The organism is Streptomyces sp. NPDC040545, from assembly GCF_055595065.1.
Genome location: NZ_JBVIWA010000005.1, coordinates 235,702 through 293,372, shown reverse-complemented (window position 1 = coordinate 293,372; position 57,671 = coordinate 235,702). Strand labels below are relative to the sequence as shown.

The window sequence follows — 57,671 nt, the reverse complement described above, 5'->3', positions numbered from 1 at the left end:
CCGCCCGACAGGTCGCCGAGTGCCTGATCAGGGGCAGCGAACGGCGCGGCGCGAGGCCCGACGGCATCGTCGTCTACCTCTGCCAGGAGCCGGGCGGGGAGGAGAGCGGCCGGCGGGTGATGGCCCGGCTGCGGCCGCTCGCCCAGGGGATCCGGCTGGCCTGCGGCGCGCTGGACGTGCCCGTACTGGAGGTCCTGTGCCTGTCGGCGGGACGGTTCTGGTCCTACGTATGCCCCGACGAGCGGTGCTGCCCGGCCGAGGGGAGCCCGCTGGCCGCCGTCGGCACATCGGTGCTGGCGGCGACGGCCACCTTTGCCGGACTCCAGGTCAGGGGCTCCCTCAAGGAGATCGAGGGCCGGATGGCACCGCTGCGCGGGGTCGTCGCCGAGGAGGCGGAACGGGCTCTCGACCGGGCCGCCGCCGCCCTGATGCCCAGGATCCTCGACGGGGCCACCCGCGAGGAGGTCGGCGCCGAGACCATCGCGCTGGCACGGAGCCTGATGCGGCGCCTGACGCTGGCCCCGCCCGTCGAGGGCGGCGCCCACGCCGACGACTGGGACGACGCGCTGCTCGGCCATGACGAGGCCGCCTCACTGATCCTGGGTCTCCAGGACCGCGAGATCCGGGACATCGCGGCGGAATGGATGGAGGACGAGGACGCGGCCCCCGCACTGCGGCTGTGGCGGGCCCTGGCCCGGCGCTGCGTCGGGGCCTACGGCGAGCACGCCGCCGCTCCGCTCACCCTCGCCGGCTGGGTCTCATGGTCCACGGGGGACGAGCCGACCGCCCGGATCGCCTTCGGCCTGGCCCTGCGGGCGGACGCCGAGTACCGCTTCGCCCAGCTGCTCCACCACGCATGCAACGAAGGGATCGACCCCGAGGGGCTGCGGCAGTGCCTGCGGGAGGAGCGGCGCCGCCGGGAACCCAGGCGGGGGCGATCCTCGGCCGGTACCCGCCCTCCCGGCCGGCGGGGCCGGACGGCCTCCCGCCGCGGGTCCCGCCGAACCGCGGGGAGCGAACAGTGAGCGCGCACCGGTTCACGTCGTCCGGCGGTCCGGTGCGACCGCTCCGGTACGCGCTGGGCCTGACCCGGCGGCCCGGGCTTCACCCCGGGCACGCCCGGACGGCGCCCGGGCCCGTGACCCGGGCGGGGGTGGGGGCGTTCAGCTGGGGGGTGGTGGGGGCCCGGCCGCGCCGCCGCCCAGCTGAACCGACCGGAGCGCAGACAAGGCGACACATGTCTCACCCCGCACCTCCCCGCCCACCCGGCGTGCCCGCCGCCCGCAGGTCCGAACTGCCGCCCGTGCACGGTGCCGTCATCTGCGTCGCCGCGCCCTGTCTGGTCATCTCCCCGGAGCACGGCCAGCTGACCGGGCGGGGTATCGACGGGATCTACCGGTCCGGGCGCCGCCTCCTCTCCCGTTGCGTGCTGCGTGTCGGAGGCCGGGACCCGGTCGCCGTGCAGGGGCGCAGCCTCGCTGCCGACCGGGCCGTCTTCACCGCGACCGTGCGCTCCGGTGCCGAGCCCGGCCCCGACCCGGACATCGGTGTGGAAAGGGTCCGGCACGCGGACGGCACCGAGCGGATCACCCTGCGCAGCTTCACGGCCCGGCCGGTACGCCTGCCCGTGGAGGTGCTGCTCGGCACCGACCTGGCGGAGCTGGCCGCCGTGGCCGCGGGCCGGGCCGGGCCGGAGCTGCCCGCCGGGGTGCACGCCGCCGGGCTGCGCTGGAGCACCGGCGACGCGCAGGCCGTGACCGCCGCCGACCCGCCGCCGGACGACGCGCTGGCTTCTGCGGGGCTGCTGCGCTGGCAGCTCGAACTGGCTCCCGGCGAATCCCGCACCATCGAGCTGCGGACCACGCAGCAGCGGGTGGGGCGGGCCCCCGCCGGGCAGGTGGCGAACCCGCTGGCCGACGCCCGGGCCGAGGGGGACGATCCGAGGGCCGGGGCATGGTTCCGGACCAGTGTCGAGGACCTGGGCGCGCTGCTCCTGCGGGACCCTGAGCAGCCGGGCGACGCCTTCGCCGCGGCGGGAGCGCCCTGGCGGCTCGGCCTGGCCCCGGCGGAATCGCTCTGGGCCGCCCGGATGGCGCTGCCGCTCGGGACCGGTCTCGCCGCAGCCACCTTGCGCATCCTCGCCCGCACCCAGACCGAGGAGCGGGGGCCCGACCTCGGGAAGATCCCGGGCCCGCTGCGCGGAGCGGGCGCGCAGCTTCCGCCGGGGTGCACCGGCACCGAGGCGACCCTGGCCTTCCCCGCGGTGCTGGCCGAGGCCCGGCTCTGGGGCATGCCCGAAGAGGAGGTGGCCCGGCTGCTCCCGGCCGCCGAACGGTGCCTGCACTGGTTGCGCGGCGCGTGGGGGGAGGACGGCTTCCTGGCCGATCCGGACCCGGGTCCGCGGCGCTGCGAGACCCAGGCCCACGCCCATCGGGCCGCCGTGCTCGGTGCCGATCTGCTCGCCGCGTGCGGACGGCCGGGAGCCGAGGAGTGGCGGGAGCGGGCGGCCGGGCTGCGGGAGCGGTTCCGGGCCGGGTTCTGGATCGACGGCCCGGACGGCGGGCGGCCCGCTTCGGCCCTCCACCCCGACGGGAGACCGCTGCCCCGTCTGACGGGGGCCGCCGCCCACCTGCTCGACACCGGACTGCTCAGCGGCGGCCGGCTCGCCCCGGGACTCCTGGACCGCACCCGCTCCGAGCAGCTGGCCCGGCTGCTCGGGGCCCCCGCCATGGATTCCGGATGGGGGCTGCGGAGCATGGCCGTCAAGGAGCCGGGGCACAACCCGTTCGGCCACCGCTCGGGCGCCGTACGGGCGTACGAGAGCGCGGTGGCCGTGGCCGGCCTGGCCCAGGCCGGTTTCGAGAAGGAGGCCGCGGGCCTGCTCGGAGGCCTGCTGGACGCGGCGGAGGCCTTCGGGTACCGGCTACCGGAGATGTTCGCGGCCGAGCAGCGCACCGCGGGCAGCGCCCCCGTGCCGCACCCGGCGGCCTGCCGGCCGGCCGCCGTTGCCGCGGCGGCCGGGATCCACGCGCTGACCGCCCTCGCCGGAATCCGCCCCGACGCCCCCGCCGGCACGGTCGCCCTCGCGCCCCTCCCCGGAGCCCCCCTGGGCGGGCTCAGACTGTCGGGTCTGCGGGTGGCGGGGAAGCCCTTCGCCGTCCGGATCAGCCGGCTCGGCCTCGGCATGGTGGAGGAGGCGGCCGATGCGCTCCAGTTGGGTGGCTGAGCACGCTCACCCCGCTCAGGCCGGAACTGTCCGCCCGATCGAAGGCCCCCGCCTTCGGAGCGCTGTCTTCAAGGTCACCAAAGCGCTGTTTATCGTCAGGCAGACGACTATGATCGCGGCATGTCGCCCTACGACCCGTCGGCCTATCCGCCCTTCGCCGTCACCGTCGACCTGGTCGTGCTCACCGTGCGGCGCCACGCGCTCTGTGCGCTGGTCGTCCGGAGAGGTGAGCAGCCGTTCCAGGGGCGCTGGGCGCTGCCCGGAGGCTTCGTCCGCGGGGACGAGGACCTGGCGGGGGCCGCCGCCAGGGAGCTCTCCGAGGAGACCGGCCTGTGCGCGCACGACCCCGCCCTGCCCGGCGCGGGCAGCGGGGCGCACCTCGAACAGCTGGCCACCTACGGTGATCCGAAGCGGGATCCGCGGATGCGTGTCGTCAGCGTGGCGCACCTGGTGCTGGCTCCGGACCTGCCTGCGCCCCGGGCCGGGGGCGATGCCAACAGCGCGCGCTGGGCCCCGGTCGACGAGGTGCTGGCCGAGACCGAGGCTTCCACGGGGCTGGCCTTCGACCACGCCAGGATCCTCGCCGACGGTGTCGAGCGGGCCCGCTCGAAGATCGAGTACTCCTCGCTGGCCACCGCCTTCTGCCCGCCGGAGTTCACCGTCGGCGAGCTGCGCCGGGTCTACGAGGCGGTCTGGGGTGTGTCCCTCGACCCGCGCAACTTCCACCGCAAGGTCACCGGTACTCCCGGATTCCTGGTGCCGGCCGGAGGCACGACGACCCGTCAGGGCGGACGTCCGGCGCAGTTGTTCCGGGCGGGCGGGGCCACCCTCCTCAACCCGCCGATGCTGCGTCCGGAGGTCTGACACCGCGGGCCACGAAGAGCCGTCGGCGGCGGCGGGACCACCGTGCCCGATCCCAGGGCCGGGTCCGGCGCCCGGTCCGGCACCCGGTCCGGACCCGCCGTCCGTGCGGGGCCCGGCGGCAGTATCGGCATTCCATCGGACCAGTTGCGCTGAATATCGGACATATCGCGTTATCTTGCTTGCGGTACCCACCCTGCCGCTGAGCGGTCTCACCCCCCGCGAGAGAAGCGATGCTCCAGGCCATCGGACTCACCAGCAAGCCCCGCCCCGACGCCCCGCCCCTCGTGGACGACCTCACCTTCGAGGCCCGCCCGGGGCATGTGACCGCCCTGCTCGGCGAGCCGGGATCGGGCAAGACCACCGCACTGCGGCTCATGCTCGAACTCGAACCGGGCCGCGGCGTCACCTACTTCCGCGGCCGCGCGCTGCACCGGATCCCGCACCCCGGCCGTGAGGTCGGAGTGCTCCTCGGCGACGTTCCCGGCAACCCCGCGCGGACCGTCCGCAACCAGCTGCGGATGCTCTGCGCCGCGGCCGGGGTGCCGGCCTCCCGGGCCGACACGATGCTGGAGGTCGTCGGCATCGCGGGACTGCGGGACCAGCGCCTCGGCTCGCTGTCGCTCGGCATGGAGCGCCGGGTCGCCCTGGCCTCGGCACTGCTCGCCGATCCGTGCACCCTGCTGCTCGACGAGCCCGGCGCCGGGCTCTCTCCCCGCGAACGCGGCTGGCTGCACGGGCTGCTGCGCGGCCACGCCTCCCTCGGCGGCGCGGTGCTCTTCACCACCGACGACGCCAAGGAGGCCGCCCGCAGCGCCGACCGTGTCGTCAGCATCGAGGCGGGCCGGCTCGTCGCCGACCAGGACGCCGCCGAGTTCGCCCGGACCAGACTGCGGCCGCGGGTCGCCGTGCGCACCCCGCACGCGGCCCGGCTGGCCGACGTACTGGGCCGCGAGGCCCGGGCCGCCCGTCGAGCGGTGGAGATCGTTGCAGAGAGCGGCAGCCGCCTGTCGGTGTACGGCAGCAACTGCGCCGAGGTCGGCGAGGCGGCGTTCCGGCACGGCGTGCTGGTCCACCAGCTCGCCGACGAGACGGGCGACGCCGGTGCGCCGACGGCGCCGGTCCCGGCCGCGCGCACCGCGGCCGGAGCGCCGCCGGAGCCCGGCGCGGCCCGCACCGAAGCCGTCGCCGAGTCCGTCGCCGGGGCCCCCGGCGAGGACCCCCGGCGGATCCGCTCCGGGCGCCCGGCCTCGGCCGTGCGCCGCGTGGGTGGCCCGCTGCGTCCCCTGCGCTACGAGTTGCTCAGGGTCTTCGGGACCGCCACCCCGGTCCTCACCGCCGCCCTCGTCGTCGCTGTCTCCGTCCTCACCGCCCTCGTACTGGCCCGGACCGGGCAGACCCCGCAGAACCGGCTGCTCGCCGCCTGGCCCGAACTGCTGCCGCTGCCGCCCGCGGCCCTGGGCGCGGGCCTGCTCGGCGCGCTGGCCTTCGGCGAGGAGTACCGCTACCCCGTACTCGCCGCCGACCGGGGCACCGTGCCCCGCCGGATGGGGCTGCTCACCGCCAAGCTGGGCATCTGCGCCGCCCTCGCGCTGCTGCTGGGTGCCCTGACGGTGGCCGCCGACGCCGCCGCCCTCGCGCTGGTCTTCGACAGCGGCCCGCTGCGCACCCCGGTGGAGTGGCTCTCCCCGGCCGTGAGTTGGGCCGGGCTGCTCATCGGCTGCGCCTGGGCCGGCGTACTGGCCTCCGGTGTCTTCCGGTCCGCCACCGCGGGACTGGCCGCGGTGCTCGCCGTACCGGTGATGGTGGTTCCGCTGGTGCGCAAGGCCCTGGAGGGCTCGTCCGCGTACCCGTCGACTGGGCTCGGGGCCCGCCTGCGCGGCCTGACCTGGGGCCAGTGGCCGCCGGAGGCCGACCGCCTGCTGATGGGGGCTCTCCGGGTGATGGCCCAGCCCGTCGGGACCGCGCTGGTGTTGTCGCTGATGGTCCTGTTGTGCGCCTATGGGTTCACCGGACTGCGCAGCCGGGTCCGTTGGTGATCGTTCCGGTTCGGGAGGAGTCACGTACGGGACCGTTGCCGTCCGTGTCACGTCAAGCGGACCGCAACTCCCCGCAAAAGGTCTGGTTCTTTACGATAAGTCGTCAATTGCGTAGGTGGCACCGATCACCCTTTCGTGTGCTTTTCACCAAAGACCTCAAGGGTCATGGAGGCACGGCCGACAAAGGATTCGTGAGTACCCTTGCGCACACCATGATGACCGCCGCCCGCCACGCCGACTCCGGCCTCGCCGGCGGCGAACTCGACCGCTACCCCTACGCGGAGACCCCCGGGTCCGACCGCGTCGGAGCACCCCACTGGGACGGTGCCGACGTCGAGTTGAGCCGCGTGGGCCGCCGAGCGGCAGGCAGCCGCGGACGCGGACTGCACGGCCAACTCGTCCAGCAGCTCGGCCAGATGATCGTGTCCGGCGACCTCGGTGCGGACCGCCCGCTGGTCCCCGAGGAGATCGGCCAGCGCTTCGAGGTCTCCCGCACGGTCGTCCGCGAATCCCTGCGGGTCCTGGAGGCCAAGGGCCTCGTCAGCGCCCGCCCCAACGTCGGCACCCGGGTCCGTCCCGTCGCCGACTGGAACCTGCTCGACCCCGACATCATCGAATGGCGTGCCTTCGGTCCGCAGCGCGACGACCAGCGCCGCGAGCTCGGTGAGCTCCGCTGGACCATCGAGCCGCTCGCCGCCCGCCTCGCCGCCGGCCATGGCCGGCCGGACATCCAGCAGCGCCTCGCGGACATGGTCGAGATCATGGGCCACGCCCTCGGCCAGGGCGACGCGATCACCTTCGCGCGCGCCGACAACGAATTCCACGCGCTCCTCATCCAGGTCGCCGGGAACCGCATGCTGGAGCACCTTTCCGGCATCGTCTCCGCCGCCCTCCAGGTCTCCGGCAGCCCGATCACCGCCTGCGACCGCCCGAGCGAGACCTGCGTCGCGCACCACGCGCGGATGGTCGAGGCCCTCGCAGCGGGTGATGCGACGGGCGCCGAGAACGCCATGCGCCAGCTCCTGACGGTTCATCCGGAGGTCGAGCGCGTGGTCCCCGCCCCACGCGAGCACTGACGGGCGGACGTGCGGGGGTGCAGAACGTGTCGCCGGGCCCGGCCGGGTCCGGCGACACCGGCGTGAGGCCCCCTTTCGTGGCGGTTCGGCATGCGCGGAAGACCGGGTTCGAGCACAGGAGCGGCACTCGTGCGTACGGGGTGTGACTCGGGCCACGAAGATTGGGCGTAACGCTCTGCGAGGTCACGCGATGACGTAAGAGGTGATGGCCGACGGAGGGAAGACAGCAGCCCTTGGGGGTGCTGTGCAGCTCCCCGGCCCCTGCCCGCGCCGCCGGCCCATCCCCGGTCGGTGGTCGTCGGCTCCGGTCCAGCACCACCAGGCCCGGGGTCGGAAGCCGTTCCCATCGTTCCGAGAGGTTGTTCGTGTCGGCCAGCACATCCCGTACGCTCCCGCCGGAGATCGCCGATTCCGAGTCCGTGATGGCGCTCATCGAGCGGGGCAAGGCCGAGGGGCAGATCGCCGGCGATGACGTGCGTCGGGCCTTCGAGGCTGACCAGATTCCTGCGACCCAGTGGAAGAATGTTCTGCGCAGCCTCAACCAGATCCTCGAGGAAGAGGGTGTGACGCTGATGGTCAGTGCCGCGGAGTCGCCCAAGCGCACCACCCGCAAGAGCGTCGCAGCCAAGAGCCCGGCCAAGCGGACGGCCACCGAGACCGTCAAGAAGACGGCCGCCCGGACGACGGCGGCGCAGCCCACGGCCACCCCCGTCCCGGCGGACTCGGACATCGCGGAAGCCCTCGCGGAAGAGCCCGGAACGGAGCCCGCCGCCAAGAAGACGGTGGCGAAGAAGACGGCGGCCAAGAAGACCGCGCCCGCCAAGAAGACCGCTGCCAAGAAGACGGCGGCGAAGAAGACCGCCTCCAAGAAGGACGCGGACGAGGGCGAGGACGAGACCGCGGACGAGGGTCCCGACGCCGCCAAGGCCGAGGCCGAGGAAGAGGAGGAGGGCGGGGAGAACAAGGGCTTCGTCATCTCCGACGACGAGGACGACGCCCCCGCCCAGCAGGTCGTGGTCGCGGGCGCCACCGCCGACCCGGTCAAGGACTACCTCAAGCAGATCGGCAAGGTCCCCCTCCTCAACGCCGAGCAGGAGGTGGAGCTCGCCAAGCGCATCGAGGCGGGTCTGTTCGCCGAGGACAAGCTGGCGAACTCCGACAAGCTGGCGCCCAAGCTCAAGCGCGAGCTGGAGATCATCGCCGAGGACGGCCGCCGCGCGAAGAACCACCTGCTGGAGGCCAACCTCCGCCTCGTGGTCTCCCTCGCCAAGCGCTACACGGGCCGCGGCATGCTCTTCCTGGACCTGATCCAGGAGGGCAACCTGGGTCTGATCCGCGCCGTCGAGAAGTTCGACTACACCAAGGGCTACAAGTTCTCGACCTATGCCACGTGGTGGATCCGGCAGGCGATCACGCGCGCCATGGCCGACCAGGCACGCACCATCCGTATCCCGGTGCACATGGTCGAGGTCATCAACAAGCTCGCCCGCGTCCAGCGCCAGATGCTCCAGGACCTGGGCCGCGAGCCCACCCCGGAGGAGCTGGCCAAGGAACTCGACATGACCCCCGAGAAGGTCATCGAGGTCCAGAAGTACGGCCGTGAGCCGATCTCCCTGCACACGCCGCTCGGCGAGGACGGCGACAGCGAGTTCGGTGACCTCATCGAGGACTCCGAGGCGGTCGTCCCGGCCGATGCCGTGAGCTTCACGCTGCTGCAGGAGCAGCTGCACTCGGTGCTCGACACCCTCAGCGAGCGCGAGGCCGGCGTGGTCTCGATGCGCTTCGGCCTCACGGACGGCCAGCCCAAGACGCTCGACGAGATCGGCAAGGTCTACGGGGTCACGCGTGAGCGGATCCGCCAGATCGAGTCGAAGACGATGTCGAAGCTCCGGCACCCGTCCCGCTCCCAGGTGCTGCGCGACTACCTGGACTGACCGGGCGGCTTCGGGCGGCCCGGGCCGCCGCCCGGTAGCCGATGGGGACCACAGGGCCACGGTGGCCGCGCGGGTGCGCTCGGCCACCGGGCGACCCACTCTGGGTGGAGTCATGCACACTCGGAGTCAGGAGGCCTCATGCGTCGTCCCTTTGCCCGTGCTCTGGCGGGAGCGCTGACCCTGGCGGCGGGAGCGGCCGCTGCGCCGTTCGCCCAGGTGCCGCAGGCGGCCGCGGACAGTGTGGTGATCGGCGGGAAGCCGGTGAAGGTGGCCGACAGCCCCTGGGTCGTCGCCCTCGCCAGCCGTGACCGGTTCGGGGGTACGCGGGGCGGGCAGTTCTGCGGAGGCGTGCTCGTGTCCCCGACCAGGGTGCTGACGGCGGCGCACTGCCTGGGCAGCCAGGTGCTGGGCGGCCCGGTCGAGTCCGTGGCCGACTTCCGGGTGATCGCCGGGCGTACGGAGCTCCGGGCGGCCGAGGGCCGGGAGATCGCGGTGCGCGGGGCGAGGGTGAACCCGGCCTACGACCCGGCGAGCAATGCCGGGGACCTCGCCGTTCTGGAGCTGGCCGAGTCGGTACCGGCCCACTGGGTGCTGCCCATGGCGGGGGCGGGGCATTCCGCCTACGCCGCGGGGACCGAGGCGGCGGTGTACGGCTGGGGCGACACGAGCGGCTTTGGTGACTACGCGTACGGGCTGCGTGCCGCTGGGGTGACGGTGCTGGCGGACGAGGTCTGCGCGCGCGCCTACCCCGGGGACGCGGACGGGCAGTACCGCGCGGAGTCCATGGTGTGCGCGGGGGACAGCGGTGGCGGCAAGGACGCCTGCCAGGGCGACAGCGGCGGGCCGCTGGTGGCCCGGGGGCGGCTCATCGGGCTCGTCTCCTGGGGCCGGGGCTGCGGGCGCGCCGACAGCCCCGGGGTCTACACGCGTATCGCCCCGTTGGTCGACTTCGTGCTGGCCCCGGAGACGGACGCGCAGCCCGGGGAGGTCCAGGACGTCGGGTGGGACGCCCCCGGGGCCTCTGGGCCGTACACAGGGCCCGTACAGGGGCATCGCACGCCCTAGCCGCAGGGTCGCGGACGTGAGGACGGGCGGCACCCCTGGGTCTCAGGAGTGCCGCCCGTCGACCGGCCTGGCCGGTCCTGGCTCGTCGGATGCGAGGTGCAGGCCTGTGTCAGCGGTCCTCGGGTTCGGCATTGGCAGCCGGAGCGGACGTGAGCCGCTCGGTCTCATCCTGTATTTCCGCGGCGATCTTCTTGAGTTCCGGCTCGAACTTGCGCCCGTGGTGGGCGCAGAAGAGCAGTTCACCGCCGCTCAGCAGGACGACGCGCAGATATGCCTGGGCGCCGCAACGGTCGCATCGGTCAGCGGCCGTCAGCGGGGTCGCGGGTGTCAGAACAGTAGTCACGTCGCCTCTTCTCTAGCTCGACGAGCTGTCGTACCAGGGTCAACATCCAACCAGGCCGAAAACGTTCCCGCTCGCGGCTTTTCCTCGAAACTTCCTTCCGAAGCTGGCCGGCTGTTGCCGGTTGGCGGCGAAGGAGCCGTATTGCGTTGCTTTACGGTTTCGCGTTGTCAGTCGTGCGCTTGTTGCAGTTCCATCCTCCCCCGGCGTGAGTGCCAGGTTGTTCATGAGGACGTGCCCGAACCCTAAATGGTTCATGCGCGGAAGGGAACGTGATGTTTCCTTCACCCGCGCGGGGGATCGAACACCCGTGCGGATCTGGACTAGGCTGAGGAATGCGCGAGGGTGGCGTTGCATCGGCTCTACCTGGCCTCGGTACCCTTCGAGCGGCACCCGAGCCACCCCTGCGCCCGACCGGGCCAGAAAAGAAATTCAGCGAGGAGCGAACTGCGTGACCGCCGACACGTCCGTGCCTTCCAGCGCGCTGCTGTCCGGAGCAGACCGGGACGGTTCCAACTACACCGCGCGGCACCTGCTCGTCCTCGAAGGGCTGGAGGCCGTCCGCAAGCGCCCCGGCATGTACATCGGCTCCACCGACAGCCGGGGCCTCATGCACTGCCTGTGGGAGATCATCGACAATTCCGTCGACGAGGCCCTGGGCGGCTACTGCGACCACATCGAGGTGATCCTCCACGAGGACGCCTCCGTCGAGGTCCGGGACAACGGCCGCGGCATCCCCGTGGACGTCGAGCCCAAGACCGGCCTGTCCGGCATCGAGGTCGTCATGACCAAGCTGCACGCCGGCGGCAAGTTCGGCGGTGGCTCGTACGCGGCCTCCGGCGGCCTGCACGGCGTCGGCGCCTCCGTGGTCAACGCCCTCTCCGCCCGCCTCGACGTCGAGGTCGACCGCAACAGCGCGACCCACGCCATCAGCTTCCGGCGCGGCGTCCCGGGAATGTTCACCGAGCAGGGCCCCGAGAGCCCCTTCGACCCCGCCAACGGCCTCCGCAAGGTCAAGCGGGTCGCCAAGGGCAAGACCGGCACCCGGGTCCGCTACTGGGCCGACCGCCAGATCTTCCTCAAGGACGCCCGGCTCAACCTGGAGACGCTCTACCAGCGCGCCCGCCAGACCGCCTTCCTCGTCCCCGGCCTGACCCTGGTCGTCCGCGACGAGCGGGGCATCGACGGCGCCGGCAAGACCGAGGAGACCTTCCGCTTCGACGGCGGCATCAGCGAATTCTGCGAGTACCTCGCCCAGGACAAGGCCGTCTGTGACGTCCTGCGCCTGACCGGCACGGGCACCTTCAAGGAGACCGTCCCGGTCCTCGACGACCGCGGCCACATGACCCCCACCGAGGTCACCCGCGAGCTCGGCGTGGACATCGCCCTGCGCTGGGGCACGGGGTACGAGACCAATGTCAAGTCCTTCGTGAACATCATCGCCACCCCCAAGGGCGGCACCCACGTCTCCGGCTTCGAGCGCTCGGTCGCCAAGACCGTGAACGAGGTGCTGCGCTCGGCCAAGCTGCTGCGCGTCGCCGAGGACGACGTGGTCAAGGACGACGCGATGGAGGGCATGACGGCCGTCGTCACCGTCCGGCTCGCCGAGCCGCAGTTCGAGGGCCAGACCAAGGAGGTGCTCGGCACCTCCGCGGCCACCCGGATCGTCGCCGCCGTGGTCGCCAAGGAGCTCAAGGCCTTCCTGACCTCCACCAAGCGCGACGACAAGCAGCAGGCCCGCGCCGTGATGGAGAAGATCGTCGCGGCGGCCCGGACCAGGATCGCGGCCCGTCAGCACAAGGAGGCGCAGCGTCGCAAGACCGCGCTGGAGACCTCCTCGCTCCCCGCCAAGCTGGCCGACTGCCGCAGCGACGACGTGGACCGCAGCGAGCTCTTCATCGTCGAGGGCGACTCCGCCCTCGGCACCGCGAAGCTCGCCCGCAACTCGGAGTTCCAGGCGCTCCTGCCCATCCGCGGCAAGATCCTCAACGTCCAGAAGTCCTCGATCTCGGACATGCTCAAGAACGCCGAGTGCGGGGCGATCATCCAGGTCATAGGAGCCGGCTCGGGCCGGACCTTCGACATCGACGCCGCCCGGTACGGCAAGATCGTGCTGCTCGTGGACGCCGACGTCGACGGCGCACACATCCGCTGCCTGCTGCTCACGCTCTTCCAGCGGTACATGCGGCCGATGGTCGAAGCGGGCCGGGTCTTCGCGGCCGTGCCGCCGCTGCACCGGATCGAGCTGGTCCAGCCGAAGAAGGGCCAGGACAAGTACGTCTACACGTACTCGGACAACGAGCTGCGCCAGACCCTGCTGGAGTACCAGCGCAAGAACATCCGGTACAAGGACTCGATCCAGCGCTACAAGGGCCTCGGCGAGATGGACGCGGACCAGCTGGCGGAGACCACCATGGACCCCCGCTTCCGCACCCTGCGCCGGATCAACATCGGCGACCTGGACTCGGCCGAGCAGGTCTTCGACCTGCTCATGGGCAATGAGGTGGCCCCGCGCAAGGAGTTCATCACGAGCTCCGCGGCGACCCTGGACCGCTCGCGCATCGACGCCTGATCCAGGCGCCGCCGGAGCGCGGAGGCACCGAACACCGAAGGCGCCACGGCATACCGGTGCTCTTCGCTCCATCACCTGTTGGAGTGAAGAGCACCGGTACACCAGTCCGGAAAGCGCCCATTCCGCACATCCTTGTGGGTACGCGGCCAATGCGGCAGCGGACAAGGAGAGTTCGGTGGACAAGCACGAAGGTCGTGATACCGGAACGATCCGGCTCGACGACCCCTGGTACGACGCGCTGGCCGTCGGGTGGGGCGAGGGTGGGGAAACGTCCCAGCCGGTTCCGGTCCCTGGTGGCGGGCGCCCCGCGCCCGGCGCATCCGACATCTACCTCGAAGTGCAGCGCAGCGCCGCCTTCCAGGAGGTTCGCACCCGCTACCGCAGGTTCGTCGTCCCCGCCACCGCCGGGTTCCTCCTCTGGTACGTCGCCTACGTGGTCGCCGCCACCGCCGCGCCCGGCCTGATGGCCCGGCCGGTGGTGGGCGCGGTCAACGTGGCCATGCTGGCGGGGCTCGGCCAGTTCCTCAGCACCTTCCTGCTGACCTGGGCGTACGCCCGGCACGCGCGGCTGCGCCGGGACCGGGCCGCGCTCGATCTGCGCTGGACCGTCTTCGAGCAGGAACGCGGCCAGGAGCGGACCCGGGCGAGGAGGGCCGGCCGGTGACCACCGAGCACCAGACCCTCGCGCTGATCCTGTTCAGCGTCTTCATCGCGGTGACCCTCGGCATCACCACCTGGGTCAGCCGGAACCGGCACGGGTCGGCCGAGGAGTTCTACGCGGGCGGGCGATTGTTCTCCCCGATGGAGAACGGTTTCGCCATCGCGGGCGACTACATGTCCGCGGCCTCGTTCCTCGGCATCTCCGGCCTGATCGCCCTCTTCGGCTACGACGGGCTGCTGTACTCGGTGGGCTTCCTCGTGGCCTGGCTCGTGGTGCTGTTCCTCGTCGCCGAACTGGTCCGCAACTGCGGGCGCTTCACCCTCGCCGACGTGGTCGCCGCCCGGATGAGCGAACGTCCGGTGCGGATCGCGGCCGGCACCTCCTCGGTCGTCGTCTCCGTGCTCTACCTCATCGCGCAGATGGTCGGCGCGGGCAGTCTCGTCGGCCTGCTGCTCGGGAGTTCGGGCACCGCCGCCCGGACCCTCGCCGTGGTGGGGGTCGGGGCGCTGATGGTGGTCTACGTCTCCTTCGGCGGGATGCGGGCCACCACCTGGATCCAGATCGTCAAGGCCGTGCTGCTGATGGGCGGCGCGATCACCCTGACCGTGCTCGTGCTGCTGCGCTTTCACGGGAACTTCGACCAGCTGCTCACCAGTGCCGCCGACCGCAGCGGGCACGGCCGGGCGTTCCTGAGCCCCGGCCTCAAGTACGGCGGGGACTGGACCGCCCGCGTCGACTTCATGAGCCTCGGTCTGGCGCTGGTCCTCGGGACCGCCGGGCTGCCGCACATCCTGTCGCGGTTCTACACCGTGCCCACCGCGCGGTCGGCCCGCCGCTCGGTGGTATGGGCGATCGCGCTGATCGGCGGGTTCTACCTGATGACCATCGTGCTCGGCTTCGGGGCGGCCGCACTGGTGGGACCGGACGAGGTACGGGCCTCCAACGCCTCCGGGAACACGGCCGTTCCGCTGCTGGCCGCCTTCCTCGGCGGGGGCGCGGAAACCACCGGGGGCGCGGTCCTGTTCGCCTTCGTCGCCGCCATCGCCTTCGCCACCATCCTGGCCGTGGTCGCCGGCATCACCCTGGCCTCCTCGGCCTCCGTGGCACACGACCTGTACGCCTCTCTCAAGCGCCGGCACGCCCGGCAGCGGAGCGAGGTCACGGTGGCCCGGGTCGCGGCCGTCGGCATCGGGGCGGTCGCGATCGCCCTCGGGCTGCTCGCCCAGGACCTCAACGTGGCGTTCCTGGTGGGGCTGGCCTTCGCGGTGGCGGCTTCGGCCAATCTGCCGGTGCTGCTGTACTCGCTCTTCTGGCGCGGTTTCACCACGCGCGGAGCCGTCTGGTCGGTGTACGGCGGCCTGGTTCCGGCGGTGCTGCTGGTGCTGGTCTCGCCGGTGGTGTCGGGCAGTGCCGAATCGCTCTTCCCCGGCGTGGACTTCCAGTACTTCCCGCTCCAGAACCCGGGGATCGTCTCGATCCCGCTGGGCTTCCTGGCGGGCTGGCTGGGCACAGTCACCTCGGGCGAGGAGGCGGACGAGGCGAAGCACGCGGAGACGGAGGTCCGCTCCCTGACCGGAGCCGGAGCGGTCTGAGTGGTGGTGCGGTCGGCCGGTCGGCCGGGCGCCGTCAGGCCGGCCCCTCCGACGGGAGCCAGGTGTAGCGGTGCTCCGGGCGGCCGGTCTCGCCGTAGCGCAGGGCGAGGCTGACCCGGGCGGTGCGTTCGAGGAGCTTGACGTAGCGCTGGGCGGTCTGCCGGCTGATGCCCGCGCGGTCGGCGATCTGCTGGGTGGACAAGGGGCCTTCGGCGGACCGCAGCACCTGGCGGACGAGCTCCGCGGTGCTGGCGGAGTGGCCCTTGGGGAGCTCGTTCGGGGACCCTGCGGCGGCGAGGGCGCCGAAGATCCGGTCCACCTCGGCCTGTTCGGCCTCACCGCCCGTGTCCAGGGTGCGGCGCAGGGCCCCGTACGCCTCCAGCCGGCTGCGCAGTCCGCCGAAGGTGAAGGGCTTGACCAGGTACTGCAGGGCGCCGAGGCGCATGGCGGCCTGCACGGTGGCGAGGTCGCGGGCGGCTGTGACCATGATCACGTCGGTGCGGTGGCCGAGCTGGCGCAGGCGCCGGACGAGGTCCAGGCCGTTCTCGTCGGGCAGGTAGTGGTCCAGGAGGACGAGGTCCACCGGATGTGACGTGAGGAACTCCAGGGCCCCGGCGGCCGAATGGGCCTGCGCCGTCACCAGGAATCCGGGAACTTTCGCCACGTACGCCGCGTTGATCCGGGCAACACGCATGTCGTCGTCGACGACCAATACGTGGATCGGGGTCTCGTTCACCGCAGGGCCTCCGGGAGTACGACGGAGAATTCCGCCCCTCCGTCCGCTGCTTCACCGGCCCGGGCGCTGCCGCCCTGCCGCTCCGCGAGGCGGCGTACGAGGGCGAGGCCCAGCCCGCGCTCGCGGTGGGCCTTGGGCTGCTTGGTCGACCAGCCCTCCGTGAAGATCTCCTCACGGCGCGCGGCGGGCACCCCGGGGCCGCTGTCGCGCACCCGCAGCACGGCGGTACGGCCCTCCGCGCGCAGCTCCACCTCGACCAGGGGCGCCGCCGAACCCGCTGCGGCGTCCAGGGCGTTGTCGACGAGGTTGCCGAGGATCGTGACGAGGCCGCCCGGGTCCACCAGGCGGTCGGGGAGGAGGGTGGAGCCGGCCAGACGCAGGGGGACACCGCGCTCGGCGGCGACGGTCGCCTTGCCCACCAGCAGGGCCGCCAGAAGCGGGTCGTGGACCTTCTCGGTGACCTGTTCGGCCGTCGTACGGTGCACGCCGGCGACCTCGGTTACGAACTCCACCGCCTCCTCGTGCAGGCCCAGCTCCAGCAGGCCGAGGAGGGTGTGGAGACGGTTGGCGTGCTCGTGGTCCTGGGCGCGCAGGGCATCGATCAGGCCCCGGGTGGAGTCGAGCTCGCGGCCCAGGTGCTCCAGCTCGGTGCGGTCGCGCAGGGTGGCGACGGCGCCGCCGTCCTCGGTGGGCATGCGGTTGGCCACCAGGACCCGGGGGCCCTGCACGGTGAGCAGGTCCCGGCCGGTGACCCGGCCCGACAGGACGTCCGCGGTGCGGCCCGCACCCAGTACGTCCTCCAGCGGGCGCCCCGCGCAGCCGCCGGCGGCGTCCGGGGCGAGGCCCAGCAGGCGGGCGGCCTCGTCGTTGACCAGCCGGACGCTGCTGTCGGGGGCCAGGGCGATCACGCCCTCGCGGATGGAGTGGAGCATGGCCTCGCGCTCGGCGAGCAGGCCGGCGATGTCGGAGAAGGCCAGATCGCGGGTCTGCCGCTGGATCCTGCGGGAGAGCAAGTAGGCGGCGAGGGCACCCGCCGCCAGGGCGCCGCCCGCGTAGGCGAGCAGGCCGGGGATCGCGCCGAGCAGCCGGTCGCGGACGCTGTCGTAGGCGATGCCGACCGAGACGGCGCCGACGATCTCGCCGTCTGCCGCGAGGAGCGGGACCTTGCCGCGGGCGGAGCGGCCCAGGGTGCCCTCGTCGATCTCCATGACCTCGCGGCCCGCCAGGGCATCGCTCGGGTCGGTGGAGACGGGCCGCCCGATGCGGTCGGCACTCGGGTGCGAGCGGCGGATGCCGTCCAGGTCGAGCACGACCACGTACTCGGCTCCGGTGGCCCGGCGGATCCGCTCGGCCGAGGACTGCACGGGGCTGTCGGCCGAGGGCGGGGAGTCCAGGACCCCGGCGGCCAGCGCGGGATCGGCGGCGGCGCTCTGCGCGATGGCCAGGGCGCGCCGCATGGCCTGGTCGTCGAGCTGGGCGCTCAGCGGCGCCAGGAACAGTCCGGTCGCCAGTACGGCGACCCCGGCGGCGATGGCCAGCTGGGTCAGCAGGATCTGGGAGACGGCCCGTCTGGGCAGCCCGAGGCGCCGAGCGCTCATGAGGGGGAACCGCATGGGCAGCAACGGTAGGTCGGCACCGGCACAAGCGGAATGCTTACGCCCGGCTTGTCGGGTACCCCACTCTCGTCATGCCCGGACCGTGTTCCACACCTCACTGCGGGTGAAGTAGGTGTCGTAAAGCTCCTGGACGTCCAGGAGGGACTCCGGCGGCACCTTCCCGTAGGCGATCCGTTCCAGGTGGCGGAAGTACTCGAACCGTTCGATGCCCGGCGTGATGACGATGAGGATGTCGGCGTTCTCACCGGGCGCGGCGGCGAACGCGTGATCGAGGCCGGGCGGCACGATGACGAGGTCGCCGCGCTCCGCGGTGACCACCTGGTCGCCCGACAGAAGCTGCGCGGTGCCGTCGAGCAGGTAGAAGAGCTCGGCGGACCGGGAGTGGTGGTGGGGCGCTGCCCCGTCGGCGCCGTGCAGCAGGCTCACCCGCTGTGTCGACAGGGCGCCGCCGGTGGAACCGCTGTCGGCGAGGAGCCGGATGGTGGTCGGGGCCGCGCCGATCGTCTCGGCCTCGGTCGAGCGCACGATCACCGATTCGTCGAAGGTAGGCACGATCAGGGACATGTCGTCTTCTCCTGGGAGAGGCGGATGGGGGTGGGGGACGGGAGCCGGTGAGGTCTGGCGGGCGGGTGGCTGGGTGGCCGGTCAGGTCCGCCGGGCCGGTTCGGTGGCGGCGCGGACGGCAGGGGCCGGACGCTCGCGCAGCAGGAGGCCCGCGGTCAGCGCGACGGCGAGGGCCGTGGCCCCGTGGACCCCGTAGGCCGGACCCGCGGATCCGTCGTCGGCGAGGACGATCACCATGTCGCCGGCGGGGATGAAGGTGATCGCCGCCATCGCCCAGCCGAGCGCCCGGCGCTGCCCCGTGAGCAGGAGCGCGAGGACGACCAGACCGGTCGCGACATCGCGTACGCCCTTGACGGCGAGGAAGGCGGCGCCGTCGTGCTGCGGCCAGGTCGGCAGCCCGAAGTCGGCGGCGGTGGCCTGCGGTGCGAACAGGTAGTTGAGTCCGACGTACAGGATGAACGCGCCGCCGGTGGCGGCCAGGACGGTGGCGAGGCGCTTGAGGGACATGGGGGTTCTCCTGAAGGTGGGTGAGAGGGCCGGCGGAGGGGAAGGGGATCAGTGCGACGCGGCGGCGCGGCGGACGGTGCGCATCCGGCGGACGTAGGCGGGACGCCCGACGGTGTGCCACAGCAGGCGCCCGGCGAGGGGCAGCGAGGCGAGCATCGCCGCGCGCTCGGCCCGGTCGGCGTCCTCGAGGACCATCCCGAGGAAGAACAGCAGCTTGGGCTTGGGCGTGGCGGCCAGGAAGTGCTCGCCCAGCCGGTCCCACTCGTGCGCGGACAGGTGGCGGGCGGCGAGCGGCAGGAGCGATTCCTCCTCGTCGTCCAGGTGCTCCAGCAGCACGGTCCGGTGCTCGGCGAGGACCGACACGAGGGTGTCGCGTTCCGCCTCTCCGGCCCGGCTCTCCCAGCCGGGCAGGGCTTCCCCGGCGGCTGCGAGACTCGCGGCCACCCGCTCGTGCTGGGCCTCCATGCGCAGGACGAGATCCGCTTCGAGGTCGACCCGGGCCATCAGCGGCGGCCACAGGTACTCGTCCTCGCCGTGGTGGTGGCCCGTCAGGCCGAGCCGGTAGTCGCGGAAGTGGTCCCCGAGGACCCGTGCCCGCGCCGTGTCGCCGGGGGCCACCGCGGCGATCAGCTCGACCAGCAGGCGGGCCTCGCGGCGCAGGCCGCGGTGGATGACCGCCATCTCGTGGGTGTTCGGCCGTGCCGTGCTCCGGTCCGATCGCGGAGCTCGCGCCGTCCGTGGCTGCGTCGTCTTCATGGAAAGAGACTCGACGTCGGTACATGGAGGGTCCTTGGAGGGGCCTTGGAAAGCACTTGGAAGGTTCCGTGACGTCATTCGGCCCTGTGCGGGCCGGAGTTGACCGATGCGGCGTACGTTGGTGGAGTCATGGTCCACATACGCGTACTCGGCTCCTTCACGGCCGAGCGGGACGGCGAGGCGATCCCGCTCGGCGGCCACCGCCAGCGCTCCGTACTGGCCCTGCTCGTATCGGCGCGCGGCCGGGTCGTGTCCGTCGACCGGATGATCGAGGAGCTCTGGCAGGGGGCGCCCCCTGCCCGGGCCGTCGCCTCGCTCCAGGCCTACGTCTCCAACCTGCGCCGCCTCCTCGAACCGGGCCGGGCCCCGCGCACCCCCGCCCGGCTGCTGGTGAGCGCGCCGCCTGGGTACGCGCTGCGGCTTCCCGAGGACGCCGTCGACGCCTGGCGCTTCGAGCGGCTGCTGGGCCGGGCCCGCGCGGTCCTGCCCGCCGAGCCGGACACCGCCGGAGCCCTGATCCGCGAGGCGCTGGCGCTGTGGCAGGGGCCGGCGTACGCGGAGACGGCCGACGAGCCGTGGACCCACGCCGAGACCATGCGGCTCGGCGAGCTGCGGCTGGCCGCCCGCGAACTCGGCATCGCCGCCGGGCTGCGGGGCGGCGCCGACATCGCCGGGGCGGTCGCCGAGGCCGCGTCGCTGACCCGTGACGCGCCGTTGCGGGAGGAGGCCTGGCGGCTGCACGCCCTCGCGCTGTGGGCTGCGGGCCGGCAGGCCGACGCGCTCTCGGCGCTGCGCCGGGCCAGGACGGTACTCGCCGACGAGGTGGGACTGGATCCCGGTGCCGCCCTGGTCGAGCTGGAGAAGGCGGTCCTGGCCCAGGACGACCGGGTGCTGCGCGAGGCCACGCGGCCACCGGAGCCCGTGGCGCCCGCGCCGCCCGAGCGGTCCGTGGGCCCGGGCCCAGTGGCACGGCCGGTGCGGCCCGCGACGCCGGCCGCCACGGGGGCCGAGCTGTTCGTCGGGCGCGAGGAGGAACTGGAGCGGCTGACAGCGGCGGCGCACCGGGCCCGCGCGGCCGGCCCCGGCGTCGCGCTGGTCACCGGCGAGGCCGGGCTGGGCAAGACGGCGCTGCTGCACGCCCTCGGCGACCGGCTCCGCGCCGAGGGCTGGCTCGTCGCCTTCGGACGCACCACGGACGCCGACGGCGCGCCCCCCGCCTGGGCCTGGGTCGAAGCACTGCGCGCCGTAGCGGTGGCCGCCCCGCCCGGGCCCGCGGCGGCGGCCGCGCTGGCGCCCCTCCTGGCCGAGGGCGTGCCCGCCACCGGCCGTGCGGCCGGCGGCGAGGACGTCGCCGCCGGGCGGTTCCGACTGCACCGCGCCGTCGGCCGGTGGCTTGCGGAGGCCGCGCGCGGGCGGCCCGTCGCCGTCGTCCTGGACGACCTGCACTGGGCCGACGCCGAAACGCTGGCCCTGCTGTCGGGGGCGGCCGAACTCCCCCCGGGCACCGCGCTGCTCGTCGTGGGCGCGTACCGGCCGGAGGACACGGAGGGCCGGCTCGGCGACACCCTGGCCGCACTGGCACGGCGTTCACCGGCCCGCATCGCCCTGCGCGGCCTCACCGAGGAGGCCGTGGCCGAGGTGGTCCGCGCCGTGGGCGGCCCGCAGGTCGACGCGGAGGTCGTGACCACGCTGGCCGAACGTACGGGAGGGAACCCCTTCTACGTCCGGGAGAGCGCCAGGCTGCTGGGCAGCGAGGGCTCGTTGGTGGCGCTGGCCGAGGTGCCCGAGGGCGTGCGGGACGTGCTGCGCCGGCGGCTCGGACGCCTCCCCGAGGCGGTGGTGGCCGTACTGCGCCTGGCGGCGGTGGCCGGACGGGAGTCCGGCGTAGAGGTCCTGGTTGAGGCGGCGGACACCGGCGAGGACGGTGTACTGGGCGCGCTGGAGGCCGGTCTGCTCGCCGGGCTGCTGGTCGAACCCGAGCCCGGGCGGGTCCGGTTCGCCCACGCGCTGGTACGCGACACCCTGCTGGCGGACCTCAGCCGGCTGCGTTCCTCGCGGATGCACGGCCGGATCGCGGCCTGCCTGGAGCGGCTCGCCCCGGACGACGTGTCCGCACTGGCCCACCACCACGTACGCGCGGCCTCCTCGGCGACGGCGGCGAAGGCGGTCGGGTACTGCCTGCGGGCCGCCGGATTCGCCGAGAGCCGTTTCGCCCATGACGTGGCCGCCGCGCTGCTCGCCGAGGCGGTGGAGTGCTTCGAGCGGATTCCCGCGGCCTCCGGCGGCGACCGGGACGCCGAGCGCGCGGAGCTGCTGGGCCGGCTCGTACGGGCCCAGGTGCGGGCGGGGGCGGTCATGGCGGCCCGCACGACCCGGCGCACCGCGATCGACCGCGCGGTCGGCGCCGGCCGGGACGACCTGCTGGTCGCGGCGTTCACGGCATGGACCGAGCCGACGCCGTGGCAGACGCGGCCCTACGGTGTGGTCGACGCACCGGTGGTGGAGCTGCTGGAGCGCCTGCTGGCGCGGCCCGGTCACGCACCCGCCGTACGGTGCGGGCTGCTGGGCGCGTACGCCGCCGAGCTGTCCGACGCCAAGGTGGCGGGCGTACGGGCGGCGGCGCGCGAGGCGCTCGCCCTCGCGGAGGGCACCGGCGACCCCCTGCTGCGGGCGGGGGCGCTCGCGGCGCTGGTCAAGGAACTCGACGCCGACCTGGAATGGCCCGAACGCGCCGCGCTGGGCGGGGAACTCGAACGGATCGGCGCCGCGCACGAGCTGCCGGGCCACCAGTGGTACGGGATGTTCATCCGCTCCACGGCGCTGGCCGCCGAGGGCGACGTGGCCGGTGCCCGTCGGCTCGTGGAACGCTGGACACGGTTCGCGCGGACCTACCGGATGGCCGGGCCGGTCGCCGTGGGCGAGACCGTCGAGGCGACCTGGGCCCACGTCGAGGGGCGATTCGAGGAGGCGGAGCGCCTCTACCGGCAGGCGGCCACCCGGATGGCCCGGCAGGGATCCCCGCACGCGGAGGGGATCCTGGCGATCGCGATCGTGACGCTGAGGGTGAGCCAGGGACGGCTCGCCGAGTCGCTGCCGCGGCTGCGGCAGGTGTCCGCGGCCTTCGGGCCGCCGGCCGGGGACCTGCTCGCGGTCGCGCTGGCCGCCGCGGGCGAGGAGCGGGAGGCCCGCGAGGTCCTCGACCGGGCGGGGCCGCTGCGGACGGACTACTTCTTCAAGATCTTCGCGACCTTCCGGGCGATGACCCTGGTCATGCTGGGGGAGCGGACGGGTGCCGAGGAGCTGTACGCGGCCCTGCTGCCCTACCGGGACGCGCCTCCGCCGTCCTCGGGGTTCACCGTGGCGGTGCGCCCGGTCGCCCGCACCCTGGGCGAACTGGCCGTGCTGCTGGGCCGCGAGGACGAGGCCGCAGGCCACTTCGCGCGCGCGACGGCCATCGCCGATCGGTGGCACAGCCCGTGGGGGGCCGCCTGAGGTCCCGGGCCGCCCGACGTCCGGGGCCGCCTGACGTCCGGGGCGCCTGACGTCCGGGGCGCCTGACGTCCGGGGCCGGAGCCCGGGCCGGCCGGAGCGTGGGTGGGCCGGAGCGTGGGCGGGCCGGAGCCGTCACGGCAACGGCTGGGGCGGGCGGGGGCCGTGGTACTGCCCGCTCGGCCGCATCCGCAGCGGCCGCTCCTGGTACTCCTCCAAGGCGTGCGCCATCCAGCCCGCCGTACGGGCGACCGCGAAAACCGTCTCCCCGGCCTCCGGCGGCATCCCGCACGACACCGTCAGCACGGCCAGCGCCAGGTCCACGTTGGCGTGCAGCCCGCCCTGCCGGGCCATCACCGCGGCCACCTCGCGGGCCGCACCCAGTGCCGGACCGGCCTGCTCCAGCCCTTCCAGCCGGGCGAAGAGCGCCCGCGCGCGCGGGTCCTCGCCCTGGTACAGCCGGTGGCCGAGCCCGGGGACCCGGCGTCCCGCCCGCAGGTACTCCGCCACCACCGGCGCGGCCCCGCCCTGTTCCAGCACCTCCACCACCATCCGGTGCGCGAGCCGTCCGGCCGCGCCGTGCAGCGGGCCCTCCAGGACGCCGAGCCCGGCGGACACCGCCGCGTACGGGTGGGCGCGCGCGGAGGAGGCCACCCGTACGGCCAGGGTCGAGGCGGCCAGGTCGTGATCGACCAGCAGGGCCAGCGCGAGGTCCAGCACGGCCAGCGCGTCCGGGTCCGGCTCCCGCGCCGTCAGCCGCGACCACAACTGCCGGGCGATCCGGCCGTCCCCGGCCCACCGGGCCGGGCCCGCCGCGGGCAGCGCGCCGACCAGCGTGGGGATCAGGGTGCGCGCGGAGCCGAGGACCGCCTCCTCGGACAGGTCGAAGCGCAGCGGATCCGCCACCGCGGCGGCGGCGACCGCCACCCGCAACCGGTCGATGGGCCCGCCGTGTTCCGGCAGCGCGGCCACCGCCCGCCGGGCCGCCTCCAGGGCCTGCGGGGGCGCGGTGAACCGGGCCCCCGGGGTCAGGGTGCCCGTCCATAGCCACTCGGCGACCTCCTCGTAGCGGTACCGGGAGGCCAGCTCCACGGCGTCCACGCCGCGGAAGAAGTACCGGTCGGGCTCGATGAGGGTGAGCGCCGTACGGACGGAGAGTTCCCCGGTGGGGGCAGCCGCCTCGCGCCGGCTCCGCCGGGCCAGGGCCTCCACCTCGGCGGCGTCGAAGCTGCTGCCGCGCCCGGCGGGATCGCGGCGGCTGGTGAGCTGGCCCCGGCTGACGTACGCGTACACGGTCGCCGGTTTCACCCCGAGTGCGCGGGCCGCCTCCTGCGTGCTGAGCCTGCGCCCGCTGTCCGTCTGGTCGCTCATGACGCACACCCTACAGATGGACAGGAATGTTGATTCAATCAATATTGACAGTGATTGAATCCATCATGGATGGTCGATCCATGAACACCACCTTGGAAGTACCCCGCGGCCTCGCGGGAGTCGTGGTCACCGAAACCGGACTGGGCGACGTCCGGGGCCGGGAGGGCTTCTACCACTACCGCCAGTACTCGGCCGTCGAGCTCGCCGCCACCCGCAGCTTCGAGGACGTGTGGCACCTGATGTTCCGGGGCACGCTCCCGGCCGACGCCGCCGAGCGCGCCGCCTTCGCGGCCGAGATCGCCCCCCTGCGCCGACTGCCCGAGGAGGTGCGGGACGCCCTGCCGGCCCTGGCCCGGGCCACCCGGCTCTCCGGCCCCCTGGCCGGGCTGCGCACCGCGCTCTCGCTGCTCGGCGCCTGTGCCGGCTTCCGCCCCGTCTACGACCTCGACCCCGGCCGCCGGGCCGCCGACGCGCTGGCCGCCTGCGCCGCCGTACCGACCCTGCTGACCGCCCTGCACCGGCTCGGGCAGGGCCTGGAGCCGGTGGAGCCGCGCGAGGGCCTCCCGTACGCCGCCAACTACCTCTACATGCTGACCGGCCGGGAACCCGACCCGGTCCGGGCCCGCGCGGTCGAGCGGTACCTGATGTCCACCGTCGACCACGGCTTCAACGCCTCGACGTTCACCGCCCGGGTGATCGCCTCCACCGGCGCCGATGTCGCCGCCTGCCTGACCGGGGCGATCGGCGCGCTCTCCGGCCCCCTGCACGGCGGCGCCCCCAGCCGGGCCCTGGACACCCTCGACGCCATCGGGACCGTGGACCGGATCGGGCCGTGGATCCGCGAGCGGGTCCTGGCGGGCGACCGGATCATGGGCTTCGGCCACCCCGTCTACCGCACCGAGGACCCCCGTTCCCGCATGCTGCGCGAGATCGCCCTCCAGTTCGGCGGTCCCCTCGTGGACTTCGCCGTCGAGGTCGAGCGCCAGGTCGAGGAGATCCTCGCCGAACTGAAGCCCGGCCGGGAACTGCACACCAACGTGGAGTTCTACGCGGGCGTGGTCATGGAGCTCTGCGGGCTCCCGCGCGAGATGTTCACACCGACCTTCTGCGCGGCCCGCGTGGTCGGCTGGAGCGCGAACATCCTCGAACAGGCCACCGACTCGAAGATCATCCGTCCGGCCGCCCGGTACACCGGCCCCACCCCGCCCCACCCGGTGCCGCCCCTGCGCTGACGGAGCCTCGCTACGATCGACCGGGTGAACAGCAGGCAGCCCATCCCCGTCGTCGTCCTCGCCGGTTTCCTCGGATCCGGCAAGACCACCGTGCTGAACCACCTCCTCGCCAGTCGCGGGGGCACCCGCATCGGGGTCGTCGTCAACGACTTCGGATCGATCGAGATCGACGCGATGTCGGTGGCCGGACAGGTCGGGGACTCCATGGTCTCCCTCGGCGGCGGCTGCCTGTGCTGCGCCGTCGACGGCAGCGAACTCGACGCGTACCTGGAGAAGCTCTCCGCCCCCGTCCACCGGATCGACGTGATCGTCATCGAGGCGAGCGGACTGGCCGAGCCCCAGGAGATGATCCGGATGCTCATGGCCAGCGAGAACCCGGCCGTCCGGTACGGCGGCATGGTGGAGGTCGTGGACGCCGCCGAATTCGGCGCCACCCGGACCAGACACCCGGAGACCGACCGCCACCTCGCCGTCGCGGACCTGGTGGTGCTCAACAAGACCGACCGGGTGGACGCGGCCGAGCGGGCCCGGATCGAGCGGGAGCTCGCCGTGCTCTGCGCCCCGGGCACCCCGGTCATGGCCACCGACCACGGGCGGATCGATCCGGAACTGCTCTTCGACCGGCGGCCCTGGACCGAGACCCGCGGGCAGCTCTCCTTCGAGGACCTGCTCGCGGAGGCCGACGGCCACGGCCACGACCGCTGCGGTCACGCGCACGCCGCGTACGAGAGCACGGAGTTCACCTCCGAACAGGCCCTGTCCCCGCGCCGGTTCATCGACTTCCTCGACCGGCGCCCGGCCGGGCTCTACCGGATCAAGGGCTTCGTCCACTTCGGCGTGCCCGGGCACGAGGAGCGCTACGAGGTCCACGCGGTCGGCCGCTTCCTCCGCTTCGCCCCAGGACCCTGGGGGCGGGGCGAAGCGCGCGTGAGCCGGCTCGTCCTCATCGGCTCCGGCACCGACGGGCCGGGTCTGCTGCGCGAACTGGAGGCCTGCCGCGAACCGGCCCCGCACGAGGCGCCCCCCGAGAGCATGTGGGGCGTACTGCGGTACGTCGCCCGCCCCGCGGAGCCCGGGCCCGCGGAGCCCGGGCGTGAGGTTCCCGGGTACGAGGCCCCCGGGTACGAGGTCCCCGGGACCGGCGACGCGGAAGAGACGGCCTAGGCGACCTCGACCCCGAACTCGCCCAGCAGGTCCTCCAGACCGCCGCGGTAGCCCTTGCCGCCGATCACGAAGTCCCAGTCGCCGTTGGAGCGGTGCCGGAACGAGCCGAGGACCAGGGCGGTCTCACCCGCGCGCCCGTCGGAGACGTCCAGCCGGCCCAGTTCCTCGCCGCCCGCGGACAGCAGCCGGATGTGGGCGTCGGTGAACCCGGCGAGGTCGGCGTGGGGATCGGCCTCCGGGTCGATCGCGGCCACGAGGACCAGCCGGTCGGCCTGCGACGGCAGGGCGTCGAACGAGACCTCCAGCGCCGCCTTGTCGGGCGCCGCGTGCTCGCGGGCCCGTACCGAACCGTCCGGGGTCCGCGGGTTGTTGAAGAAGACGAAGTGCTCCTCGCTCAGCACCCGGTTGCCCGTGCAGACGAGCGCGCACACGTCGAGGGCGACCGAACCCGACCAGGACATGCCGAGCACGTTGTGGTCGGCCGGGGGAACCGGCTCCGGCGCGGGCGCCCGCCGCGCGGGCGCCGCGGCGCGACCGCCGCCGAGCCGGCCACGCAGTCCGTACCGGTGGAGCAGCTCGACCAGGTCCGCCCCGGGAACCAACTCCAGGGGCTTGCCGTTGGCGAAGGTGTACGACCCCGGTCCGAAGGACGCGGTGGTGACCAGCACCCCCTTGTTCGCCCCCTTGTCCTGGACCGTGCCGTACAGATCACGCACGGCCGTCGGCGGCACCGTGTTCCGGTACCGCTTGACCTGCACCACGATCCGCCCGCCCCGGATCGGCGCCGGGTCCACCGCCTCCACATCGACCCCGCCGTCGCCCGACCGCTGTGTCGTCACCGCCTCCATGCCCATCGCCCGGAACAGCTCGGCGACCAGGTTCTCGAAGGCGATCGGGTCCATCACGAAGAGATCCGGCTCGTCCTCGTCCGCGTCGCCCGCGTGCCCGCCGTGGCTGACGACACCTCCGCCGACCTCGTCGGGCCGGCGCCCGGGGCGTACCGCCGTCAGCTGGTCGGGCCGCGCCGACAGCAGCCCGCCCAGCCCCGAGACCAGACAGTCCACCGCACTGACCTGCTCCAGCCGCAGTCCGGCGAAGGCATCACGCGCCGCCGGCACCGTGGCGAGCACGAACCGCGCCTCCTGGCCCGTCACCGGATCGTGGCAGTCCACGAAGCCGTTGACCACGACCGAGTCCAGTACGCCGAACTCGTCCGCCGCGTACAGCTCGCGCACCACCAGCAGCACGCACTGGGCCAGCAGGTCCCGGTACAGCGCCCGCCGTTCCGTGACCGGGCGGGGCTTCACCTTGTCCTGGTCCGTGCTCGGCAGGTACTGCACCGCCCGGGCCTCCGGTACCACCGCGTAGCCGGGCAGCTCCCAGTCCAGCACCAGCTGGCGCGCGGCCGGGTCGTACGCGGCCGTCACCTGCCTCGGCAGCGCCTCGGGCCAGGCCGTCGAGGCGTAGAGGGCGGCCGAGAAGTACTCCACCGCCGCCTCGGCATCACCCGCGCGCAGGGCGTCGGCCAGCTCGGCGAGTCCGCCGTCGTGCGCCCGCATCCCGGCGAGCTGCTCGGCCGCCCACCGGTCGTACTGCTGCCGGTACGCGGCCAGTTGCTGCCGGCGCTGCGCCTCCGCGGCGTTCGCGGCCTGCCAGGCCTGGGTGTAGCGGGCGTGCGCCTCCCGCTCCGCCTGCGCCCGGTGGTTCGAGCCGAGCGTCCAGCCGCTGCTCCGCCCCTGGAAATCCTCGATGCGGGGCATCGGCACCGGGTGCGCCAGGGCCCCGGGGTCGAAGGGCTGCAGCCGGTCCGGCCGGGCCAGGGCGGATATCCGGAACGCCGGTGCCCGGCAGCCCGCGGCCAACAGGCCCTTGAGGGCTTCGACCTCCGCGTCGAGCTGCGCGGTGCGCCGCACGGCCTCGGCCTCGCGGTACTGCCGGTGGCTCCGGTTCGCGTCCCTTTCGTGGGCCCGCTGCCGGCGCTCGGCCTCGCGCTGCTGGACCAGCTGCGTCTGTTGCTGCCGGCGCTGGGCCTCCGCCCAGTTCCCGATCAGTCCGCTGCCCGCTCGACGGCTCATCAGCTGCGTTCTCCCCCCACCGCGTCCACGGGGAAAACACTAGTCGGCATTCGGGTGGTACGTCCCCCGGTCGTACCACCCGAACGCCTTCCCGCGACCTACAGCGCGGCGCCCGCCAGCGCCGCGACCACTGCCGGCAGTGCCGCCCCCGAGCCGTCCCGGCGCGGGTCCACGGCCGGCAGCTCCGCCGGAGTGCCGTTCGCCGCCGCCGCGCGGACGGGCGAACCGCCCGCCCAGGCCAGGACCAGTACGTCCTCGCCCTTCAGGAACCGCTGGCAGCGCACGCCACCCGTGGCCCGGCCCTTGCGCGGGTACTGGTCGAAGGGGGTCAGCTTCCCAGACCGCACCGAGTCGTCCAGGGTGCCGTGCGAGCCCGCCACGGTGAAGACCACGGCGTCCCGCGCCGGGTCCACGGCCGAGAAGTGGATCACCTTGGCGTTGTCGGCGAGCTTGATGCCCGCCATACCGCCCGCCGGGCGGCCCTGCGGGCGGACCTGGCCCGCCGGGTAACGCAGCAGCTGGGCGTCGTCGGTGATGAAGACCAGGTCCTCCTCACCCGTGCGCAGCTCGACCGCGCCGACGATCCGGTCGCCGTCCTTGAGGGTGATGACCTCCAGCTCGTCCTTGTTCGCCGGGTAGTCCGGCACGACGCGCTTGACCACGCCCTGCTCGGTGCCCAGCGCGAGGCCCTGCGAGGACTCGTCCAGGGAGGTCAGGCAGATCACCTTCTCGTCCGCCTCCAGCCCGGAGAGGAACTCCGAGACCGGGGCGCCGCCCGCCAGGTTCGGCGCGGCGTGCGTGTCCGGCAGCTGCGGCAGGTCGATCACCGACAGCCGCAGCAGCCGCCCGTACGAGGTGACCGCACCGACATCGGCCCGGGCGGTCGCCGCGACCTGCGAGACGATCAGGTCGTGCTTGGCGCGGGCGCCGCCCTCCTCCTCCGGCAGCGCCTCGCCGTTCGCCGTACGCGCGAGCAGGCCCGTCGAGGACAGCAGCACCCGGCACGGGTCGTCCGCGACCTCCAGCGGCACGGCCGCCACCGCGGTGCCCGCGGACTCCAGCAGCACCGTACGGCGCTCGGTGCCGAACTTCTTCGCGACCGCCGCCAGTTCCGAGGAGACCAGCTTGCGCAGCTCGCTGTCCGACTCCAGGATCCCGGTCAGCTCGTCGATCTCGCCCGTCAGCCGGTCGCGCTCGGACTCCAGCTCGATCCGGTCGAACCGGGTGAGCCGGCGCAGCGGGGTGTCCAGGATGTACTGGGTCTGGATCTCGCTCAGCGAGAACCGCTCCATCAGACGGGACTTCGCCTGCGCGGAGTTGTCGCTGTCCCGGATGAGCCGGATGACCTCGTCGATGTCGAGGAGCGCCACCAGCAGGCCCTCGACCAGGTGGAGCCGGTCGCGGCGCTTGGCGCGGCGGAACTCGCTGCGCCGCCGGACGACCTCGAAGCGGTGGTCGAGATAGACCTCCAGCAGCTCCTTGAGGCCCAGCGTCAGGGGCTGCCCGTCCACCAGCGCCACGTTGTTGATGCCGAAGGACTCCTCCATCGGCGTCAGCTTGTAGAGCTGCTCGAGCACGGCCTCCGGGTGGAAGCCGTTCTTGATCTCGATGACCAGGCGCAGGCCGTGCGAGCGGTCGGTGAGGTCCTTGACGTCGGCGATGCCCTGGAGCTTCTTCGAGCCGACCAGGTCCTTGATCTTCGCGATGACCTTCTCGGGGCCGACCGTGAAGGGCAGTTCGGTGACGACCAGGCCCTTGCGGCGCGCCGTCACGTCCTCCACGGCCACCGTCGCGCGGATCTTGAAGGTGCCGCGTCCGTTCTCGTAGGCGTCCTTGATGCCCGAGAGCCCGACGATCCGGCCGCCCGTGGGCAGGTCGGGACCCGGCACGAAGCGCATCAGCGCCTCCAGGTCCGCCTGGGGGTACCGGATCAGGTGGCGGGCGGCGGCGATGACCTCGCCGAGGTTGTGCGGGGGCATGTTGGTGGCCATGCCGACCGCGATTCCGGACGCGCCGTTGACCAGCAGGTTCGGGTACGCGGCGGGCAGGGCGACCGGCTCCCGCTCCTGGCCGTCGTAGTTGGCGGTGAAGTCGACGGTGTCCTCGTCGATCGACTCCGTCATCAGCGACGTGGCGTCGGCCATCTTGCACTCGGTGTAACGCATCGCGGCCGGCGGGTCGTCGTTGCCGAGCGAGCCGAAGTTGCCGTGGCCGTCGACCAGCGGCAGCCGCATGGAGAAGGGCTGGGCCATGCGCACGAGGGCGTCGTAGATCGACGCGTCACCGTGCGGGTGGAGCTTGCCCATGACCTCGCCGACGACACGGGCGCACTTCACGTAGCCGCGGTCGGGGCGCAGGCCCATCTCGTTCATCTGGTACACGATGCGCCGGTGCACCGGCTTCATGCCGTCCCGGGCGTCGGGCAGGGCGCGGGAGTAGATCACCGAGTACGCGTACTCGAGGAAGGAGCCCTGCATTTCGTCGACGACGTCGATGTCGAGGATCTTCTCCTCGAAATCCTCCGGCGGCGGGGTCTTCGTGCTGCGGCGGGCCATCGCTGCGCGGCTCCTTAACCAAAATGGGGTGTGCTGGGTGTGGGGCGGGGTGTCTGGCTGGGTCTGGCTGGGTCTGGCTGGGTCTGGCGTTGTGGTGTCCGGCGAGGGTACGACGCGGACCATTGTGGCCCGGCGCACCGACAACGCCGACTCCGACCCCGGGGGTCCCCCGGACGGAGTGCGGGGGAGTGACCCGGGAACTTATCCGGCGGTCGGCGCGCTTGCATACAGTGGCAGGTCGATAAGAAATCTCTGCATCGCGATCGAAGGGACCACATGCCCATGGGTCACACGGCCACAGCCCAGGCCGGCTCCGGCGGCCTGACAGCGACCGAGCACCGGCTGGCCAACGGCCTGCGCGTGGTGCTCTCCGAGGACCACCTGACCCCGGTCGCCGCGGTCTGCCTCTGGTACGACGTAGGCTCGCGCCACGAAGTCAAGGGACGCACCGGCCTGGCTCACCTCTTCGAGCACCTGATGTTCCAGGGGTCGGCGAGCGTTCCCGGCAACGGGCACTTCGAACTGGTCCAGGGCGCCGGCGGTTCCCTCAACGGCACCACCAGCTTCGAGCGCACCAACTACTTCGAGACGATGCCGACCCACCAGCTGGAGCTCGCGCTCTGGCTGGAAGCGGACCGGATGGGGTCCCTGCTGGCCGCCCTGGACGACGAGTCCATGGAGAACCAGCGCGACGTCGTCAAGAACGAGCGCCGCCAGCGGTACGACAACGTTCCGTACGGTACGGCCTTCGAGCGCCTCACCGCCCTCGCCTACCCCGAGGGCCACCCGTACCACCACACCCCGATCGGCTCCATGGCCGACCTGGACGCCGCCTCCCTGGAGGACGCGCGCACCTTCTTCCGTACGTACTACGCGCCCAACAACGCGGTGCTCTCGGTCGTCGGGGACATCGACCCCGAGCAGACGCTCGCCTGGGTCGAGAAGTACTTCGGCACCATCCCCGCGCACGACGGCAAGCAGCCGCCCCGTGACGGCTCGCTGCCCGACATCATCGGGGAGCAGCTGCGCGAGGAGATCGTCGAGGAGGTCCCGGCGCGTGCGCTGATGGCCGCCTACCGGCTGCCGCACGACGGCACCCGCGAGTGCGACGCCGCCGACGTGGCGCTGACCATCCTGGGCGGCGGCGAGTCCTCGCTGCTGCACAACCGGCTGGTACGCCGCGACCAGAGCGCCGTCGCGGCCGGCTTCGGCATGCTGCGCCTGGCCGGGGCGCCCTCCCTGGGCTGGCTGGACGTCAAGACCTCCAGCGGGGTCGAGATCCCCGCCATCGAGGCGGCCGTGGACGAGGAGCTCGCGCGGTTCGCCGCCGAGGGCCCGACGGCCGAGGAGATGGAGCGCGCCCAGGCGCAGCTGGAGCGCGAGTGGCTGGACCGGCTGAGCACGGTGGCCGGCCGCGCCGACGAACTGTGCCGCTTCGCGGTGCTGTTCGGCGACCCGCAGCTGGCGCTGACCGCCGTCCAGCGCGTCCTCGACGTCACCGCCGAGGAGGTGCAGGCCGTGGCCGCGGCCCGCCTGCGCCCGGACAACCGCGCGGTGCTCGTCTACGAGCCGCTCGCGGCCGACGAGTCCGACCAGCACGACGACTCCGACGAGAACGAGGGGGCGGACCAGTGAGCGACACGGCAGCCGTCACGATGACCTTCCACCCGCGCCCGCAGGCCGGCGAGCCGCAGCCGTGGGCCTTCCCGGCCCCCGACCGCGGGCAGCTGTCCAACGGACTGACCCTGCTGCGCTGCCACCGGCCGGGCCAGCAGGTCGTCGCGGTCGAGGTCAACCTCGCCGCCCCGCTCGACGCCGAGCCCGAGGGCCTGGACGGCGTGGCGACCATCATGGCGCGGGCGTTCTCCGAGGGCACCGACAAGCACTCCGCCGAGGAGTTCGCGGCCGAGCTGGAGCGCTGCGGCGCCACCCTGGACGCGCACGCCGACCACCCGGGCCTGCGGCTCTCGCTGGAGGTCCCGGCCTCCCGGCTGCCCAAGGCGCTGGGCCTGCTCGCCGAGGCGCTGCGCGCCCCCGCCTTCGCCGACGCCGAGGTCGACCGGCTGGTGCGCAACCGGCTCGACGAGATCCCGCACGAGCTGGCCAACCCGCAGCGCCGCGCCGCCAAGCAGCTCTCCAAGGAGCTCTTCCCGGCCACCCTGCGGATGTCCCGGCCGCGCCAGGGCACCGAGGAGACGGTCGCCCGGATCGACTCCGCCGCCGTACGCGCCTTCTACGAGGCCCACGTACGCCCCGCCACCGCCACCGCGGTGGTCGTCGGCGACCTGACCGGCATCGACCTGGACGCCGTGCTCGCGGACACCCTGGGCACCTGGACGGGCAACACCGCCGCGGCCCTCCCGGTGCCGCCGGTGACCGCCGACGACACCGGCCGCGTGGTCATCGTGGACCGGCCCGGCGCGGTCCAGACGCAGCTGCTGATCGGCCGGATCGGGGCGGACCGCCACGACCGGGTGTGGGCGGCCCAGGTGCTGGGCACGTACTGCCTGGGCGGCACCCTCACCTCGCGCCTGGACAAGGTGCTGCGCGAGGAGAAGGGGTACACCTACGGCGTGCGCGCCTTCGGCCAGGTGCTGCGCTCCACCGCGGACGGCAAGGGCGCCTCGATGCTCGCCATCAGCGGCTCGGTGGACACCCCGAACACCGGACCGGCGCTGGAGGACCTCTGGAAGGTGCTGCGCACCCTCGCGGAGGGCGGTCTGACCGACGCCGAACGCGATGTCGCCGTGCAGAACCTGGTGGGTGTGGCCCCGCTGAAGTTCGAGACGGCGGCCTCGGTCGCGGGCACCCTCGCCGACCAGGTCGAGCAGGAGCTGCCGGACGACTACCAGGCGCAGTTGTACGCCCAGCTCGCCGAAACGGGCACGGTGGAGGCGACCACGGCGGTCGTCAAGGCCTTCCCCGCGGACCGGCTGGTCACCGTCCTGGTGGGCGACGCGGCGCTGATCGAGGAGCCCGTGCGGGCTCTTGGGATCGGAGAGGTCACGGTCGTCTCCAACTGACCGGCGGGCGACGGCTCATTGAGGGCCGGCTGAAGGTTTCGGCAAGGGGTTCTGGTGACTTGGTCATCGGAACCCCTTTTGTCCGTTTAGTGGTGAGGTTGCTTTTATGTGGTGTGGCGTACGCAACAAAAAGCCGTGTCTGTTTGGCGATTGACTGATGATCCGCCTAGCGTCGGCCGTGCTGTCCGTCAGTTGTGCCCGCCGCACCCGCGGCACCGGGCAGCGATCGCCGAGTCCCCGTCAGGCGCGAGCCTGGGGAGCCGGGGACCCACATGAGTCCCTGGGGTGAATCGGACCCCCTCGCAAGAGGAGATCCGTAGGAGACCTTCCTGCTCCGAACCCGTCAGCTAACCCGGTAGGCGAGAAGGAAGGAAAGGATCAAACCCTTCATGGCGTTTGGCAGTCGTCCCGCTGGTACCGGTAAGCACCGTGGCTCCAGCCGTCTGAGCAAGAAGACCGCCGGCTACGCCGGTATCGCCGCGATCGCCACCACCGGTGTGGTCGGCTCGCTCGCCGCCCCGGCCTTCGCCGCGGACAACCACAGCAGCAACATCGGCCAGGACAACGGCCTGGGCGCCGTGGTCGTCGCCGAGGACCTCGCGGGTGACATCGCCGACCAGGCCGAGTCCCAGCACCGCGGAGCCGAGCAGGACGCCGTCAAGGCGCAGGCCGAGGCCGACGCGAAGCAGCGGGCCGCGGAGGCCAAGCGCCTTGCCGAGGCCAAGGCGAAGGTCGAGCGCGAGGCCGCCGAGCGCGCCGCCCGCGAGGAGGAGCGCAAGCGCCTCAACACCTTTGTCGCCCCGGTGGACGGCTCGTACGTCAGCACGCAGTACCACGCGGGCGGCGGCATGTGGTCCTCCGGCAGTCACACGGGGATCGACTTCCACGCCGCCTCCGGCACCTCGGTCCACGCGGTGGGCGTCGGTACCGTCGTCGAGGCCGGCTGGGGCGGCGCGTACGGCAACAACGTCGTCATCAAGCACAACGACGGCACCTACACCCAGTACGGGCACATGACCTCGCTGAACGTCTCCGTCGGCGAGCAGGTCACCCCGGGCCAGCAGATCGGCCTGTCGGGCTCCACGGGCAACTCCAGCGGCCCGCACCTGCACTTCGAGGCCCGCACGGGCTCGCAGTACGGCTCGGACATCGACCCGATTGCGTACCTGCGCTCGCACGGCGTCAGCCTCTGACCCCGCCTCGCACACCGCTTCACCGAAGACCCCGGCTCGGAGAGCCGGGGTCTTCGTGTTGCGTCCTTGTACAAATGTTTCGTATTTCTGGCCGCTCTCGGAAATTATCGTGTGTTGCAATAGAGTCGCAGCGCACGCATGTGCGTGCAATGAGGCTGGCAGTCGGAAATAGGCGGAGGTTCGGTCTTGCGTATTCCTGCGCACGCGGTATGCACAGCAATCCGCGACGACATCGTCTCCGGGGTGTTCGAGCCGGGCGGCCGGCTGACCGAGGAGGTGCTGGCCCGCCGGTACGGGGTCTCGCGCGTCCCGGTGCGCGAGGCCCTGCGGACCCTGGAGTCCGAGGGGTTCGTGACCACACGGCGCCACGCGGGCGCCTGCGTGGCCGAGCCGACCGGGCAGGAGGCGGCGGACCTGCTGGAGCTGCGGATGCTCCTGGAGCCGCTGGCTGCCGCCAGAGCCGCCCGGCGGCGCACCGACGCGCACCTCAAGGTGCTGCGCGGGCTGGTCAGGCTGGGGCAGGAGCGGGCCAGGCGGGGCCAGGGCGAGGACCTGCGGTCCCTGGGCGGCTGGTTCCACGAGACGCTCGCACAGTCCTCCGGCAGCCCCGGGCTGATCGCGCTGCTCACGCAGATGCGCCACAAGATCGCGTGGATGTACGTGGTGGAGGCGCCGGCCCGGCCCGTGGAGTCCTGGGCGGAGCACGGGGCGATCGTGGACGCGGTCGCGCGCGGCGACGCCGAACGGGCGCGGGCGCTGACCGCGATCCACGCCGAGCGGGCGGCGGGGGCGCACCGGCTGCGGCTCCGCCCGGCGGTGAGCACTTCGCAACCTGCCGTAAACATGTCGAGCGGCCGGCATTAACAGGAGCCGTATACAAAGGGTGGGACGGCGTGAATTCGCTGTCCGATGGCCGGTCCTTTCCGTGCGGGAGCAATTCGCCGTGCAGAATTACTGGGGAGCTCAATTATCCGTCCGCCGGATTCCGGCACGGCCTTTTCTCTGCCGGGCGGGATTTCTCCGGAGCCCGCCCCCCCGCAGGGGCTCCGGCCCCGCGGCGCGAGCGCACCGGGCGGGCCCGCCGCGCGGCGCGGGGGCCCCGTACGCGAACGACGGCGCGGGGACGTACGCGAACGACGAAGCCGCGGCCCCCGGATCGGGGGCCGCGGCTTCGCGCGTGAGGGCGAACCCGAAGGGTCAGACGGTCTCGGGGAGCTCCTCGAGACCCTCGGCGACCAGCTTCGCGAGGCGGTCGAGCGCGGCGTCCGCACCCTCGGCCTCGGAGGCGAGGACGATCTCCTCGCCGCCCTGGGCGCCCAGGCCCAGGACCGCCAGCATGGAGGCGGCGTTGACGGGGTCGCCGCCGGACTTCGCGATGGTCACCGGGACGCCGGAAGCGGTCGTCGCACGGACGAAGATCGAGGCGGGACGAGCGTGCAGGCCCTCGGCCCAACCGACGTTGACGCGGCGCTCTGCCATGGTGATGCCCTTCAGGTTCTTACGGTTGTCTAGACCAGTCTCTCATGACGTCCGGAATGCTCGGACCTTCCTCCGGCCTGAATTTTCCGCCGTTCGACCTTCCCCAGCTTGCACTGATTCGCCCCGTACCGCCTCGGCGCCGCGCGAGCGCTCGACGGCCTGATCCGGCCGTAAGGTAGGCCCATGACCATCGAGTCGGACCCCTCGTACCCGGCCCACTGGGAAGCCGATGTCGTCCTGCGCGACGGCGGCACCGCCCGGATCAGGCCCATCACCACCGAGGACGCGGGCCGGCTCGTCAGCTTCTACGAGCAGGTCTCGGACGAGTCGAAGTACTACCGGTTCTTCGCCCCCTACCCCCGGCTCTCCGACCGCGACGTGCGCCGCTTCACGCACCACGACTACGTGGACCGGGTCGGGCTCGCCGCGACCATCGGCGGGGAGTTCATCGGCACCGTCCGCTACGACCGCATCGGCGCCGACGGCCGGCCCGCCTCCGGACCCGCCGACGAGGCCGAGGTCGCCTTCCTCGTCCAGGACGCCCACCAGGGCCGCGGGGTCGCGTCCACCCTCCTCGAACACATCGGCGCGGTGGCCCGCGAGCGCGGCATCCGGCGGTTCGCCGCCGAGGTGCTGCCCGCCAACAACAAGATGATCAAAGTCTTCACGGACGCCGGCTACCAGCAGAAGCGCAGCTTCGAGGACGGCTCCGTCCACCTCACCCTCGACCTCGAACCCACCGCCGAGTCCCTCGCCGTGCAGCGCGCCCGCGAACAGCGTGCCGAGGCCCGCTCGGTGCAGCGGCTGCTGGCCCCCGGCTCGGTGGCCGTCGTCGGAGTCAGCCGCTCCGGGGCCGGCGTGGGCGCGGCCGCACTGCGCAACCTGCGCGACAGCGGCTTCCACGGCCACCTCTACGCCGTCAACGAGGCCGTCACCCGCGATCTCCTCGACGGCGTGCGGGCCTACCGCACCATCGAGGCCATCGGCGCCCCGGTCGACCTCGCGGTGATCGCGGTCCCGGCCGACCGGGTCCCCGACGCGGTGGCCGCCTGCGGCGAGCACGGGGTGCAGGGGCTCGTCGTCCTGTCCGCCGGATACGGGGAGAGCGGCCCGGCCGGCCTCGCCCGCCAGCGCGAACTGGTACGACAGGTGCGCTCGTACGGGATGCGGCTGATCGGGCCGAACGCCTACGGGGTGATCAACACCGCGCCGGAGGTGGAACTCAACGCCTCCCTGACCCCCGCGCCGATCCCCACCCGCGGCCGGATCGGCCTGTTCACCCAGTCCGGGGCCATCGGGATCGCGCTGCTCTCGGCCCTGCTCCGACGCGGCGAGGGCCTGTCCTCCTTCGTCTCCGCGGGCAACCGCGCCGACGTGTCCGGCAACGACATCCTCCAGTACTGGTACGACGACGAGGCGACCGACGTCGCCCTTCTCTACCTCGAAACCCTCGGCAACCCGAGGAAGTTCACCCGGCTCGCCCGCCGGACGGCGGCCGTCAAGCCGGTGGTCGTCGCCAAGGGCGGCCGGCACAGCCCGGCCGGGCACGTCGTCCCCGACACCCGGCTGCCGGAGGCCACCGTCTCCGCCCTGCTGCGCCAGGCCGGCGTCATCCGCGTCGACACGGTCACCGAGCTGGTGGACGTCGGCCTCCTGCTGGCGGCGCAGCCGCTGCCCGCCGGGCCCCGGATCGCGATCCTCGGCAACTCCGAATCCCTCGGGATCCTCACCTACGACGCCTGCCTCACCCAGGGCCTGCGGCCGCTGCCGCCGCTGGACCTGACGACGGCGGCCGCGCCGGCGGACTTCCGCGCCGCCCTGACCGACGCGCTCCGCTCCGAGGACTGCGACGCGGTGGTGGTCACGGCCATCCCGTGGGTGAGCGAGGACGCTCCCGCGGACGACCTGGCCGGTGCCCTGCGCGAGGCCGTGGCCGAGTACCCGGGCAAGCCGGTCGCGGTGGTGCACGTCGAGCTCGGCGAGCTCGTGGAGGCCCTGTCCGCCGTGCGCGGTGTCCCGCACTCCGCCCCGGCCCGGAGCTGGGGCCCCGCGGCGGACCAGGCGCACCGAGGACCGGCCGGGCCGCCGGCCGCCGCCGGCGACAGCATCCCCAGCTACCCCGCCGCCGAACGCGCGGTCAAGGCCGTCGCCGAAGCCGTCCGGTACGGGCAGTGGCGCCGGGCCACCGCCGACGACGACGGGCGGGTCCCCGAGTACGAGGACATCGACGAGGCCGGCACCGCGGACCGGCTGGCCGGGCTGCTGGCGGACGTCGACCCCGGCGCCGTGCTGACCCTCACCGACTGGGACGCCCGCGAGCTGCTCGCGGGCTACGGGATCCGCGTCCTGCCCACCCTGCCCGCGCCGAGCGCCGACGCGGCGGTCCGCGCCGCCGGCGTGCTGGGCTACCCGGTGGCGCTGAAGACCACCGCGCCGCACCTGCGCCACCGCGCGGACCTGGGCGGCGTACGCCTCGACCTCACGAACGAGGCCGAGCTGAGGCGCTCGTACGAGGAGCTCACCGACGCCCTGGGCAAGCCGGCCGAGCTCCAGCCCGTGGTGCAGGCCATGGTGGCGCGCGGGGTCGACACCGTCGTCCGCTCCGTCATCGACCCCGCGGCGGGCGCCGTCCTCTCCTTCGGGCTCGCCGGCGTCGCCTCCGAGCTGCTCGGTGACACCGCGCACCGGCTCGTCCCGGCCACCGACCGGGACGCCGCCGGACTGATCCGGTCCATCCGGACCGCGCCCCTCCTGTTCGGCTGGCGCGGCAGCGACCCCGTGGACACCCCCGCCCTGGAGGAACTGCTCCTGCGGCTCTCCCGCCTCGTGGACGACCACCCCGAGGTGATCGGCGTCTCACTGGAACCCGTCGTGGTCGCCGCCGAAGGCGTCTGCGTGCTCAGCGCCACCGTCCGCGTCGCCCACCCGCCGGCCCGCGGCGACCTCGGCCCGCGGACCCTCCCCAGTTACTGACCGGGTACGGCGCGGCCTGAGGGCCCCGTACGGGCCTTAGGATGGACCTCATGGCGAAATCCGGTACGACGACCCAGGGGCTGCGCACGGCGATCGAGCGCAGCGGCTACTACCCGGCCCTCGTGGCCGAGGCCGTGGAGGCCGCGGTGGGCGGCGAGCCGATCTCGTCGTACCTGGTCCACCAGGAGACGACCTTCGACTCCAACGAGGTACGCCGCCACGTCACCGTGCTGGTCCTGACCGGCAACCGCTTCATCGTCAGCCACACCGACGAGCAGGCCGCCGACGCCGGGTCCCCGTCCCCGTACGCGACCACCTCCACCGAGTCGGTCAAGCTGTCCAGCATCTCCTCCGTGGTGCTCAGCCGCGTCGTCGCCAACCCCGAGTCCTACACCCCCGGCACCCTGCCCCGCGAAGTCGTCCTGACCATCGGCTGGGGCGCGGTCTCCCGGATCGACCTGGAGCCGGCCGCCTGCGGCGACCCGAACTGCGACTCCGACCACGGCTACACCGGCAACTCCACCGCCGACGACCTCAGCCTGCGGGTCAGCGAGGCCGGCGACGGGCCGGAGGCGGTGCGCCAGACCCTGGCCTTCGCGCAGGCCCTCAGCGAGGCGACAGCGGCGACGTCCTCCCCCTCCGCCCGCTGATGGCGTACTCCGCGGCACAGGAGTGGCCCGAGCCGGAGCTGCTGGACCTGGCCGGCGCCCCCGTCCCGGAGTACGGCGCCGGGTCGCTCGCCGACCTGCTGCCCACGCTCGTGGCAGGCCAGGGCGTCCCGGGTTTCACCGCCGCCATCACCGAGCTGACCCCGGCCGACCGGAACTGCGTGTTCCTGGTCGACGGCATGGGCTGGGAGCAGATCAAGGCCCACCCGGACGAGGCCCCGTACCTCACCTCCCTGCTCGGCAGCTCGCGCGGCGGCACCGGCCGCCCGATCACCGCGGGCTTCCCGGCGACCACCGCCACCTCGCTCGCCTCCGTGGGCACCGGCCTGCCGCCGGCCCGCCACGGCCTGCCCGGCTACGCCGTCCGCAACCCCGCCACCGGCGAACTCATGAACCAGCTCCGCTGGTACCCGTGGACCGCGCCGAAGCCCTGGCAGCCGTACCCGACCGTCTTCCAGCAGGCCGACAAGGCCGGGGTGGCGACCGCCCAGGTGTCCTCGCCCGCCTTCCAGACCACCCCGCTCACCAAGATCGCCCTGAGCGGCGGCACCTTCCTCGGCCGGATGACCGGCGAGGAGCGCATGGACCTGGCGGCCGAGCGTCTCGCGGCCGGCGACCGCTCGCTCGTCTACACCTACTACAGCGAGCTCGACGGGGCCGGCCACCGGCACGGCGTGAACTCCGACGCGTGGCGCGGCCAGCTGATGTACGTGGACCGGCTCGTCCAGCGGCTCGCGGAGCAGCTGCCGCCGCGCACCGCCCTGTACGTGACCGCGGACCACGGCATGGTCGACGTCCCCTTCGACGAGGACTCCCGGATCGACTTCGACGAGGACTGGGAACTCGGCGCCGGCGTCGCCCTGTTGGGCGGCGAGGGGCGGGCCCGGCACGTGTACGCGGTGCCGGGTGCGCAGGCAGACGTACTGACCGTGTGGCGCGAGGTGCTCGGCGACCGGTTCTGGGTCGCGAGCCGCGAAGAGGCCCTGGAACTGGGCTGGTTCGGCGCGCCGGGGGAGTGCGACGAGCGCGTGCTCGGACGTATCGGCGACGTGGTGGCGGCCGCCCAGGCCGATGTCGCGATCACCGCCTCACGCAACGAGCCGAACGAATCCGCCCTCACCGGAATGCACGGCTCCATGACCGCGGCGGAGCAGCTCGTCCCGCTGCTCGAAATCCGCACCTGACCCTCGCCCCTCACCCCGTACGCACCGCCCCACCACCTGCCCACGACCCGAAAGGTCCGTACTTCCCATGCCCGAGCTGGTGTTCTTCTCCGGAACGATGGACTGCGGAAAGAGCACGCTGGCGCTCCAGATCGCGCACAACCGAGACGCGCGGGGACTCCAGGGCGTGATCTTCACCCGTGACGACCGGGCGGGCGAGGGCAAGCTGTCCTCGCGCCTGGGTCTGGTGACGGAGGCGATCGAGGCGCCGGAGGGCATGGACCTGTACGCGTACCTGGTCGCCCAGCTCTCCAAGGGCGGCAAGGCGGACTACGTGATCGTGGACGAGGCCCAGTTCCTGGCCCCGGAGCAGATCGACCAGCTGGCCCGCATCGTGGACGACCTGGACATGGACGTCTTCGCCTTCGGGATCACCACAGACTTCCGCACCAAACTCTTCCCCGGCTCCCAGCGCCTGATCGAGCTGGCGGACCGCCTCGAACAGCTCCAGGTCGAGGCCCTGTGCTGGTGCGGCGCCCGCGCCACCCACAACGCCCGTACGGTGGGCGGGGAGATGGTCATCGAGGGCGCCCAGGTCGTGGTCGGCGATGTGAACCGCCCGGCGGAGGAGATCGGCTACGAGGTCCTGTGCCGCCGCCACCACCGCCGCCGCATGACCTCGGCGGCCGCCCAGGCCGGAGCCCTCTCCCCGGACGTCCTCCCGGTCAACCACGCCTGACGGGCGGGTCCGTGGCCGCCCCCCTCCGTGTCAAGGGCAGGCCGCCGCCCGTTCAGTGGATCCGGGGGAGCGGCCGTGAACCAGGAAGCGTATCGCCGAGAGCTCGAATATCTGATTCAGTACGCGCACGACGACTGGCTCGGGTTCTCTGTCGTCAGCGGGGCGGTGGGCAGTCTGCTCGGACGCGGCGCCTCGTTCGAGGCGCAACTGGGTCTGCTCCTGCGGATCGTCGGCGATCTGTACGACGCCGGAGCGCGAGCGGGCGATCTGACGGAGTCGACAAGCGAGCCGTTCCTGCCGTGGAGGGCGGACAAGGCCGAGGCCTTGACCCGGATCGTCGCGGAGGTCGAGCCGCATTCCCGATTGCCCGACTCCGGTGATGTCTGCTGGTTCGCGGTGCCCTGAGCCGGACACGGCCTCCCGCGGCGTGACATCGATCCGCGGGAGCGGAAACCGGGTGCGGCCGAGCCGACGGGCGGCGGCTGTATGCCGTGACCGGATCGGCGTACACCACCACGACGGCCGGCCCATGTGACGCGGCCTTCGGGCCGTCGGGCGGGCCGTACACTCGGCCCATGGGTCGCACACGTTCCACGAGGCAGTGCCTGCAGCAGGCCGCCTCCGGCATGCGCCCGACCGCCGGGACCACGACCGTCGTCGACCCGGCCGGCGAGGTCCTCGCCGTAGCGCCCAAGACGCGCCGTACCGCCCTGCACGGGCACGGCTAGCGCTTCGCGCCTCCGGCCCCTCCGCTCCACATCACCACAGCAGCTTCCCGGCATGCCGCCGGCGCTGCCGCCTGGCTACGGCCGCACGCCCGGGCCCGAGCCCCCTCGAAGGGATCATTGTGAAGCTGAGCGAATTGCTGGCGGGGCAGGAGCACCACGTCCTCCAGGGTGATCCGGACACGACGCTGATCACCGCGGGAACCACCTTCGACGCCGACCGGGTGATGCCGGGCTCGCTCTTCATCGCCGTACCCGGACACCGGGAGGGCGGCCCCGCCTCCGTCCCGCCCGCCCTGGCCCGGGGCGCCGCCGCCGTACTCGTCGACGGCAGTGAGCCCGAGCTGCCGGCCGCGGTATGGCCCCCGGGCACCTGTGCCGTCCGGGTACCCGACACGCGGACGGCCGCCGCGGTGGTGACCTCCCGCTACTTCGGCGAGCCCGGCAGGCAGATGGACATGGTGGCGATCACCGGCACCAACGGGAAGACCTCCGTCTCGTACATGGTCGAGTCCGTCCTGCGGATCGCCGAGGGCTCCAGGGTGGGAGTGATCGGAACCGCCGGCAGCAGGATCGGCCACGAGCCGATCCCCATGCCGCCCTCGGTGCTGACCACGCCGGAATCGCCCGACCTGCAGTACCTGTTGGGGTACATGCGCGACCGCGGCGCCGTCGGCGTGGTGCTGGAGGCCACCTCGATGGCGCTGCTGACGCACCGGGTGGACCGTACGTTCATCGACGTCGGGGTCTTCACCAACCTCACGCAGGACCATCTGGACGACCACGGGACGATGGCGGACTACCGGGACGCCAAGCTGCGGCTCTTCCAGGGCCTGTGCCGGCGGGCGGTGGTCAACGCCGACGATCCGGTGGGCGCGTCCATCGCGTCGATGATGCCGGGTGCGGTGACCACGTACGCCCTGGACGGCCCGGCCGACTACCGGGCCACCGACCTCGTGGTGAGTGCCTCGGGCACGCGGTTCACCCTCCACCACGCCGGACGCGCCTACCCGGCCTCGATCCCCGTACCCGGCCGGTTCTCGGTGGCCAACGCGCTGGCCACCGTGGCGGCCTGCCACGTGCTGGGGCACGAGCTGGGCCCCCTGGTCGACGCGCTCGACCGGATGCCTCCGGTCCCGGGCCGGCTGGAACGCTTCCGCACCCCGCTGGGCACCTCCGTGATCGTGGACTACGCCCACTCGCCGGACTCCCTGGAAAAGGTCCTGACCACCATCCGGGGCTTCGCCCCCGGCCGGGTGATCACGGTCTTCGGCTGCGGCGGGGACCGCGACACCACCAAACGGGCCGAGATGGGCCAGATCGCCGGCACCCATTCCGACCTCTGCGTCCTGACCTCGGACAACCCCCGCAACGAGGACCCCGAGGCCATCCTGGACCAGGTCTCCCACGGCCTCACGGCGACCGGCACCCCCTTCCGGCGCTACGCCGACCGCCGCCGGGCGATCGCCTTCGCCCTGTCCGCGGCGGGCCCCGACGACACGGTCCTGATCGCCGGCAAGGGCAGCGAACCGCACCAGATCGTCGGCGAGGAGCTGCTCCCCTTCAGCGACATGGCCACCGTGCGCGAACTGGCCATGCCCTAGACCGCGCGAGCAGTACCGGGCTTCTGCGCCTCCCGGGCCCGCCGGGTGTGCCCCGTATCGTGAGGGCATGAAGGTGTACCAGAGCACTCCTGTGCGTGTCGAGGCGATGCTCGAGGACCTGCGCACGCTCGTCGAGGTCGAGTCCCCGTCGCGTGACCTCGATGCCCTGAACGCCTCGGCCCACGCCGTGGCGGCGGTCATCGAGAACCGGCTGGGCGGGCGGGCCGTCCTGGTGGAGAGTCAGGCCGGGCCGCACGTGCACTGGTCGGGCGGAGGTGATCCCCGGGTGCTGATCCTCGGTCACCATGACACGGTCTTCCCGCTCGGCACGCTGGGGCGCCGCCCCTTCCGGGTGGAGGGCGGGCACGCGACGGGCCCTGGGGTCTTCGACATGCTCGGTGGCCTGGTCCAGGCCGTGCACGGCCTGGCGGCGCTGGACGACCTGTCGGGTGTGGAGGTTCTGGTGACCGCCGATGAGGAGGTCGGTTCCGGTTCCTCCCGGGCCCTGATCGAGGAGCGGGCGCGCGCCTGCGGCGCGGTGCTCGTGTTCGAAGGTGCGGCCGACGGCGGGGGCCTGAAGACGGGGCGCAAGGGATGCGGCACGTTCGAGGTGCTCGTCAAGGGGCGGGCGGCGCATGCGGGGCTGGAGCCGGAGGCCGGGGTGAACGCACTGGTCGAGGCGGCGTACCAGGTGCTGGACATCGCGGCGCTGAGCCGGCCGGAGATCGGGACGACGGTCACGCCGACCGTGGCGTCGGCGGGAACCTCGGACAACGTCGTTCCGGCGGAGGCGACCATCCTGGTCGACGTCCGGGTCGAGTCGGACCGGGAGAAGATGCGCGTCGAGTCGGCGATGGCGGCACTGGCTCCGCATCTGGACGAGGCGGAGATCGTGGTCCGGGGAGCCGTGGGCCGGCCCCCGATGCCGGAGTCGGCGTCGGCGGAACTGTTCGAGATCGCGCGGCGACTGCTGCCGGGCATCGAGGGCAGGGCGGTGGGTGGCGGCAGCGACGGCAACTTCACGGGCGCGCTGGGGGTACCTACGCTCGACGGCCTGGGAGCCGTCGGCGGCGGTGCCCATGCCGACCACGAGTACCTGGTGGTCGACGCGATGGCGGGGCGGGCGCATCTCGTCACCGGACTGGTGGACGCGATCCGTGACAGCGGAATCGGCCGGTGAGCCGTCCCGTCACGTGCGGCTGACCGTAGGCCCCGGCCGGCGGGTCGACCGCCGGCCGGGGCGGGAGGCGGGCGGGAGGCGGTCCCGCGGCGGACCTCGCCGCGCCCCTCCTCGCCGGCTGCGGCGGCAGGATCGGCCCCGAGCACACCGCCGAGGATTCGCCGCGCCCGACCGGCCCGGTGCACACCATCAAGCTCGCACCGGCTGATCCTTTCTCGTGTCACAAAAGACATCTGTCCGGCACGTCAAGTGAGGTGAGATGAACTCACCTGTCGGTCGCTCACGAGCTGTCAGTCATTCCTGTGAACGCGGGCCGTATGCCCGGGGCCCGGTTCCAGCGCATCCGGGACCAGGGGAGCGCGAGCTCGGCCCGGTCCTTGATCTGGCGCGGGGTCAGGGAGTCGACGGCGGCCGCCTCGCGGTGGCGGGCGTACACGCTGTCCACGTATCGGTGGCCGGTGTCGGCGGCGATGAACACCACCGTGCGTTCGGGGGCCCGGGACCGTTCCCAGCGGGCGGCGAGGTAGCCGGCCCCGGTGGACAGCCCGGCGAAGACCGCGTGCCGCCGCAGCAGATCGACGCTGCCGGCCCGCGCGGTGTCGAAGGAGATCCAGTGGAGCGTGTCGTAGGACGTGTGGCTGACGTTCCCGAAGGGGATGGAGCTGCCGATCCCGGCGATGATGATCTCGGGGTCGGCGACGTGCTCGGCCCCGAAGGTGACGCTCCCGAAGGGCTGCACGCCGACGAGTTCGACGTCGGGGGAGTCCTCCCGGAGGTAGCGGGCGAGGGCCCCGGTGGATGCGCCCGAGCCGACCCCGCCGACCAGGGTCAGGGCGCCGGCCCCGACCGCCGACCGCCGGATCCGCTCGGCCACCGCCCGGTAGCCCAGGTAGTGGATGTCGTCGTGGTACTGCCGCATCCAGTGGTACTCGGGGTGCTCGGCGAGGATCTCGTGGATGCGCTCGACCCGCCGCTTCTGGTCCAGTTTCAGGTCGTCGCAGGGCTCCATCCGCTCCAGCGTCGCCCCGAGCACGGCCAGTTGGGCGCACAGCGTGCGGTCGACGGTCGCCGAGCCGACGATGTGACAGCGCATCCCGTGGCGGTGGCAGGCCAGCGCGAGGGCGTACGCGTAGATCCCGCTGGAGCTGTCCAGGAGCGTGTCCCCGCGCCGCACCACCCCCGTGTCGAGCAGGTGGCGGACCGCCGCGAGGGCGGAGACCACCTTCATGGTCTCAAAGCGCAGGCAGACGAGCCGGTCGTCGAGGCGTATCAGGTCGGGCCGGCCGATGGCCTCCGCGATGTGCTGGTCCACTCGGGAACTCCTTGGTCGGGAGGGAAGGACAGGTCGTGAAGACGCGGGTCGCGGTGATGCCGTCGCTCTCCAGGGCCCGTACGCAGCCACGGATCCGGTGGCGCAGGCCCGGGGCCGCCGGGTCGAGGAGCAGTCCGGCCACCGCACCGCTGTGCGCGATCTGGACCCCCAGGGCCCCGAGCCGCCGGCCGATGCCGACGAGGGTGTCGAACTCCGGGTGGTGCAGGAGCTGTTGGCCCCGCCGCGCACTGGCGCTCGCGACCTGGCCCAGCAGGGCCGCGTCGCCCGTGGCCACGGCCCGCCGCAGCAGGGCGCGCAGCCGCTCGAAGGCGCGTACGTCGCTCCCGTCGTACGTACGGACCGGCAGGGCGAGGGTGTCCACGGGCGCGCCCCCGCCCAGGGCGCAGCCCACGACCACGAGGGGCGGCAGGCAGGGGCCGAGGGCCTCCAGCACCCGCCCCTCGCGCTGGGCGAAGAGCACCGGGCGGGCGTCGAGCATCAGCGGGTCGCAGGCCAGTTCGGCGCGCACCGCCAGCCGGGCGACGGTGCCGGGCGCCAGCCGCACGCCGTAGGAGTCCGCGACCGCGCGCACGACGGCGATGACATCACTGGTGGAGCTGCCCATGCCGAGGCCCACCGGGATGTCGCCGGTGATCCGCAGCTCCCCTCCGCAGGGCGGCTCCCGGCGCAGCGGCGCGCATTGCTCGACGGTGAGGGCCGCCGCGCGGGCGGCCTTCGTTCGGTCGCCCGGCAGGACGGTGAGCTGTTCCGGCGGGGTGCCGGGACGCCGGGTGAACTCGGCCCGGCTGCCCATCCCGGTCATCGGCAGGGTGACCAGGCCGGCGCACCGGCGCCCGGAGGCGTCGAGGAAGACGCCCTGGAGGATCTCGCCGTGGTGGCAGGAGGCGTGCCCGGCGCCGCGGAACACGGTGGGCGCGGTCACGGCCGCCCCGCCGTCCGGTAGCGGTACAGGGTTGTCGGGTCGGCGCTGAACTGGGAGAAGGGGAAGGGCTCCGCGGACAGGGCGGTCACCCCGGAGCCGAGGAAGGCCCGGGCCACCGCGCTGCCGCTCTGCGCGTAGACGACCAGCGGGATGCCCCGGGCGCGGCAGCGGTCGAGGACGGCGTCGAAGGAGCCGTTGCCGAGGGTCATGCCGGTGGCGACGATGGCGTCGGCACGCTCCAGCACCTCGTGCATGTCGGTGGTGACGGGATCGCCCCACTGGGTGGACCTGAGGTTGAGGTCGCACGGCAGCGGTACGCCGCCCCGCTCGCGGATCGCCGCGACCAGCGGGTTCACCACGCCGATGAGGCCGACCCGGGCGCCCGCGCCGATGTCCAGCAGCCCCGCGATGGCCGCGTCGCGGGCCCGGGCGCGTACGTCGGGGGTGCCCGCGGGGAGGGTGATCGGCTCTGCTCCGGCGTCGCGGTGCGGACGCTGCGCGGCCAGGTACGCGTCGAGGGCGGCGATCCGCAGCGGGCGGGGAGCCTCGCGCAGCAGGACGTCGAGCGGGGCGCCCGAGGCGTCGCGGCAGACGGACGGGTCGATCTCGCCGGCCTCGAAGGCGCAGCCGCCGAAGGAGCCGCCGAGGCGCACCAGGACGTACTGGTTGAGGTAGGTGGTGTCGCCGCCGGCCAGCCGGGTGCCGTGGTGGATCCAGAACACGCTGGTCGCCACGAGTTCGCCGGGCAGCGGGCCGTGTTCACCGGCCAGTACGGCCGCGAGGAGGGCGTCGACGGTCGGCGCGGGCGCGGATGCGGGTGCGGGTGCGGTGGTCGGGTGGCTCGTCATGACGTTCCTTGTCGCAGTACGGGAAGAGGTACGGGTACGGGTACGGGTGCGCGTACGGGTGTGGTGGCGCGCAGGGGGCCGCGGTAGGACACCGAGGACCGCCCCAGGGCGTCGGTGGCCAGTTCGGCGTCGACCTCGAAGATCTGGGCGAGGCGCTCGGCGGTGAGGACGGTGGCGGGGCTGCCGGAGGCGACCAGGCGGCCCTGGTGCATGAGCACCAGCCGGTCGCAGTGGCGGGCGGCCAGGGTGAGGTCGTGCAGTGCGACCAGCACCGTCTGCCCGGTGCCGGCGAGCAGTTCCATCAGCTCCCACTGGTGCTTGACGTCCAGGTGGTTGGTGGGTTCGTCGAGGAGCAGACCGTACGGTTGCTGGGCGAGCGCGCGGGCGATGTGGGCGCGCTGCCGCTCGCCGCCCGACAGGCCCTTCCAGGAGCGCCCGGCGAGCGCGGTGAGGCCGAGGCGGTCCAGCGCGGCGGCGACGACCGCCCCGTCGGTGGCGTCCGGCCCGCGCAGGCGGTCGCGGAAGGGGGTCCGCCCCAGTCCCACGACGTCGGCGACGCGCAGGTCGGTGTCGAATCCGGAATCCTGTTCCACGAAGGCGATGTGGCGGGCGATCCGGCGGGCGCTCCACGTCCGGATCGGCCGGCCGTCGTAGCGCACCGTGCCCGCGTCGGGCACGCGCAGCCCGGCCAGGCAGCGCAGCAGCGAGGACTTGCCGGAGCCGTTGGGGCCGAGCAGTCCGACCGTCTCGCCCGGTGCGATGTCCAGGCCGACCCCGCGGACGACGGGCGTGCCCGAGGCGGACCAGCTCAGGTCTTCGGCGGTGATCCTCACAGCTCCCCCCGCCTGCGCAGGACGAGGAGGAACAGCGGGACGCCGAGCAGCGCGGTGATCACGCCGACCGGGATCTCGCGCGGCGCGAAGGCGACCCGCGCCAGGGCGTCGGTCCACACCAGGAACACCGCGCCCGCGAGCGCCGCGTGGGGGAGCAGGACCCGGTGCAGCGGACCGGCGAGCAGGCGCACCCCGTGCGGGACGATCAGCCCGACGAACCCGATGGCGCCGACGGTGGCCACCGCCACCGAGGTCAGCACGGCCGTCACCACGAGCAGCAGCATCCGGGTGCGCCGTACGCCGATCCCCAGCGAGGCGGCGGTGTCCGCGCCGAACGCGAGGCCGTCGAGGGCGTTCGCGCACAGCCAGGCGGCCGCCAGCCCCAGCGGGGTGACGAGCGCGCAGACCACGACGGCGTCCCAGCGGGCCGGGGCCATCGAGCCCAGCAGCCAGTGGGTGAGGGCGCGCGTGGTGTCGGCGTCGGCCGAGGCCATCAGGACGAGCGAGGTCAGGGCGGTGAAGAGCTGTCCGACGACCACTCCGGTGAGGACGATGCGGACCGAGTCCAGGCCCGTCCGGTGCAGCAGCGCCAGCAGCAGGCCGAAGGAGAGCAGGGCGCCGACGAGGGCGCCGCCGGTGATCCCGAGGGTTCCGGCGGCCGGCCCGGACAGGGGCAGGACGGCCACGGCGACGGCCCCGGCCGAGGCCCCCGAGGACACTCCGAGCAGGTACGGGTCGGCCAGGGCGTTGCGGGTGACGGCCTGCAGCACGGTGCCGCAGACCGCCAGCGAGGCGCCGACCAGGGCCGCCATCAGGACCCGCGGCAGCCGCAGGTCCCAGACGAGCGAGTCCCGCAGCGGCGGCACCGGTTCGGTGGCCAGGCCCAGCCGGGCCCCGAGCACCCGGCCGAGGTCGGTCCATCCCACGTCGGCGCTGCCGATACGGGTGGCCGCCGCCACCGAGACGGCCAGGACGAGCGCCCCGGCGAGGAACAGCCCCGCCCGGGCCGGTGCGCCGGACCGCCCGGACCGCGGCGGCGCGGACGGCGCGGACGGCGTGCTCACCCGGACCTCACGGGCGGCCGGCAGCAGCAGGTCCACCGCCCCCGGGTCAGCGGACATGTCCGAGGTCCTTCATCCCCGCCGCCAGCAGCCCCAGGGCGTGCACGGAGCGGACGGAGGGGTCCAGTTCGATGCCCGGCACCTCGATGATCCTGTTCTCGCGGACCGCCGCCAGCTTGGAGACCACCGGGTCCCCGGCCATCGCGCCGCGCTTCTCGGCGGCGCTGTCGCCGGGCCGGCCGCGCTCGCTCAGATCGCCGATCACGATGAAGTCCGGGTCGCGCCGGGCGACTTCCTCCCAGGAGACCTCCGGCCAGTCCTCGGCCACGTCGTCGAAGGCGTTCTTCGCGCCGACGATCCGGCTCATCTCACTGGGCAGGCCGGTCCGGCCGGCGACGTAGGGCATGCCGTTGAAGACCGAGTACAGGTAGACGACGGTGGGCTGCTTCCCGCCCCGCGCGGTGGCCCCGGCGGCGTTCTCGCCGGCCTTGGCGACGGCGGCGCGCTGCTCCTGGGCGAGCCGGCCGGCCCGCTCCTCGCGGCCGAAGACCTTGCCGAGCTGCTCGTAGTCGGAGAAGAGCAGTTCGAAGGGTGTCTTTCCGGCCTCGTTGTGCTGTGGGCAGTCCACCGCGCTGACGAAGGCGGGGACGCCCAGGCCGGCCAGTTCCTCGCGGGTGCCGGCACGGTCCTTCGTGTAGAGGTCGGTGGAGCCGGCCACCACGAAGTCGGGGGTGGCCGCGCGCAGTTGCTCGCTGGTGGCGATCTTGGGGGCGATGACGGGGACCTTGGCATAGGCGTCCTGGTACTGCGCGGGGATCTTCGTCTTGAGGTTGGCGGTCCCGGCCATCCGGTCCTGGAGCCCCAGTTCCAGCAGGGTTTCGGTCGAGGTCTGGTCCAGGGTGACGGCGCGCTGCGGGGGCCGGTCGAAGGAGAACTGCCGCCCGCAGCTGCCGAGTGCCGCCGTCCGGGCGGCGGGTTCGCCCTTGGGCGCGTGGTCGCCGGTTGCGGTCGAGCAGCCCGTGGTGGCGAGGGCCAGGGCGAGTGCGAGGGGGATGCCGATCCGGGTGCGGTGGCGCATGGGTTCTCCGGTCTGGGAAGAGCGTGGGCGTGGTCGTGCACCGGGCAGGAGTGCCGCGTTCGAAGGGTACTGTAATGGTTATCGTTTTCATTAACACCCCGGGTCGAGGCTCGCCGAACCGCGATCCGCACCCTGCCGACGAACGAGGAGCACCACACCGTGTCGACCACACCCGCGCCCGCGACGCCCAAGGCCGCTCCGCTGCCCGCGCGTTCCGTCCTGCGCGACACCGCCTTCTTGCGCCTGTGGGCGGGCACCACCGCCTCCGGGCTCGCGACCTGGGCGCTGCCCTTCGTCCTGGGTCTCGCCGTCCTGCACCGGGAACTCGGCGCGGCCGGCCTGGGCCTGGTCCTCGCGGCCCGCACCGCCGGCTTCCTCGTCGCCGTCGCCGTCGGCGGGGTGCTGGCGGACCGTCACGCGCGCCGGACCGTCGTGCTCTGGTCCGCCCTCGCGGCCGCGTCCGCCGCCCCGCTCCTCGCCTTCGGCCTCGGCCGGTCGCTGCTGGTGATGACCCTGGCCGCCGCCCTCGCGGGCGCGGGCCAGGGGGCCTGCCGCCCCGCCTTCCAGGCGCTCACCGCCGAGGTCGTCGCCACCGACCGCAGGCAGCAGGCCAATGCCGCCATGACCATGGCGGTACGGACCTCCACGCTCGCGGGTCCCACTCTGACGGCACTGCTCGCGGCGTTCGCCGACGTGGGGACGCTGCTGCTGGGGATCGGCCTGCTCTGGCTGGTCGCCGCCCTCCTGCCGGGCCGCGGCGCCCCGGCCGCCGGACCGGCGGCCCCCGCCCCGCGCGCGTCACTGCGCGCCGAGTTCGCCGACGGCATACGCGAGGCCCGCCGCCACCCCTGGTTCCTCGCCGGACTCGGCGCCCTGACCGCCGTGATCGCGCTGGGTTACTCCGCCACCAGCGTCGCCCTGCCCCTCATCAGCCGCGACCGCTACGGCACCGGGTGGGTCATGGCCGCGGCCATGACCGCCCACACCGTCGGCGCGCTCGGCGGCGCCCTGGTCACCGCCCGCCGCCGGCCCCGCTCCCAGGGCTGGAGCGCCTTCGCCGGCCTGGCCTGCTACGGCTTCGCGCCGCTGAGCCTGATGCTGCCGGTCCACCCGGCCGTGGTGATCGCGGCCTATGCCGTGGCCGGAATCGGGATCGAGCTGTTCAACGTGCCCTGGTTCACGGCCACCCAGCGCGAGGTCGCCCCGGACAAGCTCGCCCGCGTCTCCTCGCTGGACTTCCTCCTGTCCTACGGCCTCGCCCCGATGGGCCTCGCCCTCATCGCCCCGGCCATCGCCGCCTTCGGCGTCACCCCGGTCCTCGCCGCGTGCGCCGCGGCCTGCTTCCTGGTACCCGCCGCGGCCGCCCTCGTGCCCACCGCCCGGCACTTCGGGCGGACTCCGGAGCCGGGGCCGAACTGAGCTCAGCGCCGTGATGCCACGAGGGCGAAGACGGCGCCCTCCGGGTCCGCGACGGTGGCCTGCCGCCCGCGCGGGCCCTCACGGGGCGGGTCGACGACGCGCCCGCCGAGCTCGACGACCCGCGCGGCCGCCAGGTCGGTGTCCTCCACCTCGAAGTACGCCATCCAGTGCGGGCCCCGGTCGTGCGGCAGCGAGCGGCCGACGCCGTGCACGGCGGCCACCGGGCGCCCCTCCAGGTGCAGGGTCAGGTAGTCGAAGTCGTCGGAGGCCGTGGCGTGCGTCTGCGCCTCGTGGCCGAAGACGTGCTCGTAGAACTTCCCGACCGTCGAGGTGTCCTGGGTGACCAGCTCGTTCCACACGGGGGTGCCCGGCCCGCGGTACGGCCGGGTGCCCATGCGGCTCTGCGCCTGCCACAGCCCGAAGATGGCGCCCAGCGGGTCGGAGCAGATCGCCACCCGCCCCGCGATCCCGGCGTCCAGCGGACCCACCGCGACCGTGCCGCCGCAGGCGCGGACCGACTCGGCGGTCGCGTCCGCGTCGTCCGTGGCGAGGTACGTCGTCCAGGCCACCGGAAGATGCCGGTCCGGTGGCATCTCGCCGATCCCGGCCACCTCGTGGCCGTCCAGCACCGCACGGACGTACGGGCCGAGCTGCTCGGGTCCCGGCTCGTACTCCCAGCCGAACAGGTCGGCGTAGAAGTCCTCGGTGGTCCCGAGTCCGTGCACCATGAGGCTCACCCAGCACGGGGTACCGGGCGTGCGCCGGGTTGCTTCCGCTGCCTCGGTCATGTCAGCCGTCTCCTCCGTCGTGGCGCTTACCGGTGCTGATGCTTCCACTCCCGGCGACTCGGCGCGCCCCGACCGCGCCGCATCGAGGAGGCCCGGCGCGGAGTTGACCGGATCGGTTCGGCCCGCCGATGACGGCCCTGTTACGCCGGTGCCGGGCGGGGAGGAAGATGGCCGGCATGACTGCGAAATGTGCGATCCTCGCCGCCGCCGAACTGAGGAACGAGCTGGCGGGCCCCCGCCCGCCGGCGCTGCTGGACGTCCGCTGGCAGCTCGGCGGCCCCGACCAGCGGCCCGCCTACGAGGCAGGACACCTGCCCGGAGCGGTGTACGTCGACCTCGACCGCGAACTGGCAGGTCCGCCCGGTCCGGGCGGCCGCCACCCGCTGCCGGACCCGGAAGTCTTCGGGGAGGCGATGCGGCGGGCGGGCGTCCCGGCGGACGGACCCGTCGTTGTGTACGACGGCGGACTGGGCTGGGCGGCGGCCCGGGCGTGGTGGTTGCTGCGCTGGACGGGTCACCCGAACGTGCGGGTCCTGGACGGCGGCTTGGCCGCCTGGACGGCCGCCGGGGGTACGGTGACGGCCGACCGGGTGACTCCCACGGAGGGCGATTTCAAGCCAACTCCGGGTGCGGTCGGGCTGCTGGACGCGGACGCGGCGGCCCTGCGCGCGCGTGCGGGGATCCTCCTGGACGCCCGTGCGGGGGAGCGCTACCGGGGCGAGGTCGAACCGATCGACCCGGTCGGCGGCCACATCCCGGGCGCCCTGTCGGCCCCGACCACGGAGAACGTGGGTCCGGACGGGCGGTTCCTGCCGGCGGGCGGCCTGCGCGCCCGGTTCGAGGCGCTCGGCGCCTCCGAGGGGACGGCGGTGGGCGTGTACTGCGGCTCGGGGGTCTCCGGAGCGCACGAGGTACTGGCCCTGGAGGTGGCCGGCATCGAGTCCGACCTCTACGCGGGCAGTTGGTCCGAATGGTCCGGCGACCCGGCCCGCCCGGTGGCCACGGGCCCGGACCCCCAGTAGGCGGACAGGGCCGTGGCCGCCGCCGGGCCGGACCCGGCGGCGGCCACGCCCGCTCCTGCTGCTGTTCCTACTCCTGCTTCTTGCGGCGGGTGCCGAAGACGATCTCGTCCCAGCTCGGTACCGCCGCACGGCGCCCGGGGCGGACCCCGTCGGCCTCGGCCTGGCGGTCGGTGGTGCCCGTCAGGCGGTCCCGGTGGCCCGCCACCGTGCGCGGCATCAGGACGTCGGCGTACGCGGCGCCCGCGCCCGCCGAGGCGGCGGGGGCCGGCGGCTCCTCCGCTTCCGGCTCGGCGTCGTCCGGGGTCTCGGTGCGGTCCGGGACCACCATGTCGCCGCGGAAGCTCGGGACGGCCTCCAGCAGGCTGGTGAGGGTGTCCCGTTCCTCCTCCGGTTCCGGAGCGGGCGCGGGCCTGCTGTCGGCCCGTTCCAGCTGCCGGTCCAGGGCGCGGTCCAGCGGCCGGTCGCGGGGCAGGCGCGCGATCCGCGGTACGAAGGGGAAGCTCGGCTCCGGCGCCGCCGGCAGGTCCTCCGACTCGCCGATCAGGGAACGGGCCTCGTCGTCCACGGCCACGACCAGCCGGCGCGGCGGGTCGTAGGTCCAGCTCGCCGAGTGCGGCTCGCCCGCGACCCGGTAGACGAGCAGGACCTCCCAGGTGCCGTCGTCGCGGCGCCAGGAGTCCCACTGGACGGATTCCTTCTCGGCCCCGCGCAGGGTCAGCCGCTCCTGCACGGCCTCGCCGAGCTGCGGACCGGTGTTCTCGCCGGGACGGCGTACGGGGGTCTTGCGGGCGCGCTCGGCCATGAACGCGCGCTCGGCGAGCACCGGGCCCTCGAAGCGGCGTACGCGGTCGACGGGGATGCCGGCGAGTTGGGCGACCTCCTCCGCGGAGGCACCGGCCCGTATGCGGGCCTGGATGTCGCGGGGGCGGAGGTGGCTCTCCACCTCGATCTCGATCTGGTTCAGGCGCGCGCGATCGTTGCGGACGGCGGCCCGGAGCCGCTCGTCGATCGGAAGCGTGTACTCCGTGCTGTCCGCAGCCTTGAGCACCAGTCGTGTGCCGTCATTTGAGACGGCCACGACACGCAGTTCGGGCATGGGGACCTCCCGGGTGGTGCCTGCCGACGTCACGTGCGTCGCTGCTTCCGCTAGTCGAGTGTGGCCTGCCCGGGTGCAGCCTGCCACAACCTTGCCGAGTTAAACCGGCGTGTCGGGCATGCGCCCTTGATCGCCGTTATGGCACGGTTACCTGTTGGGCACGCACAGTGACCGAACGGTTACTGTGCGCAGCAGGAGCCCGTGCAATACCGCGGCATCACCGGTCTTTGAGTGCCGTGTTCCATCCGTCGGCCCCCTCTCCCGAGTCCGGACATCCGAAAGGAAGGACGGCCCCAGGGCTCGCCACAGTACTCCATTCGGGCCACCTGGGTGGACCGCCGCGCCGCCGAACTTTCCCCGGACGGCGGGAGTTGGCGTGCCTTCGATCGGGTCCGACCTGCACCCGTGGTCCGTTTTCGGGTGTCTTGCTTCACATAATCACCAGAAACGGAACTATCTGCTTCGCTCAGCGGTCGGTACCTCGTGGAAGAGGAGAAGCGCGAGAGGCGGGACACACCGGGGATGGCGATGGGCCGGAAGGCGACGCGGGACGTCGAGGACGCACCGGAGGAGAAGAAGCTCGACCTGAGCGCGGCCCAGGTCGCCGGTTCCTCCCTCGCCACCGTCGCGGCCGCCCTGCTCGCCTCGAAGATGGGCGTCTACGGGACCATCCTCGGAGCCGGTGTGGTCAGCGTGGTCGCCACCGCGGGCGGGCCCGTCATCCAGCACCTCTTCCGGCGCACCGGAGACCAGCTGCGCGGGAGCGCCCGGCCCAGGGCCCGTCAGGTGCCCCCGCCCCGCACGGAGTCGGCGGGCGCGGCCTCCGCGGCCGCGGGGTCCGCCACGGAGGGGTTCGGTGAGGCCACCGTGCACGGCACCCGGGTCCGGGGCTGGAAGCGCACCGCGGTCGCCTCCGGCGCGGCCTTCGCCATCGCCGTCGGCGGCCTCGGCACCTACGAGGCGATGGCCGGCACCTCCGTCAGCAGCGGCGGCGGCACGCTCTTCTCCGGAGGTACCCGCACGGCGGGCCAGGACCGCCCCGCCCCGCCCCGCGACGAGCCGGGCGGCGAGGGGAAGGGCGGGCGCGGCCCCG

The 57,671-nt window shown here is 73.4% G+C and carries 46 protein-coding genes and 1 riboswitch (2 of these 47 only partly in view); of the genes, 28 read left to right on the top strand and 18 right to left on the bottom strand.

Going from position 1 to position 57,671, the window contains the following annotated elements:
• The 7 genes from ACZ573_RS13705 to ACZ573_RS13675 form a co-directional block, all read left to right on the top strand.
• Positions 1-1,025: the 3' portion of a DUF4192 domain-containing protein gene (locus tag ACZ573_RS13705; protein ID WP_471303149.1), read on the top strand. The gene continues 241 nt to the left of window position 1, outside the view; only the last 1,025 of its 1,266 coding nucleotides appear in the window; the start codon falls outside the window, past its left edge; its stop codon occupies positions 1,023-1,025.
• Positions 1,026-1,237: 212 nt separating this feature from the next.
• A complete protein-coding gene (locus ACZ573_RS13700) occupies positions 1,238-3,226 on the top strand; it encodes a glycogen debranching N-terminal domain-containing protein (RefSeq protein ID WP_471303147.1) in 1,989 nt (662 codons plus the stop codon).
• Between the two features lie 120 nt (positions 3,227-3,346).
• Positions 3,347-4,090 (top strand): NUDIX hydrolase, encoded by a 744-nt coding sequence (locus ACZ573_RS13695; protein WP_471303144.1) that lies wholly within the window; start codon positions 3,347-3,349, stop codon positions 4,088-4,090.
• Positions 4,091-4,320: 230 nt separating this feature from the next.
• Positions 4,321-6,126 (top strand): ATP-binding cassette domain-containing protein, encoded by a 1,806-nt coding sequence (locus ACZ573_RS13690; RefSeq protein ID WP_471303141.1) that lies wholly within the window; start codon positions 4,321-4,323, stop codon positions 6,124-6,126.
• A 191-nt stretch (positions 6,127-6,317) separates the two neighbouring features.
• Positions 6,318-7,202, top strand: a complete 885-nt coding sequence (locus tag ACZ573_RS13685; protein WP_471303138.1) for a FadR/GntR family transcriptional regulator — start codon at positions 6,318-6,320, stop codon at positions 7,200-7,202.
• Between the two features lie 365 nt (positions 7,203-7,567).
• Positions 7,568-9,136 carry an RNA polymerase sigma factor gene (locus ACZ573_RS13680; RefSeq protein ID WP_471303136.1) on the top strand — a complete coding sequence of 523 codons (1,569 nt, stop codon included), beginning with the start codon at positions 7,568-7,570 and terminating at the stop codon, positions 9,134-9,136.
• Positions 9,137-9,274: 138 nt separating this feature from the next.
• A complete protein-coding gene (locus ACZ573_RS13675) occupies positions 9,275-10,201 on the top strand; it encodes a serine protease (protein WP_471303133.1) in 927 nt (308 codons plus the stop codon).
• 109 nt (positions 10,202-10,310) lie between these two features.
• On the opposite strand, the gene ACZ573_RS13670 is transcribed toward ACZ573_RS13675, so the two are convergent.
• Positions 10,311-10,544 carry a DUF7455 domain-containing protein gene (locus tag ACZ573_RS13670; RefSeq protein ID WP_030016583.1) on the bottom strand — a complete coding sequence of 78 codons (234 nt, stop codon included), beginning with the start codon at positions 10,542-10,544 and terminating at the stop codon, positions 10,311-10,313.
• A 448-nt stretch (positions 10,545-10,992) separates the two neighbouring features.
• Here ACZ573_RS13670 and ACZ573_RS13665 point away from each other — a divergent pair, with 448 nt between their 5' ends.
• From ACZ573_RS13665 to ACZ573_RS13655, 3 genes are all read left to right on the top strand, one after another.
• Positions 10,993-13,113, top strand: coding sequence for a DNA gyrase/topoisomerase IV subunit B (locus tag ACZ573_RS13665; RefSeq protein WP_471303130.1), 2,121 nt, complete (start codon positions 10,993-10,995; stop codon positions 13,111-13,113).
• Positions 13,114-13,288: 175 nt separating this feature from the next.
• Positions 13,289-13,777: a DUF485 domain-containing protein gene (locus ACZ573_RS13660; RefSeq protein WP_471303128.1), complete on the top strand. Its 489-nt coding sequence runs from the start codon at positions 13,289-13,291 to the stop codon at positions 13,775-13,777.
• Positions 13,774-15,366, top strand: a complete 1,593-nt coding sequence (locus ACZ573_RS13655) for a solute symporter family protein (RefSeq protein WP_471303125.1) — start codon at positions 13,774-13,776, stop codon at positions 15,364-15,366. The genes ACZ573_RS13660 and ACZ573_RS13655 overlap by 4 nt, the downstream gene beginning before the upstream one ends.
• A 34-nt stretch (positions 15,367-15,400) precedes the next feature.
• On the opposite strand, the gene ACZ573_RS13650 is transcribed toward ACZ573_RS13655, so the two are convergent.
• The 5 genes from ACZ573_RS13650 to ACZ573_RS13630 all read right to left on the bottom strand — a co-directional run bounded on the left by ACZ573_RS13650 (position 15,401) and on the right by ACZ573_RS13630 (position 19,470).
• Positions 15,401-16,060 carry a response regulator gene (locus ACZ573_RS13650; RefSeq protein WP_471303329.1) on the bottom strand — a complete coding sequence of 220 codons (660 nt, stop codon included), beginning with the start codon at positions 16,058-16,060 and terminating at the stop codon, positions 15,401-15,403.
• A 38-nt stretch (positions 16,061-16,098) separates the two neighbouring features.
• Entirely contained in the window at positions 16,099-17,700 is a 1,602-nt protein-coding gene (locus ACZ573_RS13645; RefSeq protein WP_471303122.1) for a sensor histidine kinase, read from the bottom strand.
• Between the two features lie 87 nt (positions 17,701-17,787).
• The gene (locus ACZ573_RS13640) at positions 17,788-18,282 is read right to left on the bottom strand and encodes a cupin domain-containing protein (protein ID WP_471303120.1); all 495 of its coding nucleotides are present in this window, start codon (positions 18,280-18,282) and stop codon (positions 17,788-17,790) included.
• 81 nt (positions 18,283-18,363) lie between these two features.
• Positions 18,364-18,789: a DUF4267 domain-containing protein gene (locus tag ACZ573_RS13635; RefSeq protein WP_471303117.1), complete on the bottom strand. Its 426-nt coding sequence runs from the start codon at positions 18,787-18,789 to the stop codon at positions 18,364-18,366.
• 48 nt (positions 18,790-18,837) lie between these two features.
• Positions 18,838-19,470, bottom strand: coding sequence for a hemerythrin domain-containing protein (locus ACZ573_RS13630; protein ID WP_471303115.1), 633 nt, complete (start codon positions 19,468-19,470; stop codon positions 18,838-18,840).
• 204 nt (positions 19,471-19,674) lie between these two features.
• Between ACZ573_RS13630 and ACZ573_RS13625 the strand changes: the two genes are divergently transcribed.
• Positions 19,675-23,037 carry a BTAD domain-containing putative transcriptional regulator gene (locus tag ACZ573_RS13625; protein ID WP_471303112.1) on the top strand — a complete coding sequence of 1,121 codons (3,363 nt, stop codon included), beginning with the start codon at positions 19,675-19,677 and terminating at the stop codon, positions 23,035-23,037.
• 132 nt (positions 23,038-23,169) lie between these two features.
• Here the strand turns inward: ACZ573_RS13625 and ACZ573_RS13620 are convergent, their stop codons facing one another.
• Positions 23,170-24,405 carry a citrate/2-methylcitrate synthase gene (locus ACZ573_RS13620; protein ID WP_471303110.1) on the bottom strand — a complete coding sequence of 412 codons (1,236 nt, stop codon included), beginning with the start codon at positions 24,403-24,405 and terminating at the stop codon, positions 23,170-23,172.
• A 65-nt stretch (positions 24,406-24,470) separates the two neighbouring features.
• Between ACZ573_RS13620 and ACZ573_RS13615 the strand changes: the two genes are divergently transcribed.
• Positions 24,471-25,637: a citrate synthase gene (locus tag ACZ573_RS13615; RefSeq protein ID WP_471303108.1), complete on the top strand. Its 1,167-nt coding sequence runs from the start codon at positions 24,471-24,473 to the stop codon at positions 25,635-25,637.
• A gap of 24 nt (positions 25,638-25,661) precedes the next feature.
• Positions 25,662-26,801 (top strand): CobW family GTP-binding protein, encoded by a 1,140-nt coding sequence (locus ACZ573_RS13610; protein ID WP_471303105.1) that lies wholly within the window; start codon positions 25,662-25,664, stop codon positions 26,799-26,801.
• On the opposite strand, the gene ACZ573_RS13605 is transcribed toward ACZ573_RS13610, so the two are convergent.
• Together ACZ573_RS13605 and ACZ573_RS13600 are read right to left on the bottom strand one after the other, a co-directional pair.
• Entirely contained in the window at positions 26,798-28,876 is a 2,079-nt protein-coding gene (locus ACZ573_RS13605; protein ID WP_471303102.1) for a restriction endonuclease, read from the bottom strand. The two genes, ACZ573_RS13610 and ACZ573_RS13605, sit on opposite strands and share 4 nt — an antisense overlap.
• Before the next feature lie 98 nt (positions 28,877-28,974).
• Positions 28,975-31,431, bottom strand: coding sequence for a DNA gyrase/topoisomerase IV subunit A (locus tag ACZ573_RS13600; RefSeq protein ID WP_471303100.1), 2,457 nt, complete (start codon positions 31,429-31,431; stop codon positions 28,975-28,977).
• Between the two features lie 282 nt (positions 31,432-31,713).
• Between ACZ573_RS13600 and ACZ573_RS13595 the strand changes: the two genes are divergently transcribed.
• The 4 genes from ACZ573_RS13595 to ACZ573_RS13580 all read left to right on the top strand — a co-directional run bounded on the left by ACZ573_RS13595 (position 31,714) and on the right by ACZ573_RS13580 (position 36,511).
• Positions 31,714-33,066: a M16 family metallopeptidase gene (locus tag ACZ573_RS13595; RefSeq protein ID WP_471303097.1), complete on the top strand. Its 1,353-nt coding sequence runs from the start codon at positions 31,714-31,716 to the stop codon at positions 33,064-33,066.
• 20 nt (positions 33,067-33,086) lie between these two features.
• A complete protein-coding gene (locus ACZ573_RS13590) occupies positions 33,087-34,454 on the top strand; it encodes a M16 family metallopeptidase (protein WP_471303326.1) in 1,368 nt (455 codons plus the stop codon).
• Positions 34,455-34,671: 217 nt separating this feature from the next.
• A riboswitch (cyclic di-AMP (ydaO/yuaA leader) is annotated at positions 34,672-34,830 on the top strand.
• Between the two features lie 13 nt (positions 34,831-34,843).
• Positions 34,844-35,647, top strand: a complete 804-nt coding sequence (locus ACZ573_RS13585) for a M23 family metallopeptidase (RefSeq protein WP_471303094.1) — start codon at positions 34,844-34,846, stop codon at positions 35,645-35,647.
• 186 nt (positions 35,648-35,833) lie between these two features.
• Positions 35,834-36,511, top strand: coding sequence for a GntR family transcriptional regulator (locus ACZ573_RS13580; RefSeq protein WP_471303091.1), 678 nt, complete (start codon positions 35,834-35,836; stop codon positions 36,509-36,511).
• A gap of 333 nt (positions 36,512-36,844) precedes the next feature.
• Here ACZ573_RS13580 and ACZ573_RS13575 read toward each other — a convergent pair whose 3' ends face one another.
• Entirely contained in the window at positions 36,845-37,126 is a 282-nt protein-coding gene (locus ACZ573_RS13575; RefSeq protein ID WP_030012489.1) for an HPr family phosphocarrier protein, read from the bottom strand.
• 183 nt (positions 37,127-37,309) lie between these two features.
• Here ACZ573_RS13575 and ACZ573_RS13570 point away from each other — a divergent pair, with 183 nt between their 5' ends.
• From ACZ573_RS13570 to ACZ573_RS13535, 8 genes are all read left to right on the top strand, one after another.
• Positions 37,310-40,099, top strand: coding sequence for a bifunctional acetate--CoA ligase family protein/GNAT family N-acetyltransferase (locus tag ACZ573_RS13570; protein WP_471303088.1), 2,790 nt, complete (start codon positions 37,310-37,312; stop codon positions 40,097-40,099).
• Between the two features lie 50 nt (positions 40,100-40,149).
• The gene (locus tag ACZ573_RS13565; protein WP_327737837.1) at positions 40,150-40,749 is read left to right on the top strand and encodes a DUF5998 family protein; all 600 of its coding nucleotides are present in this window, start codon (positions 40,150-40,152) and stop codon (positions 40,747-40,749) included.
• Positions 40,749-41,951, top strand: coding sequence for an alkaline phosphatase family protein (locus ACZ573_RS13560; RefSeq protein ID WP_471303086.1), 1,203 nt, complete (start codon positions 40,749-40,751; stop codon positions 41,949-41,951). Before ACZ573_RS13565 ends, ACZ573_RS13560 begins: the two co-directional genes overlap by 1 nt.
• A 67-nt stretch (positions 41,952-42,018) precedes the next feature.
• Positions 42,019-42,669 carry a thymidine kinase gene (locus ACZ573_RS13555; protein WP_471303084.1) on the top strand — a complete coding sequence of 217 codons (651 nt, stop codon included), beginning with the start codon at positions 42,019-42,021 and terminating at the stop codon, positions 42,667-42,669.
• A 75-nt stretch (positions 42,670-42,744) separates the two neighbouring features.
• On the top strand, positions 42,745-43,074 hold the full coding sequence (locus ACZ573_RS13550) for a hypothetical protein (RefSeq protein WP_471303081.1): 330 nt from the start codon (positions 42,745-42,747) through the stop codon (positions 43,072-43,074).
• Between the two features lie 170 nt (positions 43,075-43,244).
• Positions 43,245-43,397 carry a hypothetical protein gene (locus ACZ573_RS13545; protein ID WP_471303079.1) on the top strand — a complete coding sequence of 51 codons (153 nt, stop codon included), beginning with the start codon at positions 43,245-43,247 and terminating at the stop codon, positions 43,395-43,397.
• A gap of 119 nt (positions 43,398-43,516) precedes the next feature.
• A complete protein-coding gene (locus ACZ573_RS13540) occupies positions 43,517-44,998 on the top strand; it encodes a UDP-N-acetylmuramoyl-L-alanyl-D-glutamate--2,6-diaminopimelate ligase (protein ID WP_471303076.1) in 1,482 nt (493 codons plus the stop codon).
• Positions 44,999-45,065: 67 nt separating this feature from the next.
• Complete coding sequence (locus tag ACZ573_RS13535; protein WP_471303074.1) at positions 45,066-46,178, top strand: M20 family metallopeptidase; 1,113 nt, start codon at positions 45,066-45,068, stop codon at positions 46,176-46,178.
• A 280-nt stretch (positions 46,179-46,458) separates the two neighbouring features.
• On the opposite strand, the gene ACZ573_RS13530 is transcribed toward ACZ573_RS13535, so the two are convergent.
• Genes ACZ573_RS13530 through ACZ573_RS13505 form a run of 6 tightly spaced genes read right to left on the bottom strand, consistent with a single transcriptional unit; the run spans position 46,459 to position 52,253 of the window.
• A complete protein-coding gene (locus tag ACZ573_RS13530) occupies positions 46,459-47,490 on the bottom strand; it encodes a pyridoxal-phosphate dependent enzyme (RefSeq protein WP_471303071.1) in 1,032 nt (343 codons plus the stop codon).
• Positions 47,411-48,433, bottom strand: coding sequence for a GHMP family kinase ATP-binding protein (locus ACZ573_RS13525; protein ID WP_471303069.1), 1,023 nt, complete (start codon positions 48,431-48,433; stop codon positions 47,411-47,413). Before ACZ573_RS13525 ends, ACZ573_RS13530 begins: the two co-directional genes overlap by 80 nt.
• Entirely contained in the window at positions 48,430-49,281 is an 852-nt protein-coding gene (locus ACZ573_RS13520; protein WP_471303066.1) for a Rossmann-like domain-containing protein, read from the bottom strand. Before ACZ573_RS13520 ends, ACZ573_RS13525 begins: the two co-directional genes overlap by 4 nt.
• Positions 49,278-50,114, bottom strand: coding sequence for an ABC transporter ATP-binding protein (locus ACZ573_RS13515; protein ID WP_471303064.1), 837 nt, complete (start codon positions 50,112-50,114; stop codon positions 49,278-49,280). Before ACZ573_RS13515 ends, ACZ573_RS13520 begins: the two co-directional genes overlap by 4 nt.
• Complete coding sequence (locus tag ACZ573_RS13510; protein ID WP_471303061.1) at positions 50,111-51,235, bottom strand: FecCD family ABC transporter permease; 1,125 nt, start codon at positions 51,233-51,235, stop codon at positions 50,111-50,113. The genes ACZ573_RS13515 and ACZ573_RS13510 overlap by 4 nt, the downstream gene beginning before the upstream one ends.
• Positions 51,225-52,253, bottom strand: a complete 1,029-nt coding sequence (locus tag ACZ573_RS13505; protein WP_471303059.1) for an ABC transporter substrate-binding protein — start codon at positions 52,251-52,253, stop codon at positions 51,225-51,227. Before ACZ573_RS13505 ends, ACZ573_RS13510 begins: the two co-directional genes overlap by 11 nt.
• A gap of 159 nt (positions 52,254-52,412) precedes the next feature.
• On the opposite strand from ACZ573_RS13505, the gene ACZ573_RS13500 reads away from it, so the two are divergent.
• A complete protein-coding gene (locus tag ACZ573_RS13500) occupies positions 52,413-53,672 on the top strand; it encodes an MFS transporter (RefSeq protein ID WP_471303056.1) in 1,260 nt (419 codons plus the stop codon).
• 2 nt (positions 53,673-53,674) lie between these two features.
• Here the strand turns inward: ACZ573_RS13500 and ACZ573_RS13495 are convergent, their stop codons facing one another.
• Positions 53,675-54,460 carry a VOC family protein gene (locus tag ACZ573_RS13495; RefSeq protein WP_471303054.1) on the bottom strand — a complete coding sequence of 262 codons (786 nt, stop codon included), beginning with the start codon at positions 54,458-54,460 and terminating at the stop codon, positions 53,675-53,677.
• Between the two features lie 176 nt (positions 54,461-54,636).
• Between ACZ573_RS13495 and ACZ573_RS13490 the strand changes: the two genes are divergently transcribed.
• A complete protein-coding gene (locus ACZ573_RS13490) occupies positions 54,637-55,482 on the top strand; it encodes a sulfurtransferase (RefSeq protein WP_471303051.1) in 846 nt (281 codons plus the stop codon).
• Positions 55,483-55,549: 67 nt separating this feature from the next.
• On the opposite strand, the gene sepH is transcribed toward ACZ573_RS13490, so the two are convergent.
• Positions 55,550-56,578 (bottom strand): septation protein SepH, encoded by a 1,029-nt coding sequence (sepH, locus tag ACZ573_RS13485; protein ID WP_471303049.1) that lies wholly within the window; start codon positions 56,576-56,578, stop codon positions 55,550-55,552.
• A gap of 522 nt (positions 56,579-57,100) precedes the next feature.
• Between sepH and ACZ573_RS13480 the strand changes: the two genes are divergently transcribed.
• A protein-coding gene (locus ACZ573_RS13480; RefSeq protein WP_471303047.1) for a hypothetical protein crosses the window boundary here: on the top strand, positions 57,101-57,671 show its 5' portion. The gene runs 239 nt beyond the window's last position; 571 of the gene's 810 nt are visible here — the first part of the coding sequence; its start codon is at positions 57,101-57,103; the stop codon falls past the right edge of the window.

Excerpts from the sequence above, each read along its gene's own strand:
- ACZ573_RS13650 (WP_471303329.1), bottom strand. The coding sequence starts at position 16,060 with ATGCGTGTTGCCCGGATCAACGCGGCGTACGTGGCGAAAGTTCCCGGA.
- ACZ573_RS13640 (WP_471303120.1), bottom strand. The coding sequence starts at position 18,282 with ATGTCCCTGATCGTGCCTACCTTCGACGAATCGGTGATCGTGCGCTCG.
- ACZ573_RS13605 (WP_471303102.1), bottom strand. The coding sequence starts at position 28,876 with ATGAGCCGTCGAGCGGGCAGCGGACTGATCGGGAACTGGGCGGAGGCC.
- ACZ573_RS13615 (WP_471303108.1), top strand. The coding sequence starts at position 24,471 with ATGGATGGTCGATCCATGAACACCACCTTGGAAGTACCCCGCGGCCTC.
- ACZ573_RS13620 (WP_471303110.1), bottom strand. The coding sequence starts at position 24,405 with ATGAGCGACCAGACGGACAGCGGGCGCAGGCTCAGCACGCAGGAGGCG.
- ACZ573_RS13590 (WP_471303326.1), top strand. The coding sequence starts at position 33,087 with ATGACCTTCCACCCGCGCCCGCAGGCCGGCGAGCCGCAGCCGTGGGCC.
- ACZ573_RS13700 (WP_471303147.1), top strand. The coding sequence starts at position 1,238 with ATGTCTCACCCCGCACCTCCCCGCCCACCCGGCGTGCCCGCCGCCCGC.
- sepH (WP_471303049.1), bottom strand. The coding sequence starts at position 56,578 with ATGCCCGAACTGCGTGTCGTGGCCGTCTCAAATGACGGCACACGACTG.
- ACZ573_RS13570 (WP_471303088.1), top strand. The coding sequence starts at position 37,310 with ATGACCATCGAGTCGGACCCCTCGTACCCGGCCCACTGGGAAGCCGAT.
- ACZ573_RS13545 (WP_471303079.1), top strand. The coding sequence starts at position 43,245 with ATGGGTCGCACACGTTCCACGAGGCAGTGCCTGCAGCAGGCCGCCTCC.
- ACZ573_RS13585 (WP_471303094.1), top strand. The coding sequence starts at position 34,844 with ATGGCGTTTGGCAGTCGTCCCGCTGGTACCGGTAAGCACCGTGGCTCC.
- ACZ573_RS13495 (WP_471303054.1), bottom strand. The coding sequence starts at position 54,460 with ATGACCGAGGCAGCGGAAGCAACCCGGCGCACGCCCGGTACCCCGTGC.
- ACZ573_RS13595 (WP_471303097.1), top strand. The coding sequence starts at position 31,714 with ATGGGTCACACGGCCACAGCCCAGGCCGGCTCCGGCGGCCTGACAGCG.
- ACZ573_RS13600 (WP_471303100.1), bottom strand. The coding sequence starts at position 31,431 with ATGGCCCGCCGCAGCACGAAGACCCCGCCGCCGGAGGATTTCGAGGAG.
- ACZ573_RS13535 (WP_471303074.1), top strand. The coding sequence starts at position 45,066 with ATGAAGGTGTACCAGAGCACTCCTGTGCGTGTCGAGGCGATGCTCGAG.
- ACZ573_RS13490 (WP_471303051.1), top strand. The coding sequence starts at position 54,637 with ATGACTGCGAAATGTGCGATCCTCGCCGCCGCCGAACTGAGGAACGAG.
- ACZ573_RS13630 (WP_471303115.1), bottom strand. The coding sequence starts at position 19,470 with ATGGCGGTCATCCACCGCGGCCTGCGCCGCGAGGCCCGCCTGCTGGTC.
- ACZ573_RS13520 (WP_471303066.1), bottom strand. The coding sequence starts at position 49,281 with ATGACGAGCCACCCGACCACCGCACCCGCACCCGCATCCGCGCCCGCG.
- ACZ573_RS13565 (WP_327737837.1), top strand. The coding sequence starts at position 40,150 with ATGGCGAAATCCGGTACGACGACCCAGGGGCTGCGCACGGCGATCGAG.
- ACZ573_RS13625 (WP_471303112.1), top strand. The coding sequence starts at position 19,675 with ATGGTCCACATACGCGTACTCGGCTCCTTCACGGCCGAGCGGGACGGC.
- ACZ573_RS13690 (WP_471303141.1), top strand. The coding sequence starts at position 4,321 with ATGCTCCAGGCCATCGGACTCACCAGCAAGCCCCGCCCCGACGCCCCG.
- ACZ573_RS13560 (WP_471303086.1), top strand. The coding sequence starts at position 40,749 with ATGGCGTACTCCGCGGCACAGGAGTGGCCCGAGCCGGAGCTGCTGGAC.
- ACZ573_RS13575 (WP_030012489.1), bottom strand. The coding sequence starts at position 37,126 with ATGGCAGAGCGCCGCGTCAACGTCGGTTGGGCCGAGGGCCTGCACGCT.
- ACZ573_RS13505 (WP_471303059.1), bottom strand. The coding sequence starts at position 52,253 with ATGCGCCACCGCACCCGGATCGGCATCCCCCTCGCACTCGCCCTGGCC.
- ACZ573_RS13675 (WP_471303133.1), top strand. The coding sequence starts at position 9,275 with ATGCGTCGTCCCTTTGCCCGTGCTCTGGCGGGAGCGCTGACCCTGGCG.
- ACZ573_RS13510 (WP_471303061.1), bottom strand. The coding sequence starts at position 51,235 with ATGTCCGCTGACCCGGGGGCGGTGGACCTGCTGCTGCCGGCCGCCCGT.
- ACZ573_RS13695 (WP_471303144.1), top strand. The coding sequence starts at position 3,347 with ATGTCGCCCTACGACCCGTCGGCCTATCCGCCCTTCGCCGTCACCGTC.
- ACZ573_RS13635 (WP_471303117.1), bottom strand. The coding sequence starts at position 18,789 with ATGTCCCTCAAGCGCCTCGCCACCGTCCTGGCCGCCACCGGCGGCGCG.
- ACZ573_RS13645 (WP_471303122.1), bottom strand. The coding sequence starts at position 17,700 with ATGAGCGCTCGGCGCCTCGGGCTGCCCAGACGGGCCGTCTCCCAGATC.
- ACZ573_RS13555 (WP_471303084.1), top strand. The coding sequence starts at position 42,019 with ATGCCCGAGCTGGTGTTCTTCTCCGGAACGATGGACTGCGGAAAGAGC.